The sequence below is a fragment of the Campylobacter concisus genome (assembly GCF_003049065.1).
Classification (GTDB): domain Bacteria; phylum Campylobacterota; class Campylobacteria; order Campylobacterales; family Campylobacteraceae; genus Campylobacter_A; species Campylobacter_A concisus_BE.
The window spans coordinates 115344-172430 of sequence record NZ_PISC01000004.1 but is presented as its reverse complement, the minus strand read 5'-3'; the positions used below and the strand labels follow the sequence as shown (position 1 = coordinate 172430).

The 57087-nt window shown below is 41.5% G+C and carries 58 protein-coding genes and 6 tRNA genes (2 of these 64 running past the window's edge); 38 read left to right on the top strand and 26 right to left on the bottom strand.

Going from position 1 to position 57087, the window contains the following annotated elements; all coding sequences use genetic code 11:
• Positions 1-1661 carry the 5' portion of a translational GTPase TypA gene (typA, locus tag CVS81_RS05100; protein WP_004317297.1) on the bottom strand. It extends 142 nt beyond the left edge of the window, so only the first 1661 of its 1803 coding nucleotides appear in the window; its start codon is at positions 1659-1661; its stop codon lies beyond the left edge, outside the window.
• 161 nt (positions 1662-1822) lie between these two features.
• Between typA and CVS81_RS05095 the strand changes: the two genes are divergently transcribed.
• From CVS81_RS05095 to CVS81_RS05075, 5 genes are all read left to right on the top strand, one after another.
• Complete coding sequence (locus CVS81_RS05095) at positions 1823-3223, top strand: flagellar hook-length control protein FliK (RefSeq protein ID WP_107965294.1); 1401 nt, start codon at positions 1823-1825, stop codon at positions 3221-3223.
• Positions 3224-3231: 8 nt separating this feature from the next.
• Entirely contained in the window at positions 3232-3939 is a 708-nt protein-coding gene (locus tag CVS81_RS05090; RefSeq protein ID WP_012001036.1) for a flagellar basal body rod modification protein, read from the top strand.
• 8 nt (positions 3940-3947) lie between these two features.
• The gene (locus tag CVS81_RS05085; protein ID WP_199907157.1) at positions 3948-5546 is read left to right on the top strand and encodes a flagellar hook-basal body complex protein; all 1599 of its coding nucleotides are present in this window, start codon (positions 3948-3950) and stop codon (positions 5544-5546) included.
• Between the two features lie 169 nt (positions 5547-5715).
• Complete coding sequence (locus tag CVS81_RS05080) at positions 5716-6285, top strand: membrane protein (protein WP_012001035.1); 570 nt, start codon at positions 5716-5718, stop codon at positions 6283-6285.
• Positions 6286-6305: 20 nt separating this feature from the next.
• Complete coding sequence (locus CVS81_RS05075; RefSeq protein WP_107965292.1) at positions 6306-8747, top strand: molybdopterin-dependent oxidoreductase; 2442 nt, start codon at positions 6306-6308, stop codon at positions 8745-8747.
• A gap of 667 nt (positions 8748-9414) precedes the next feature.
• On the opposite strand, the gene CVS81_RS05065 is transcribed toward CVS81_RS05075, so the two are convergent.
• From CVS81_RS05065 to CVS81_RS05035, 7 genes are all read right to left on the bottom strand, one after another.
• Positions 9415-9499 (bottom strand) — tRNA-Leu (locus CVS81_RS05065).
• A gap of 14 nt (positions 9500-9513) precedes the next feature.
• Positions 9514-9590: transfer RNA gene (locus CVS81_RS05060), tRNA-Arg, on the bottom strand.
• A gap of 15 nt (positions 9591-9605) precedes the next feature.
• Positions 9606-9682, bottom strand: a tRNA-Arg gene (locus CVS81_RS05055).
• Positions 9683-9688: 6 nt separating this feature from the next.
• Positions 9689-9765 (bottom strand) — tRNA-His (locus tag CVS81_RS05050).
• 9 nt (positions 9766-9774) lie between these two features.
• A tRNA-Pro gene (locus CVS81_RS05045) sits at positions 9775-9852 on the bottom strand.
• Positions 9853-10018: 166 nt separating this feature from the next.
• Positions 10019-10489, bottom strand: a complete 471-nt coding sequence (locus CVS81_RS05040) for a prepilin-type cleavage/methylation domain-containing protein (protein WP_107965291.1) — start codon at positions 10487-10489, stop codon at positions 10019-10021.
• A 128-nt stretch (positions 10490-10617) separates the two neighbouring features.
• Positions 10618-11049, bottom strand: coding sequence for a type II secretion system protein (locus CVS81_RS05035; protein ID WP_107965290.1), 432 nt, complete (start codon positions 11047-11049; stop codon positions 10618-10620).
• Positions 11050-11199: 150 nt separating this feature from the next.
• Here CVS81_RS05035 and CVS81_RS05030 point away from each other — a divergent pair, with 150 nt between their 5' ends.
• Complete coding sequence (locus CVS81_RS05030) at positions 11200-12063, top strand: cytochrome-c peroxidase (RefSeq protein ID WP_107965289.1); 864 nt, start codon at positions 11200-11202, stop codon at positions 12061-12063.
• Complete coding sequence (locus tag CVS81_RS05025) at positions 12056-14473, top strand: GGDEF domain-containing phosphodiesterase (protein ID WP_107965288.1); 2418 nt, start codon at positions 12056-12058, stop codon at positions 14471-14473. The genes CVS81_RS05030 and CVS81_RS05025 overlap by 8 nt, the downstream gene beginning before the upstream one ends.
• 212 nt (positions 14474-14685) lie before the next feature.
• On the opposite strand, the gene CVS81_RS05020 is transcribed toward CVS81_RS05025, so the two are convergent.
• A tRNA-Glu gene (locus CVS81_RS05020) sits at positions 14686-14760 on the bottom strand.
• Between the two features lie 65 nt (positions 14761-14825).
• Here CVS81_RS05020 and CVS81_RS05015 point away from each other — a divergent pair.
• Genes CVS81_RS05015 through CVS81_RS04995 form a run of 5 tightly spaced genes read left to right on the top strand, consistent with a single transcriptional unit; the run spans position 14826 to position 20791 of the window.
• Positions 14826-15296, top strand: a complete 471-nt coding sequence (locus CVS81_RS05015; RefSeq protein WP_107965287.1) for a hypothetical protein — start codon at positions 14826-14828, stop codon at positions 15294-15296.
• Positions 15293-16144, top strand: a complete 852-nt coding sequence (gene nfo, locus CVS81_RS05010) for a deoxyribonuclease IV (protein WP_103574122.1) — start codon at positions 15293-15295, stop codon at positions 16142-16144. The genes CVS81_RS05015 and nfo overlap by 4 nt, the downstream gene beginning before the upstream one ends.
• Positions 16141-17382 (top strand): OmpP1/FadL family transporter, encoded by a 1242-nt coding sequence (locus tag CVS81_RS05005; protein ID WP_107965286.1) that lies wholly within the window; start codon positions 16141-16143, stop codon positions 17380-17382. The genes nfo and CVS81_RS05005 overlap by 4 nt, the downstream gene beginning before the upstream one ends.
• 8 nt (positions 17383-17390) lie before the next feature.
• The gene (locus CVS81_RS05000) at positions 17391-19058 is read left to right on the top strand and encodes a fatty acid--CoA ligase (RefSeq protein ID WP_107965285.1); all 1668 of its coding nucleotides are present in this window, start codon (positions 17391-17393) and stop codon (positions 19056-19058) included.
• Positions 19058-20791, top strand: a complete 1734-nt coding sequence (locus tag CVS81_RS04995; protein ID WP_107965284.1) for an AAA family ATPase — start codon at positions 19058-19060, stop codon at positions 20789-20791. The genes CVS81_RS05000 and CVS81_RS04995 overlap by 1 nt, the downstream gene beginning before the upstream one ends.
• Positions 20792-22038: 1247 nt before the next feature.
• Here CVS81_RS04995 and fliI read toward each other — a convergent pair.
• Complete coding sequence (gene fliI / locus CVS81_RS04990) at positions 22039-23346, bottom strand: flagellar protein export ATPase FliI (protein ID WP_103580368.1); 1308 nt, start codon at positions 23344-23346, stop codon at positions 22039-22041.
• Positions 23343-23915: a GTP cyclohydrolase I FolE gene (gene folE, locus CVS81_RS04985; RefSeq protein WP_021088841.1), complete on the bottom strand. Its 573-nt coding sequence runs from the start codon at positions 23913-23915 to the stop codon at positions 23343-23345. Before folE ends, fliI begins: the two co-directional genes overlap by 4 nt.
• 137 nt (positions 23916-24052) lie before the next feature.
• Here folE and tig point away from each other — a divergent pair, with 137 nt between their 5' ends.
• The 11 genes from tig to CVS81_RS04935 are packed head-to-tail and all read left to right on the top strand — an operon-like array spanning position 24053 to position 33469.
• Positions 24053-25384, top strand: coding sequence for a trigger factor (gene tig / locus CVS81_RS04980; RefSeq protein ID WP_107965283.1), 1332 nt, complete (start codon positions 24053-24055; stop codon positions 25382-25384).
• Positions 25384-25974 (top strand): ATP-dependent Clp endopeptidase proteolytic subunit ClpP, encoded by a 591-nt coding sequence (gene clpP, locus CVS81_RS04975; protein WP_004317374.1) that lies wholly within the window; start codon positions 25384-25386, stop codon positions 25972-25974. Before tig ends, clpP begins: the two co-directional genes overlap by 1 nt.
• 8 nt (positions 25975-25982) lie before the next feature.
• A complete protein-coding gene (locus CVS81_RS04970; protein WP_107965282.1) occupies positions 25983-27017 on the top strand; it encodes a GGDEF domain-containing protein in 1035 nt (344 codons plus the stop codon).
• Between the two features lies 1 nt (position 27018).
• Positions 27019-27537, top strand: coding sequence for a peptide deformylase (gene def / locus CVS81_RS04965; protein WP_012001014.1), 519 nt, complete (start codon positions 27019-27021; stop codon positions 27535-27537).
• On the top strand, positions 27534-29039 hold the full coding sequence (locus CVS81_RS04960; protein ID WP_107965281.1) for a YifB family Mg chelatase-like AAA ATPase: 1506 nt from the start codon (positions 27534-27536) through the stop codon (positions 29037-29039). Before def ends, CVS81_RS04960 begins: the two co-directional genes overlap by 4 nt.
• A gap of 1 nt (position 29040) precedes the next feature.
• Positions 29041-30444 carry an NAD(P)H-hydrate dehydratase gene (locus CVS81_RS04955; protein WP_107965280.1) on the top strand — a complete coding sequence of 468 codons (1404 nt, stop codon included), beginning with the start codon at positions 29041-29043 and terminating at the stop codon, positions 30442-30444.
• The gene (gene purN, locus CVS81_RS04950; RefSeq protein WP_009295075.1) at positions 30426-31013 is read left to right on the top strand and encodes a phosphoribosylglycinamide formyltransferase; all 588 of its coding nucleotides are present in this window, start codon (positions 30426-30428) and stop codon (positions 31011-31013) included. Before CVS81_RS04955 ends, purN begins: the two co-directional genes overlap by 19 nt.
• Positions 31006-31731 carry a TerC family protein gene (locus CVS81_RS04945; RefSeq protein WP_107965279.1) on the top strand — a complete coding sequence of 242 codons (726 nt, stop codon included), beginning with the start codon at positions 31006-31008 and terminating at the stop codon, positions 31729-31731. The genes purN and CVS81_RS04945 overlap by 8 nt, the downstream gene beginning before the upstream one ends.
• A 14-nt stretch (positions 31732-31745) precedes the next feature.
• Positions 31746-31961, top strand: coding sequence for a VOC family protein (locus tag CVS81_RS09865; protein ID WP_199907156.1), 216 nt, complete (start codon positions 31746-31748; stop codon positions 31959-31961).
• On the top strand, positions 31913-32125 hold the full coding sequence (locus CVS81_RS09860; protein ID WP_199907155.1) for a hypothetical protein: 213 nt from the start codon (positions 31913-31915) through the stop codon (positions 32123-32125). Before CVS81_RS09865 ends, CVS81_RS09860 begins: the two co-directional genes overlap by 49 nt.
• Before the next feature lie 12 nt (positions 32126-32137).
• Positions 32138-33469 (top strand): MATE family efflux transporter, encoded by a 1332-nt coding sequence (locus CVS81_RS04935; protein ID WP_107965278.1) that lies wholly within the window; start codon positions 32138-32140, stop codon positions 33467-33469.
• Here the strand turns inward: CVS81_RS04935 and CVS81_RS04930 are convergent.
• Genes CVS81_RS04930 through CVS81_RS04915 form a run of 4 tightly spaced genes read right to left on the bottom strand, consistent with a single transcriptional unit; the run spans position 33450 to position 37449 of the window.
• Positions 33450-34256, bottom strand: coding sequence for a metal ABC transporter permease (locus CVS81_RS04930; protein WP_107965277.1), 807 nt, complete (start codon positions 34254-34256; stop codon positions 33450-33452). The two genes, CVS81_RS04935 and CVS81_RS04930, sit on opposite strands and share 20 nt — an antisense overlap.
• Positions 34257-34265: 9 nt before the next feature.
• Entirely contained in the window at positions 34266-35048 is a 783-nt protein-coding gene (locus CVS81_RS04925; RefSeq protein WP_107965276.1) for a metal ABC transporter ATP-binding protein, read from the bottom strand.
• Entirely contained in the window at positions 35045-36538 is a 1494-nt protein-coding gene (locus CVS81_RS04920; RefSeq protein WP_107965275.1) for a nickel/cobalt transporter, read from the bottom strand. Before CVS81_RS04920 ends, CVS81_RS04925 begins: the two co-directional genes overlap by 4 nt.
• Positions 36539-36540: 2 nt before the next feature.
• Entirely contained in the window at positions 36541-37449 is a 909-nt protein-coding gene (locus tag CVS81_RS04915; protein WP_107965274.1) for a metal ABC transporter solute-binding protein, Zn/Mn family, read from the bottom strand.
• A 145-nt stretch (positions 37450-37594) separates the two neighbouring features.
• On the opposite strand from CVS81_RS04915, the gene CVS81_RS04910 reads away from it, so the two are divergent.
• Positions 37595-37954, top strand: a complete 360-nt coding sequence (locus tag CVS81_RS04910; RefSeq protein ID WP_107848258.1) for a Fur family transcriptional regulator — start codon at positions 37595-37597, stop codon at positions 37952-37954.
• Here CVS81_RS04910 and CVS81_RS04905 read toward each other — a convergent pair.
• A complete protein-coding gene (locus CVS81_RS04905) occupies positions 37945-38337 on the bottom strand; it encodes an acyl-CoA thioesterase (protein ID WP_107965273.1) in 393 nt (130 codons plus the stop codon). The genes CVS81_RS04910 and CVS81_RS04905 overlap by 10 nt on opposite strands.
• 46 nt (positions 38338-38383) lie before the next feature.
• On the opposite strand from CVS81_RS04905, the gene CVS81_RS04900 reads away from it, so the two are divergent.
• Positions 38384-39109 (top strand): class I SAM-dependent methyltransferase, encoded by a 726-nt coding sequence (locus CVS81_RS04900; RefSeq protein WP_107965272.1) that lies wholly within the window; start codon positions 38384-38386, stop codon positions 39107-39109.
• Here the strand turns inward: CVS81_RS04900 and CVS81_RS04895 are convergent.
• The gene (locus tag CVS81_RS04895; RefSeq protein ID WP_107965271.1) at positions 39106-39984 is read right to left on the bottom strand and encodes a DMT family transporter; all 879 of its coding nucleotides are present in this window, start codon (positions 39982-39984) and stop codon (positions 39106-39108) included. The two genes, CVS81_RS04900 and CVS81_RS04895, sit on opposite strands and share 4 nt — an antisense overlap.
• Positions 39981-40730, bottom strand: a complete 750-nt coding sequence (locus tag CVS81_RS04890; RefSeq protein WP_107965270.1) for a DUF4197 domain-containing protein — start codon at positions 40728-40730, stop codon at positions 39981-39983. Before CVS81_RS04890 ends, CVS81_RS04895 begins: the two co-directional genes overlap by 4 nt.
• Positions 40731-40836: 106 nt before the next feature.
• Here CVS81_RS04890 and CVS81_RS04885 point away from each other — a divergent pair, with 106 nt between their 5' ends.
• Positions 40837-41394, top strand: a complete 558-nt coding sequence (locus tag CVS81_RS04885; RefSeq protein WP_107965269.1) for a manganese efflux pump MntP family protein — start codon at positions 40837-40839, stop codon at positions 41392-41394.
• On the opposite strand, the gene CVS81_RS04880 is transcribed toward CVS81_RS04885, so the two are convergent.
• Positions 41391-42149: an exodeoxyribonuclease III gene (locus CVS81_RS04880; protein WP_107965268.1), complete on the bottom strand. Its 759-nt coding sequence runs from the start codon at positions 42147-42149 to the stop codon at positions 41391-41393. The genes CVS81_RS04885 and CVS81_RS04880 overlap by 4 nt on opposite strands.
• 53 nt (positions 42150-42202) lie before the next feature.
• Between CVS81_RS04880 and CVS81_RS04875 the strand changes: the two genes are divergently transcribed.
• Together CVS81_RS04875 and CVS81_RS04870 are read left to right on the top strand one after the other, a co-directional pair.
• A complete protein-coding gene (locus CVS81_RS04875; RefSeq protein WP_107965267.1) occupies positions 42203-42568 on the top strand; it encodes a diacylglycerol kinase in 366 nt (121 codons plus the stop codon).
• Positions 42559-42792, top strand: coding sequence for a replication/maintenance protein RepL (locus CVS81_RS04870; protein ID WP_103609522.1), 234 nt, complete (start codon positions 42559-42561; stop codon positions 42790-42792). The genes CVS81_RS04875 and CVS81_RS04870 overlap by 10 nt, the downstream gene beginning before the upstream one ends.
• 27 nt (positions 42793-42819) lie before the next feature.
• Here CVS81_RS04870 and CVS81_RS04865 read toward each other — a convergent pair whose 3' ends face one another.
• The 4 genes from CVS81_RS04865 to rpsT form a co-directional block, all read right to left on the bottom strand.
• A complete protein-coding gene (locus tag CVS81_RS04865; RefSeq protein WP_103635905.1) occupies positions 42820-44385 on the bottom strand; it encodes a flavocytochrome c in 1566 nt (521 codons plus the stop codon).
• A 360-nt stretch (positions 44386-44745) separates the two neighbouring features.
• Positions 44746-45165, bottom strand: coding sequence for a TOBE domain-containing protein (locus CVS81_RS04860; protein WP_107965266.1), 420 nt, complete (start codon positions 45163-45165; stop codon positions 44746-44748).
• Between the two features lie 311 nt (positions 45166-45476).
• On the bottom strand, positions 45477-46544 hold the full coding sequence (prfA, locus tag CVS81_RS04855; protein ID WP_004317452.1) for a peptide chain release factor 1: 1068 nt from the start codon (positions 46542-46544) through the stop codon (positions 45477-45479).
• 14 nt (positions 46545-46558) lie between these two features.
• Positions 46559-46828 carry a 30S ribosomal protein S20 gene (rpsT, locus tag CVS81_RS04850; protein ID WP_004317319.1) on the bottom strand — a complete coding sequence of 90 codons (270 nt, stop codon included), beginning with the start codon at positions 46826-46828 and terminating at the stop codon, positions 46559-46561.
• Between the two features lie 157 nt (positions 46829-46985).
• Here rpsT and glmM point away from each other — a divergent pair, with 157 nt between their 5' ends.
• The 6 genes from glmM (at position 46986) to CVS81_RS04820 (ending at position 51680) form a co-directional block, all read left to right on the top strand.
• A complete protein-coding gene (gene glmM / locus CVS81_RS04845) occupies positions 46986-48326 on the top strand; it encodes a phosphoglucosamine mutase (RefSeq protein ID WP_087585081.1) in 1341 nt (446 codons plus the stop codon).
• On the top strand, positions 48319-48771 hold the full coding sequence (gene lspA / locus CVS81_RS04840) for a signal peptidase II (protein WP_107965265.1): 453 nt from the start codon (positions 48319-48321) through the stop codon (positions 48769-48771). The genes glmM and lspA overlap by 8 nt, the downstream gene beginning before the upstream one ends.
• Positions 48761-49123 carry an NINE protein gene (locus CVS81_RS04835; protein WP_107965264.1) on the top strand — a complete coding sequence of 121 codons (363 nt, stop codon included), beginning with the start codon at positions 48761-48763 and terminating at the stop codon, positions 49121-49123. Before lspA ends, CVS81_RS04835 begins: the two co-directional genes overlap by 11 nt.
• A 9-nt stretch (positions 49124-49132) precedes the next feature.
• Complete coding sequence (locus tag CVS81_RS04830) at positions 49133-49567, top strand: CopD family protein (protein WP_004317437.1); 435 nt, start codon at positions 49133-49135, stop codon at positions 49565-49567.
• A gap of 9 nt (positions 49568-49576) precedes the next feature.
• Entirely contained in the window at positions 49577-50122 is a 546-nt protein-coding gene (locus tag CVS81_RS04825) for a hypothetical protein (protein ID WP_103633322.1), read from the top strand.
• A 118-nt stretch (positions 50123-50240) separates the two neighbouring features.
• Positions 50241-51680 carry an acetyl-CoA carboxylase subunit A gene (locus tag CVS81_RS04820; protein WP_004317286.1) on the top strand — a complete coding sequence of 480 codons (1440 nt, stop codon included), beginning with the start codon at positions 50241-50243 and terminating at the stop codon, positions 51678-51680.
• A gap of 40 nt (positions 51681-51720) precedes the next feature.
• Here CVS81_RS04820 and CVS81_RS04815 read toward each other — a convergent pair whose 3' ends face one another.
• A complete protein-coding gene (locus CVS81_RS04815) occupies positions 51721-52650 on the bottom strand; it encodes a PQQ-binding-like beta-propeller repeat protein (protein WP_107965263.1) in 930 nt (309 codons plus the stop codon).
• Positions 52651-52749: 99 nt separating this feature from the next.
• Here CVS81_RS04815 and CVS81_RS04810 point away from each other — a divergent pair, with 99 nt between their 5' ends.
• From CVS81_RS04810 to CVS81_RS10125, 4 genes are all read left to right on the top strand, one after another.
• Positions 52750-53322: an SMI1/KNR4 family protein gene (locus CVS81_RS04810; protein WP_107965262.1), complete on the top strand. Its 573-nt coding sequence runs from the start codon at positions 52750-52752 to the stop codon at positions 53320-53322.
• A 195-nt stretch (positions 53323-53517) separates the two neighbouring features.
• Positions 53518-54876 carry an NADP-specific glutamate dehydrogenase gene (gene gdhA / locus CVS81_RS04805; protein ID WP_004317349.1) on the top strand — a complete coding sequence of 453 codons (1359 nt, stop codon included), beginning with the start codon at positions 53518-53520 and terminating at the stop codon, positions 54874-54876.
• An 81-nt stretch (positions 54877-54957) separates the two neighbouring features.
• The gene (locus tag CVS81_RS09775; protein WP_159070964.1) at positions 54958-55134 is read left to right on the top strand and encodes a hypothetical protein; all 177 of its coding nucleotides are present in this window, start codon (positions 54958-54960) and stop codon (positions 55132-55134) included.
• A gap of 75 nt (positions 55135-55209) precedes the next feature.
• On the top strand, positions 55210-55338 hold the full coding sequence (locus CVS81_RS10125) for a hypothetical protein (protein WP_265094470.1): 129 nt from the start codon (positions 55210-55212) through the stop codon (positions 55336-55338).
• A gap of 1015 nt (positions 55339-56353) precedes the next feature.
• On the opposite strand, the gene infC is transcribed toward CVS81_RS10125, so the two are convergent.
• Positions 56354-56872 carry a translation initiation factor IF-3 gene (gene infC / locus CVS81_RS04795; RefSeq protein WP_009295104.1) on the bottom strand — a complete coding sequence of 173 codons (519 nt, stop codon included), beginning with the start codon at positions 56870-56872 and terminating at the stop codon, positions 56354-56356.
• On the bottom strand, positions 56869-57087 hold the 3' portion of the coding sequence (thrS, locus tag CVS81_RS04790) for a threonine--tRNA ligase (RefSeq protein ID WP_103581238.1). Its footprint extends 1602 nt past the window's final position; 219 of the gene's 1821 nt are visible here — the last part of the coding sequence; its start codon lies beyond the right edge, outside the window — the gene reads right to left on this strand; its stop codon occupies positions 56869-56871. Before thrS ends, infC begins: the two co-directional genes overlap by 4 nt.

The following is a 57087-nucleotide window of genomic DNA, read 5'->3' as shown; positions in this document are numbered from 1 at the left end:
AGCTTGATCGCATCGTCACTGCCGCTGGCACGCACGTTTGTTAGGTTTTTGCCCTTGATAGGATTTACATCAAGGTCGTTTGGACGGCTGTGCTCGCCGATGATCATGCCCACATAGACTTTTGCTTGCGGATCAAGAAATAGCACACCACGATCTTGCAAGTTAAATAGCGAATAAGCAAGCGTTACGCCGTTTTCCATAGAAACTAGCGCGCCGTTTGTTCTGTGCTCGACGGTACCGCTTAGTGGTCTAAACTCCAAAAAGCTGTGGTTCATAACGCCCTCGCCTTTTGTATCAGTCAAAAACTGGCTTCTAAAGCCGATAAGTCCGCGCGCTGGGATCTCAAATTCGATCCTTGTTTGGCCGTCGCCTGTTGGGTTCATAGAGACCATTTCAGCCTTTCTTTTGCCTAGTTTTTCTATGACTGTGCCTGTCGTATCATCAGGCGCATCGATCACTAAAAGCTCGTATGGCTCGCATTTTACGCCGTTTATCTCTTTTACGATAACCTCAGGTCTGCCAAGTAAAAACTCATAGCCCTCGCGGCGCATATTTTCAGCCAAGATGGTGATCTGAAGCTCGCCACGACCGCTTACTTTAAATTTGCCCTCGCCGATGTTTTCATACTTCATCGCGATATTTGTCTTCATCTCGTTTGCAAGGCGCTCATCGATCTTGTTTGATGTGACGTGTTTGCCCTCAGTGCCTGCTAGTGGGCCATCATTTACAGAAAATACAACGCTAAGGGTTGGTTCTTCGATATGGAGCGGATCAAGCGGATGTGGGTTGTTTGGATCAACGACGCTATCGCCAACATCAAGCGCGTCAAAGCCAGCGATCGCTACGATATCGCCAGTGCCAGCCTCGTTTATATCGATCCTATCAAGTCCCATAAAGCCGATAAGCTTTGAAATTCTACCAGTTGTCTTTGTGCCATCAGCTTTTGCAAGCATGACGTTTTGATTTTTAGCTATCTTGCCGTTAAAAATCCTCGCGATGCCGATCTTGCCGACGTAATTGTCATAATCAAGCGTGAAAACTTGAAGCTGAAGTGGGTTCTCGTCGCTGCCACTTGGAGCTGGTACGTGAGCTAGGATAGTCTCGAAAAGTGGCTGCATATCTTTGTTTTCATCGCTTAGTTTTAGCTTTGCGTAGCCATTTTTAGCAGCTGCATAAACGACTGGAAATTCTAGCTGCTCGTCATTTGCATCAAGTGCGACAAAAAGGTCAAAAATTTCATTTATAACGCGGTCTGGATCGCCTGCAGGCTTATCTATCTTATTTACGACGACGATTGGGCGAAGTCCAAGTGAGAGCGCCTTTTTGACGACAAATTTAGTTTGTGGCATAACGCCTTCCTGCGCATCAACAAGTAGTAAAACGCCATCAACCATCTTAAGAACACGCTCTACCTCGCCACCAAAGTCGGCGTGGCCTGGGGTGTCGATGATGTTGATCTTTGTATCTTTGTAGCGAATGGCAGTGTTTTTAGAAAGGATCGTGATGCCACGCTCTCTTTCGATGTCGTTGCTATCCATTACACGCTCGCCAAGGTTTTGATGCTCGTTAAATGTTCCTGACTGCTTCAAAAGCTCATCAACCATTGTTGTTTTACCGTGGTCGACGTGCGCGATAACGGCTATATTTCGTATCTTTTCCAAATGTTTCTCCGTTTATTAGTTTGATATTTTTCGCTTTATCAGTTTTAAAATAGGGGCAGATTATAGCCAAATTTTTATAAATTTTAAGCTGATATCAAGAAATTAATTTTTGGAATAGATTTTGCATGTAAGCGTTAAGTTTTTAAATTTAAAGGGATTAAATGCAAGCTTACACAGCGAAAAACAACGTAGATTTGCTAGCTCCTGCGGCTACTAAAAAGCCTACAGCTGCGAAGAAGTCTCAAAACAACGGCGAGTTTTTGTCGATGGTTTTGGATGCGGCTGCGAGCAAGGCAAACAGCGGTCAAAAGATCACCGAAAAGGATGTCAAAGAGATAGTAAAAACTGTTGATATCCAAAAAGAGACGATAGAAAAGGCGCAAAACGAAAGCGTGGCAAAAATTTCAGCCGCACTTGAAGAAAATTTGGACGAAGATACAAAAAATGAGCTCTATGAAAATGCAAATTTCATGCAGCTTTTGCAAGTTTTAGAAATTCTAAACGGCAATGAAAAAGTAAGTAAATTTCCAAATTTCAGCGACAAAATAGCAAATTTCTTAAGTGTGCCCCAAAACGTCGAAGAGCTTAGCAACGTTAAAAGCGTTAGCGATCTTATCGACCTTGCTAAGAAATTTGACCTTGGCCTTGAAAATATAGAAATTTCAAATGAAGATGTGCCAAAACTAAACGAGATGTTTAAAAATTTAGGCAAGCAAGAATTTTTCACACCGATAAAGACCGAGGATAAGCCTTTTTACCTAAAAGAGCTAAAAAACGAGGTCGAGCAAACTATCATCAAAAATGAGCCAAAAGAGGTCGTAAAGCTTGATACTTTGCTAAAAGAGGTGGTGGCAAATCCAACCAGCGAGGTTAAAAATTTAGTCAAAGAAGAGCCTAAAAAGCTAGATGATAATGAAGTAAAGCTTGATGATGAGATAGTGGATGTTGAGCCAGAGGAGCAGCCAAAAGAGCCAAAAGCAAAGGTAAATTTACACGAGCAAAAGGCGCAAAAAGCCCCAACTCTTGAGTCGCTACTCTTTCCAGAAAGAGAGCAGATGAGCGAGGCTGAGCCAAGCGAGGAGACCTTTAGCAGCGATAATAAATCAGAGCTAAATCAAATAGTAAAAGACATCGCAAACAGCGCTAAACACCAGCTTCAAACAAAGGCAGAGATAAAAGAGACGCTTAGCAACTTCTCTTCTACACTAAAAGAGCAGGTGCAAAACTACAAAGCGCCGATCACTCGCTTTAACATCACGCTCAATCCGCTAAATTTAGGCGAGGTCGAGATCACTATGGTAAATCGCGGCAATAATTTGCATGTAAATTTTAGCTCAACAACAGCTACGATGAACCTCTTTTTACAAAACCAAGCTGAGTTTAAAAACAGCCTTGTAAATATGGGATTTACCGAACTTGAGATGAATTTCTCAGACCAAAACCAAAGACAAGAAAAAAGAGAACAAGCAAAGAACAAATACAGCTCAAATCAAAGCGACGAGAGCGAAAACGCTCAAGCGGAACAAAGCTTGCTTGAGCTAGTAATACCAAGATATATTTAGGAGAGATTATGGCTTCAGTTTCAGATATAACTACACAAACAACGCAACAAAAAAATGCCGAGAAAAAGGCTAACTCTAGAATAGATGCGGCAAAAGGCACAGGCACAAACCCAAATTCACAGCTTGACAAAGATGCATTTATGAAGCTACTTTTAACCGAGCTTCAGCACCAAGACCCAACAAGCCCTATGGATACTGAAAAGATGCTAACGCAAACTAGCCAGCTAGCGTCAGTCGAGATGCAAGAAAATACAAACAAAGCGATGAAAGAGCTAGTAAATCAGCTAAAATCAAACGCAAATGCCTACGCTATCTCAGCCCTTGGCAAGATGGTCTCAACTGGCTCAAATGCAGTCACACTAACAGATGAGAAAAAAGATGCAAAATTTGCGCTTTACTTTAAGACAGACCTTGCAAATGGCAAAATCGAGGTCAAAAATGCAAATGGTCAAGTCGTAAGAACAACTGATCTAAATGAGACAAATGCAGGCGTTCATAACCTAGCTTGGGACGGCAAAGACGCATCTGGCAACCAAGTGCCAAATGGCTCATATACTATCTCAGCGACTTACACTGGCAAAGACGGCAAAGAGTATAAAACACAAGTAGGCAACTACCCAGTCGAGGCGGTGAAATTTGTAGATGGCAAGGCTATGATGAAGGTAGCTGGCGAATACGTTTCAATGGATAAAGTATCTGAATATTACGAGGGCTAAAAGCCATGATGAGAGGTTTTTACAACGGGGTTAGCGGTATCAAGACGCAAAGCTTTGGCATGGATGTTTGGTCAAACAACATCTCAAACATAAACAATGTCGGCTTCAAAGCTTCAATCCCTGAGTTTAAAAATTTAATCAACCAAAATCTAGTCTCAGCTGGCAGTGGCCCAACTAGCGATCAAGTGGGACTTGGAGCTACTAAGCAAACGACTGCACTTGACATGTCAAATGGTAGCTTTCAAAGCACTGATAACAACTTTGACCTTGCCATAGGCGGAGATGGCTTCTTTGGCGTTGTCGATAAAACAGGCAAAAACTACTACACAAGAACAGGCACTTTTGACATAGATGCGGCTGGAAATTTAGTAGATACTAGGGGAAATTTACTCCTTGGCACGCTTGCAAATTTCACTCCGACCACGCCAAGTGCGAGCGCTCTTAAAAAATATGGTCAAACCTCAAGCGCGCCACAAGCTTTTACCGTCTCGCAAGAGGAGCTAAGTCTGGGCGATCCTGGCTCGCAAAAGGGCATAACGCTGCCTCATTTTTTATTTATGCCAGCTGAGGCTACTACAAAGATCAGCCTAAAAGGCAACCTAAACTCAACCCGCATAACAGATAAAAAAACGACAGCGCTTGATGCTAGCCAATACGCCTACACGCTTGATAATACAAACAAAACGATCTCACTAAACGGACAGATCCCGCTAAGCACCACATCACTTGGCGCAAAAGCTGGCGACAGCGTGGTCGTAAAAGTAAAAGATGGCGATGGTAAATTTAGCGAGTTTTCTACCACTCTCGAGGGTGATGGCACTTGGCAGATAAACGACAAGAGCCTTAAATTTATGGATTTTGCAAATTTAGAGGTAAATGCTGAAGTCACCTCACTCGTTGAAGTGCCAAACAAAGAAAAACTAACCTCCGATATCTACAACGCAGACGGCACAAAGAGCTTGGTCACTATAAATTTAACCAAGCAGATCCCGCAAACTGGCGACCAGACTATCTGGGACGCGGTGGCAACGATAACTGACGCTAGCGGAGCCGTGCAAAATACCGCGATGGGCTCACTTACATTTAATGGCAGTGGCAGGCTTGTGGCAAATACGCTAACGAGCGTTGGCGGCGTAAATTTAAACTTCGAAGGCGACGGCGATGCGGACGTTTATAATGGCATGACAAGCTCAGCAAACGCTAGAAAAGACTTTAACATAAAAAGAGATGGCTACGCTGAGGGGCTTTTATCAAAATATAGCGTCGATGACCGTGGCAACATCATGGCAAATTTCGACAACACTCGTGCATTTCCTGTGGCAAAAGTGGCACTTTATCACTTTATAAATGACCAAGGCGTGGCAAAGGTTGGCGATAATCTCTATGAAGCCACAGCCAACTCTGGCGAGCCATTTTTCTACAAAAATAAAGCTGGCGAGACCGTTTATGGGGCGCAAATTTTAGCAAACAAGCTTGAGATGAGTAATGTCGATCTTGGTCAAGCACTAAGCGAGGTGATCGTCACGCAAAAGGCCTACGAAGCGAGCGCTAAAAGCATCACGACAAGCGACGAGATGATACAAACTGCTATCCAGATGAAGAAATAATCCTTAGAGTAAATTTGGGCGAGCAATCGCCCTTTAAATTTAATAATTTTAAATTTACTTTAGACCTTTCAAATCCCCTAAAATACTCACTTTTCTCTAAATATATCAATATAATTTTAAGCATGCTGGTTATAAAATTCATTTAATTTCTTTTTTTAAGGATTGTCAAATGAAAATGCTATTTTTAGCCCCAGTGCTAGCTTGTAGTCTTGCCTTCGGTGCTGATGTGATCGCAAAAGATGCAAACATAACACTTGATGGCAAGATGATCGGTAAGATCGAGGTTTTAACGCCAGTTGAAGTCTTAGAAAAAGGCGATAAAACGAGCAAGATCAAGGTTAGTGGTGTAGTGTCGGCAAACTACTTGGCTCAGCTTCAAAGAAGCGTAGAAGATCCTGAAGTCTTTGTAGCTTTTGATAACGAGAGCGAGGCAAATTTCAAAAAAGTAAAAGATCTTGAAGATGACTACGGAGAGGTTTGGTATCAAGCTAATGGCATTTATGAAGTGCCAAATGATGCGCTTGGTGGCAACCAAAAAGAGCTTTACGCAAAGGCTAAGAAAATTTACGAAGAGACCTGCTCAGCATGTCATAGGCTGCACGAGCCAAATAGCTTCACAGCTGCTCAGTGGCCAGCAAATTTATCTGGTATGGTCGATGCTAAATTTGTCGCACTAGATGAAACTGACCTAAATTTAGTGCTTAAATACCTACAACACAATGCCAAAAAAGTAAAATAAATTTTCATAAGGGAGAAAATATGAAAAGACGAGATTTTATAAAATTTTCTGCACTTGCTGCCACAGCAGCGCAAGCAAGCAAGATAGAGGGCGTGAGCAAGACCATTTTTGACCAAAACAAAACCTTTGGCGCAAATAGATTTGGGCTATTTTGGGCAAATACCAACTCAAACCAAATCGTCTCCGTCGATCCATTTGAGGGCGATAAATTCCCAAATACCATGAACAACAGCTTGCCAGACCTCATCCAAAACGAAAGCCGCGTGCTCTATCCATACGTAAGAAAGAGCTACCTAAAGGCAAAAGGCGCAGCAAAGAGCGAGCTTCGTGGCAAAGAGGAATTTGTGCGTGTTAGCTGGGAGACAGCCCTTGATCTAGCAGCAAAAGCCTTAAAAGAAAATTTCGACAAATATGGCCCTGAGAGCATCTACGGCGAGTGCTACTGGTGGGGCGGCAGCGGTAAGATCAGCTGGGGCAGGACTGTTGGTCACAGGATGCTAAAAGTGCTTGGCGGATACGTCGAAGAGAGTGGCGACTACTCAACTGGAGCTGGCCTTGTCATCATGCCTCACGTCCTAGGCAACAGCGCCGTTTATGACGCTCCGACAAAGTGGGAGGCCATCGCTAAAAATGCTAAAAACGTTGTATTTTGGGGCACTGACCCGCTTGTAACTGGTCAAATTTCATGGCAACCACCAACACATGATGGCTATCTTGGCATCAAAAAGATAAAAGAGGCAGGCATAAAAACTTATAGCGTTTGCGTCTTTAAAAACGACACCACAAGATACCTTGACTCTGAAGCTATCATCGTTCGTCCAAATACCGACGTAGCAATGATGCTTGGCATGTGCCACTATCTATATGAAAATAAGCTTTATGACGAAGAATTTATCAAAAAATACACAGTTGGCTTTAATAAATTTAAAGACTACCTACTTGGCACAACCGACAAAGTGGTCAAAGATATCAACTGGGCAAGCAAAATTTGTGGCGTAAAAGCCGAAGATATCGCTAAATTTGCAACAGCGCTTGCAAAAGAGCCAAGCGTCATCATCGCAGGCAGATCACTTCAAAGACAAGATCACGGCGAGATGGGCTTTTGGGGCATCGTAACACTTAGCGCGATGCTAGGTCAGATAGGCAAAGAGGGTCTTGGGTTTGAGTTTAACCTCTACTACGCAAATGGCGCTACAGACAAGATCGCTCCGTCATTAAAAGGCATCAGCACCAGCATAAGCGAGAAATACGACAACGTAGATGGCGCTCCTTGGAAGAAATTTAAAAACGTCACCATCCCATCGTCAAGATCGATCGAGGCTTTGCAAAACCCTGGCAAAGAGATAGACTATGACGGCTCAAAGATCAAGCTACCACACATGAGAGTGGCTTACATGGCGTCTGGATCGATGTTTACAAGACATCAAGACGTAAATAACGCCGTAAAAGCGTGGCGTAAATTTGACACCGTAATAACCGCTGAGCCATTTTGGACAAGCACAGCAAAACTAAGCGACATCGTCTTGCCAGTAGCCCTTGAAGTCGAGAGAAACGACATCAACCAAAGCGTGCCGACAAACGAGTACATCGTAGCTTACAAGCCTGTCGTAGAGCCTATGGGCGAGAGCAGGAGTGATTACTGGATCTGCTCACAAATCTGCAAACGCTGGGGCAGAGAAGAGGTCTTTACAGAGGGCAAAGATGAGCTTGGCTGGGCGAAAGAATTTTACGCAGATGCAGCCGAGCAAGCTAAAGGCATAAATGTCAAGATGCCAAGCTTTGATGAGTTTTGGAAAGAGGGATATGTTAGATTTGAGCAAGATGACGAAGCGAGCAGATACTACACAAGACTTAGCGCTTTTAGAGAAAATCCTCACAAAAATCGCCTAGGCACGCCATCTGGCAAGATAGAGCTCTACTCTCCAACTATCGCTAAATTTGGCTACAAAGACTTTGCGCCACACGTTGCTTGGATCGAGCCGTTTGAGTGGCTTGGCAGCGAAAAAGCTAAGAAGTATCCATTTAGCGTCACAACCCCACACTCAAGATACCGCCTCCACTCACAGCTAAATAACTCCGTGATCAGAAACTACGCTGAAGTATGCGCTAGAGAGCCAATGCTAATAAACGTAAATGACGCCAAAGCAAAAGGCATAGCAACTGGCGACGTGGTGAGAGTATTTAACGACAGGGGCGAAATTTTGGTCGGCGCGCTTGTCACTGACATCATCCCAGAGCACGTCATCGCCATCTGCGAAGGCGCATGGTACGACCCTGAAGTGCTAGGCGAAAAGAGCCTTTGCAAGCATGGCTGCGTCAATGTCCTAACTCGCGACAAAGGCACATCTAGCATCGCTCAAAGCAACTGCGGACACACGATCCTTGTAAATTTAGAAAAATACAAAGGCGAGATCAAACCGATCACTGCGTTTTCTAAACCAAAAATTTTGCAATCTTTGTAGAATTTATAAATTTAGCCCTCACTTGGGGGCTAAATTTGACGTATATGTGCTGCTTTAAATCTGCAAATAGCTAAAGTTTCAACCACAATAAATTTCTAGCTTCTAAAAACAAAAATATTTAAACAAGCTACTTGCTGAGCAAATTTCTCGGGCAGTTCAAATTTAGTTATCACTTTGGCTAATAAATTTGGTAGCAAGAATTTAAATCCAAGCCCGAAGCGACTTAAATTTGATCGTAAATTTCTAGATTATTTGATTTTGTAGTTAAATTTGGTGGGAAAATATCAGCACAACTACCACCACAAAAGAAATATACTTTTCTAATAGCTTAAATTTATTGCTTCTATTGCAAATTTCATCTCTTTTACTCTTTAAGTATCTCGGTTTTCTAAATTTAAGCCACAATTTTTTTGTGTTTTGAAGCTCTAAAGTTAAATTTACCAACAGCGCCTCGCCTACAACCAATATCGCAGCGTTGCCAAATATACACGAGATTATTGCTTGCAAATGGTTCAAAAATTTAATTGTTAATTTGAAATTTTGAGTCTATAAATTTGATGCGGATCATTTAATAAATGGATATTCTTACCGAATTCACAAAATAAATTTGATAAATTCAAATGAAAATCAAGTTTTTTTGAAGTTTTAAAGATGGATTTTAAAAAGATGGTGCGGATGAGAGGACTTGAACCTCCACGCCGTGGGGCACCAGATCCTAAGTCTGGCGTGTCTGCCAATTTCACCACATCCGCACAACAATAATAAGTGGTACGCCCATCAGGATTCGAACCTGAGGCCTACGGCTTAGAAGGCCGTTGCTCTATCCAGCTGAGCTATGAGCGCATAAAGTCTTTCAAGTGGCGCGCCCGATAGGAGTCGAACCCATAACCTACAGATCCGAAGTCTGTCGCTCTATCCAATTGAGCTACGAGCGCCCAAAATGGGGTGAGTGATGGGAATCGAACCCACGACCCTCAGGACCACAATCTGATGCTCTAACCGACTGAGCTACACTCACCGTTTAACATGGTCGGGGTGAAAGGATTCGAACCTTCGGCCCTCTGGTCCCAAACCAGATGCGCTAACCAGACTGCGCTACACCCCGCCTGAGTCGTGTTTGTAAGTTTATGCCACTACCTCATTAAAAAGTCGCATTGTATCTAAAAATGTTATTGTTGTCAAGAAAAAATTAGTTTTGGACTTTATTTTTATAAAATTTCAAGAATTAAGTGTAAATTTCAGACTTTAAAGCTTTTGATAAAAATATCTAGCTAAAAGACGATGCGAGCAGCGCTAAAGCTGATATGAGCTGGTAATGCTCCTTGTGCTGGCCTTATCATAGTCTGGCTAAAGCGCTTAAATTCTGGAGCTTCCCAAAGTTTTTTGCATAGGCCTTGCTCGCTGATATCTACTCCTAAGCAGCTTTGGTCTGCAGCAAAGAATTTTAATGAAATGCACTTTTCGTTTTTAGCAAAAAAGCCAAGATCACCAGAGCTACCCACGACCCCAGCATTTGTCATCTCTTTAAATTTAACTTTATTATTCGCAGTATCAAGGGCTAGTTTGCCTTGTGATATATAGTAGGCATTTATCTCTTCGATAGCCGTTCTAATCTCCGCCATAGTCTTTACTAAGACCGCATCATCTCTTGTAGCGCTGATCCTTGGGATAGCGACCGCGGCTAATATGCCGATGACAACTATAATGAGAATTAGTTCGATCATAGTAAAAGCTTTTTTCATTACTTCATCCTTGAAATTTGAAGTTGCGAGATTATAGCTAGAATTTTTATAAATGAAAGATAAATTTTGAAATTAAGTTAAAGAAGAGTGGCAAGGAATTTCCTTGCCAAAAAGCTAACGAGCTTAAATTATTCGTATTTTACGCCCATGCCGCCAAATTTAAGTGTATTTGCTGTTTTGTTATCATTGCTTTCAATGATTGTTTTTATGTTCTTTAGACCCGGTAAAGCCCAAACATCTTTACAAAGACCATTTGTTGCATCTATAGTAGCGGATATTTCACCTTTAGCATTGTCTGGTGTACCTATAGTTAGACAATTGTTTGTTTTTGCTTTAACAGGACTTGCAACATTTGACATTTTGCTAACATCGGTGTTAAAACTACCTTGTGAAGTATAGTAAGAGCCTAGGTCAGAAACAAGCGTTTGTATATTTGTAGCAGTTTTAGCTATCTCTGCATCATCCCTTGTTGCAGCTAGTCTTGGTATAGCGACTGCGGCTAATATGCCTAAAATCACGATCACGAAGATCAACTCGATCATTGTAAAACCTTTTTTCATGGTTCCTCCTTGAAATTTGTGTAATTTTTCGCGGATTATACAACATTTTTTTCAAAAGACAAATAAAAACTAAATTTTTTACAATTTAGCCGATTTGGTAGTTATGAAAAAGAATTCCGCTATAATGACGCTCAAGAATATGGAGATTTTATGAAAAAAGTTTTATTTTGGATGGTAGTATCTTTTTGTATTTTGAGCGCAAATTCATCATTTGAGCCAGTGCTTTCATCAAAATATGACGAAAAACAAGCCTACATCGGCAAGAAACTCTTTTTTGACAAAAGGCTAAGCACCACTGAAAACTACTCATGCGAAACTTGCCACAACTTATACTGGAATTTAAGTGGCACAAACTCATCTTACACCAGCCAAAAGGGCGTTATAAACCCACCTAGCGTGCTAAATTCGGCTTTAAATTTTCTATTTTTTACTGATGGTAGAGTAAGAAGCTTAAAAGATCAAGTAAAAGAGTCGATAAATTCTAGAAATGAGCTAAATTCAAACAAAGATGAGATAGTAAAAAAGGTAAAAAGCATAGGCGAGTATGGGATTTTGTTTAATGATGCATACGATGATGGTATAAACTACGAAAATATAGTAGATGCTTTGGTGGAATTTGAAAAGGCGGTTTTGAGCATTGATTCGCCATTTGATGAGTATCTAGCTGGCAATGATGACTCCATAAATAATGAAGCAAAAAAGGGCTTTGAGCTCTTTAATAAAATAGGCTGTGTGGCATGCCACAATGGTAGAAATTTGGGTGGAAATTTGATGCAAAACGTGGGCTTAAAAGATGCAGGTGAGAGCAGACGCCTCATGCGCGTGCCTTCGCTTAGAAATGTAGCAAGAACGGCTCCATATCTAAGCAGTGGCGAAATGAGCGATCTAAAAGAGGTCATAGGCTTTGTGAGCTATCATCAGCTGATCCACACACTAAGTAGCGAAGAGCTGGAGCAAATTTATAAATTTTTGCAAACACTAAATGGACGCAGACCTAGGATACTAAATGAATAAAAGACAAGCAAATATCATCTTAATCGTCCTAGCGATCGTCTTTTTCTTTAGCTCAGCTTACATCTATATGGCAAATAGAGCAGTTACTGCTGTTAGTAAATTTAACGATACGATCTTAAGCCTTATCTTGCTAGATAACGAGCTAAGCTTTAGCTTAGAAAATAACGTACTTCGCTTAAACTACGACGATGTAAATAAAAATTTAAGAAGTTTTGATCAAAATTTAACCAAGCTTGATGAGCTAAACGCGATCATACAGGTCTTTTACCAAGAGAAAAATGCCAGAACTTTAAAGGTCATAAACGACGACTTTTTAAAAAAACAAAGGCTTGTAGATAGGTCAAACTACGCTAGCTCGTCAATGGCTGCTTATATCTTATCAGGTGAGTTTGAAATAGCATCAGAGAAGAAGCTAGATGCGCTTAATGTGATATTTCACGCGATAAAAAGCTCAGCCCTAATCAGCCCCGAAACGCTAAATCAAACAAAAGAGCAGATAGAAAAGTATAAAGATACTTACAAAAACGACACAAAAGCGATCTTGGTGCTAAATAAGGCAACTTACGCGCTTGAATTTGCAAAAAACCTAAGTGCCGTAGCTCAAGACTCTGTTGATCTAAAACTTGGAGAAACACTAAGAAAATTTAGAGATGATACCCTAGCCTCTTACAAAATAATGATACGAAATATAGTAATAATGCAAGTGCTTTGCTTTATTAGTTTTGTGTTATTTTGCGCTTTAACTTTTTATCAAGCAAGGGTACTAGCTAAGCAGTTAAAACAGATAAAACTACTAAAAACGACAGTGGATGCAGGACATAGCTCGATAGTCTTTTGCGACAATGACAATAAAATTTTATATGTAAATAAAACTTTTGAGTCAAAAACTGGCTATAAACTAAAAGATGTTGTCGGCAAAAGTCCTAAAATTTTAAAATCAAATATGCACCCAGAGAGCTTTTACGCTGAGATAAGAAATGCTATAAATAAGCACATCTCATGGGAGAGCGAGGAGCTCATAAGCAGGACAAAAAGCGGCAAGCTACTTTATGAGAAGGTGCGTTTTGCGCCATTTTTCTTTGAGGGCAAGCTAGAAGGCTACATGGCTATAAAGCTTGATAGGACAAAAGAGCTTAGCATGCTCAAAGAGCTAACTCAAAAAAATGAGCAGATAAAAATTCAATCCTCAATCGACAAGCTAACTGGTTTTGGCAACTACTTTGCCCTAACTGAGATGATAGAAGCGAAAAAAGATGGAATTTTGATCAGCATAAGCATCAAAAACTATAAGATGCTAAGATTTTTCTACCAAAACAAGGTCATCGAAGCCATGCTAAAAGCGGTGGCAAATACGCTAAAACTCTGCGTTGATACCTACTCTATAAATGCTGAGCTATTTAGATTTCAAGATGATGCGTTTTACATCTGGTATCAAGGCGATGACATCGTTAGAGATATCGGCTTTATAAAAGAGTATTTTAACTTTAGCAGGATGAATATCGAGATAGATGGTAAATTTGAAAATCTACCTGGCATCAAGATAACTCTTGGTGTATCTTTATCAAATGACACGCCGCAAACAAACCGCCTAATGCAGTCAATCCTAGCCAATCAACAAGCAAGCGATAGCGGCAACGAGATCTACTACTACCTAGAAAACGATGCGATCGAGATGAGATACTACAAAAACCAACTCATAACCGAACTCATCGAGTACGCCCTAGAAAACGACAAGGTGATAGTCGAGTGTCAGGGAATTTTTAACGTGCATGAAAATGAGACAGAGGCAAAATACTACGAAGTTTTGGTGCGCATAGTCGATCAAAACGGCAAGATCCGCTACCCAGGCGAGTTTTTAGAGATCGCGATGAAAACGCAACTTTATCTTCAGATAACAAAAAAAGTGATCGCCCTAGCCTTTGATCTAGTTAAAAAATATCCAGACTATACATTTTCTATCAACCTTTCAAGCTCGGATCTAACTGATCCAGGTGTTAGAGAAATTTTAGATGAAAAGCTAGAGAGCTGCCCAGATCCTAGTAGAGTTTGCTTTGAGATGCTAGAGAGCGAAGAGCTTAGCGACTACGGCATGGCAAATGAATTTATAAAAAGAGCTAAGAAATATGGATGTAAAATCTCAATCGACGACTTTGGCTCTGGCTACTCTAACTACTACCGAATTTTAGAGCTTGATATCGATAACATCAAGATAGATGGCTCGATCATCAAAAAGCTACCAACCGATGAAAACGCAAGAGTTTTGGTTGAGACTATCGTGAGCTTTGCTAGAAGACAAGGCTATAAGATCGTGGCTGAGTTTGTGAGCAATGAAGAAATTTTAGAGTACATAAAGAAATTTGGAATTTCGTATGCGCAGGGATTTTTACTAGGCAAGCCACATCAGATGTAAATTTAAGCAGTTAATTTAGAGCCTATTAAAGGGCTAAATTTAACTGCTTTTTGCTTTTATGCTCGCGCAAAACCTCTTTTTTAAATTTTGCTAGACGTGAAATTTGATCTCTTTTTACAAAACGAAAATTTAAGAATTTGTTTTTAGAAAGCTTGAAATTTGGATTAACTAGATTTTAAAGCTTATGTGGATAAGATTTTGTCTTTTAGAAGTGGTGACCCATACGAGACTCGAACTCGTGTTACCGCCGTGAAAGGGCGATGTCCTAACCGCTAGACGAATGGGCCACGGTCGGTTATGAAGTTGGGATTATATTACTTTTTAACTTAAATTTACATAAAAGGACAAATCGTTGAAGAAATTTTCACTTGTTGTATTATCTGCTCTCATTTTTTCAGGCTGTGTTGCGACTAAAACACCGCAAAGCTCGCAAGCTTTTCAGGTCACTTTATTTTCTCCGATGATAAAGATAAATGATGTTGGATTTTTTCACATTTATAAAAATGATCTAAATTTGCAAATTTATAGCTCTGGCGTAAATACTGCAAATATCAACATAAAGGACAAAATTTGCGTAAATAGCGCTTGTTTTAAAAAGACTGAATTTAACGAGAAATTTTTTCTAGCGCCGCATTATGAGAGCCTTTTTGAAGAGATTTTGCAAAGGCAAAAAATTTATGACGGCAAAGGTCTAAGCACCACAGAGTGCGGCTTTAGACAAGATCTAAGTTCTTATTTTATAAAATACGAAGTTTGCGATAACTACGTCAAATTTGTAGATAGCAAAAATAAAATAAAAGTGATAATAAAAGAGTTAAAATGAGATATATCGGAGCTCACGTAAGTGCGGCTGGAGGCGTCTTTAACGCGCCGCTAAATGCTGCAAAAATAGGAGCAAATGCCTTTGCGCTTTTTACAAAAAACCAGCGTCAATGGAGCGCAAAAGAGCTAAGCGAGGGCGAGATAGAGCAGTTTAAAGCAAATTTAAAGGCCTCTGGCATAAGCGCTGATCACGTCTTGCCACACGCAAGCTACCTCATAAATTTAGGCCATCCAGAAAAAGAGGCAAGAGCTAAATCCCTTGAAGCCTTTATCGATGAGATAGAGCGAGCTAGCCAGCTTGGACTAAAGCTTTTAAATTTCCACCCAGGCTCGCACCTAAAGCAAATAAGCCAAAATGAGTGCCTAGATAACATCGCTAGTTGCATAAATGAAGCGCTAAAACGAACAAGTGGCGTAAAGCTTGTCATCGAAAACACAGCCGCACAAGGCTCAAATTTAGGCTTTGACTTTGCGCAGCTGGCGTATTTGATCGAGCGAGTTGATGATGAGAGCAGAGTTGGCGTTTGCATCGATACTTGCCACGCATTTGCCGCTGGATACGATCTAAGAAGCAAAGAGGCTTACGCTAAGACGATGGGCGAATTTGACGCGATCATCGGCTATAAATTTCTATCTGGCATGCACCTAAATGACGCTAAATTTGGGCTTGGCTCAAAAAAAGACAGACACGAGAGCCTTGGCAAGGGTGAGCTTGGGCTTGGCGCTTTTGAAAATATAATAAATGATGATAAAATAGGCGAAATTCCCTTGATTTTAGAGACGATTGACGAGAGCATTTGGGAAGATGAGATCAAAATTTTAAGAAACCTAGAAAAGGAAAAGCTATGAAAAGAGTGCTTTTAAGCATTGTTGCGACGTGTTCTTTATTAAATGCTGGGGGTTATAAGGTCCCTGAGCAAAGTGCTGACTCTTTAGGGCTTGCTGCTAGTAACGTAGCCTTTAGTTTTGGGGCTGATGCAGCTTATTTTAACCCTGCAAATATGATGTTTTTAGACGGGCTTCACCATTTTGAAAGCACGCTTGGTTGGTTTCATATAAATTCCATCGACTTTAAAAGCGATGATGGCAAGAGCTACAGCTCAAAGAAATTTGACTCGCTAGCTGGCACATTTAGCTTTGTAACGCCAGAAATTTATGAAAACTGGAGATTTGGACTAGCCCTTGCCGTGCCTGCTGCTGTTGGCATCTCGTGGGAGGATCCAGAGACAGCTTTTACTGGCAAGAGGTTTAAACTACAAGTTGTCGAGCTAAATCCAACCGTAGCTTACCGCATAAATGATAAACTTGCCATTGCTCTGGGCGCTAGGGGCATTTATAGCAAAGGCAAGATAGCAAGTGACTTTGGACGTTTTGGCTACAGAGAGATACAAGGCGATGGTATAAACTACGGCTACAACGTCGCTCTTACATATAGACCTATCGAGGAGCTTAGCTTTGCAGTGACTTACCGCTCGAAGGTAAATTTAGAGCTTAAAGGTAGTGCTGATGCTGATTTTAACGGGGCTCTAGCACCTATAAGCTATCATGGCAAAACAAGAGTTGAGATCCCTTTGCCTGCTCAGCTAGTGCTTGCGACTGGATATAAATTTAGCGACTTTACCCTTTTGCTAGCTTTCGAGAGGACTTACTGGTCTAAATTTAAAGATTATGACTTTGAATATGATGACAAGACGGCAGCTCATTCACACCCTATTCTAGGTAGATCCTTTAAGGCATTTATGGACGATCCAGTTGTCAAAAATGCAAAAGATACAAACACATATAGGATAGGTCTTGCCTACGATGTAAATGAAAAACTTAGGCTAATGGCTGGCTTTTCATACGATGAGGATATAACTAGCAGCGAGCACACTGGCTTAGAGCTTCCAAACACCACCTCTCAGGCATATTCGTTTGGGGCAAACTATAAATTTACGCCAAATTTAGAGCTAGGACTAGGCTATCTCTATCAGCACCGAGACAAAAAACGTGCGACAGATATAAAAACTGGCACTGGCTCAATGTCTGGCGAATTTGACGCAAGTAGCGTCCAGATAGCTGCAATGACATTTAAATACTCTTTCTAGGGCTAAAAATGCAATACTCTTATAATAATTTTTATGAAATTTTGACCAAAGTAGCAAAGCAGAGTCCAAACCAGATAGCGATCTTTGATGAAAAAGAGAAGCTAAAATACCACGAACTAAAGCAAAACGTCGATAAAGTGGCGGCTTACTTGCAGCTTTGTGGAGTAAATTTTGGCGACAAAGTGGCTATGGCGGTGGCAAATTCGAAAGAATTTATCATCTCATACCTTGCTATCATAGCTATCGGTGCGGTGGCAGTGCCGATGAACACCTTTTTAAAGACAAATGAGTTTGAGTATATATTAAACGACTGCGGGGCAAGGGTGCTCTTTGCCTCCAGCTCGCTTGCAAAGGAGCTAATCGCACTTAGCGAGCTTGAAATTTTAAGAAAGATCATCTGGATCGGTCAAACACCAAAAAAACTTCAAAGTGCCTCAAAAGACGACTATGTAAGCGTTGATGAGGAGTATGGAGAAAGCGCTTATCTATCTTCAACTCCACAAATTTCAAAAGAGGATATGAGCAAGGGCTATGAAAATAACGGCGTTGTAAAAAATGTAAATTTCAGCGAAGCGCTCAATCACAAATACACCCTAAGCATCACAAAATACCCTAAAATAGACGATCTCATGCACATCATCTACACCTCAGGCACCACAGGCAAGCCAAAGGGTGCGATGATAAGCTATAAAAATATCTTCTCAAACGTCATCGGCGCGCACGAGCGTTTTAAGGTTAAAAAAAGCGATAGATTTATCGTATTTTTACCGATGTTTCATAGCTTTACGCTCACAGCGATGGTGCTTTTACCGATATATGCGGGCGCTTCGATGGTGCTTGTAAGATCGGTCTTTCCATTTTCAAACGTGCTAAAGCAGACGCTGCTTAAAAGAGTCACTGTATTTTTGGGTATCCCAGCCATATATACAGCCATCGGCAAGGCAAAAATTCCTTGGTATTTTAGATGGTTTAACCGCATAAGGTTATTTGTAAGTGGTGCTGCTCCGCTTGCTAAGCAAACGATCGATGATTTTAGAGTGAAATTCCCGCGCGCGACGCTCGTTGAAGGATACGGCCTTAGCGAATGCTCGCCAGTCGTAGCGGCAAATTTATTTGACAAGCAAAAGCTTCTAAGCGTAGGCCCCGCACTAAATGGCTATGAGGTCAAGATCGTAGATGATGAGATGATGGAGCTTCCACTCGGCCAGATCGGCGAGATCATCGTAAAAGGCGACTGCGTCATGCAAGGCTACTACGGCATGCCAGGTGTGACTGATGAGACCATCATAAATGGCTGGCTAAAGACTGGGGACCTTGGCAAGATCGATGAAGAGGGCTTTATCTACATCGTTGATCGCAAAAAAGACCTCATCATATCAAAGGGCATAAATATCTATCCACGCGAGATCGAAGAGGTCATTTATAAGCTCGAAGCAGTCGAGGCGACCGCGGTAATCGGCGTAAAAGACGTGCACGCAGACGAAGAGGTCGTCGCTTTCATACAGGTAAAAGATGGCATGGATCTTGATGAAAAGACTGTTAGAGAGCATCTAAAGAAAAATTTAGCAAATTTCAAAATTCCAAAAAGCATTTATTTTGCCGAGGAGCTGCCTAGAAACGCGACTGGTAAGGTGCTAAAACGCGTGCTAAAAGAGCAGATAAAGGATAAAATTTAGTGAAGTATTTGCTTGATTTTCTAAACCAAGACCTCAAAAAAAGTAAAATTTACGAGCTTATAAAATGTGGTGATGAAGAGGGAGAAATTTTAAAATACCTAAGCAAAGCCTACGTGCAAGGCACGGCTAGTATGAGCGTTTTTGAGCTACTTGGAGCTGTCTTTGGCACGCAAAACGACAAGCAACTTTTATACCTTAAATTTATAAAAAATTTGCTGGGTAGCGGCTGGATAGTGCAAAACTATAGCCTCTTTAAAATGCCAGAGAACTCGCAAAAAAGCTCTAACCAAGGGCTACTCTCGCTACTTCACTCTGAAATTTCACTCTCTAGCACATTTTTAAAGATCCTTGAAGATGGCAACGCTGATATAAATTTACCAGAGCTTGCGCCTTATGAAGATCATTTGGAGTATTTAAAAGATCAGTTTTTAAAGATAGAGCTTTACTCTAAGGCTGCGATCTTTGAAGGTGGCTCAAATGACGCCAAAAAGCGCATAAACGAGCAAATTTCTGAGCTTACAAAGCGCATAAATGAGCGTGTAAAACTAAGCAAGATCAGCCTAAAAATAGAGCAAATTTTTAAAGAAAATTCGCTTGATGAAAAAGAGCAGATCATATTTTTAGCCCTTTTAAAAGAGGAGTACGCGGGCGACTTTGAAAACGGCCGCGACCTAAACACGCTAGTTGGGCTAATAAGCAAAGATGAGCTTGAACGCATCAAAAATCGCACTCTTTTAGAGGATGGCTCAAAGCTCATCGAGGGCGCACTAATCGACTACGACGAGGTTTTAAACGCTTATGGCAACGTAAGCAAGAGCTTTTTTATAAACGAAGAAATTTTGCAAAGCATAATGCACCCAAAAAATGACAAAAACAGCAAGAAAATAAAGATCGAAAGCCTAGTAAAAGAGCAAGAAATTTTTGAGCTCATTGAGCCAGTAACTAGCCTAGAAGACGTCGTGCTAAACGAAAAGACAAAGCAGCTTTTAAGCACGATACTAAAGCAAGTCGATAAAAAAGTGCTCGCTAGACTTAGCAGCTGGGGCATAAAAACTAGAAAAAATATAGACGCTAAGATCATCTTTTACGGCGAGCCTGGCACTGGCAAGACCATGAGCGCCGTTGGACTTGCAAAGAGCCTAAAGAAGCAAATTTTAAGCTTTGACTGCTCAAAAATTTTAAGCAAATATGTCGGCGAGAGCGAGCAAAATGTAAGGAAAATTTTTGATACTTACAAAGAAATTTGCAAAAAAAGTGGCAGCGAGCCGGTGCTTTTGCTAAATGAGGCTGATCAGTTTTTAAGCACGAGAGTGGAGAGCTCGAGTGGGGCTGAAAAGATGCATAATCAAATGCAAAATATCTTTTTAGAGCAGATCGAGCGCTTTGAGGGCGTGCTGATCGCCACGACAAATTTCTTGCAAAGCCTTGATGTGGCGTTTTCTAGGAGGTTTGACTATAAGATCGAGTTTAAAAAGCCTGATTATAACGGCAGGCTCGCCATTTGGCGTAAAATTTTGCCTGAAAATGCGAGCTTTGAAGATGGCTTTAGCGTTGAAAGGCTGGCTGAGTTTAACCTAAGTGGCGCACAGATCGTCCTTGCGCTAAAAAATACCGCTTTAAAAGTGGCTATAAAAGATGATGGGATCTTTACCTTTGAGGACTTCAAAACCACGATAGAGCGCGAGCTAAACTCAAGCTTTGGCGAGGATAAAAAGATGGGATTTGGCTATTAGCTTTTTCCTTAATTTATAAATTTGACTTTACGCTACAAAAAATCACTGACTTTTATAAGAAATTTGCTTTACTCAATAAAAATTTAGACGAGTTTCGCTGCTAAAATCACGGAAAACGCGAGTTAAATTTAAACTTTGGTGATAAGAAGTGCAGATGATTGCCGAGAGTGTGAAATTTTATTTTATACGGAGCATGCCCCTAAAAGCGATAGGGAAAGTGGGCTAAATTCGAGCTTTGATGAGAATGAAAGATAAATTTTGCTCTTAGATTTTTAAAGTATCTTGCAGGTTTTACGTCACCACAAAGACAAAATGCGGATATCAAAATTTGCTTTTATCTATTAAATTTACAAGAAGCCTACCACTAAAATTTATAGAAAATGCGAAACAAATTTGATCTTTGGCGTAATTCTCTTACGCTTTTTTAAATATACGCTTTGCATCACAAGACAAAGTCTAAAACATCGGTACTTGCCAAAACTAAACTAGAATTTTTACAATTAAATTTTGGCAAAAGCTACGATAGGATAGACACTCACCCATAGGCTTTTTGCATAAATTTAACTCGCTCACTTGCTTTAAATTTTGAAATTTATCCGCTCTGCAACTCCCGTTTAGGCGGATAAATTTTTACATAAGCTGTTTTATCTATTGCGGACTTTTTATATTATCGACGATTGCTGATCTAAGTGTGAAATTTTGTTTTTTTATTAAATTTAAACTCAAAACTACAGCTTGGCAGATGCCAACTTATAGGCACTAGCATAAATTTACTACCCTAGCCTTTGCAAAATGGTAATTTTTATTTATCCACTATGCCTTAAACATCAAGCGTGCAAAGCACATATCTCTAGTTGCGTATGTTTTTGCATTAAATTTTGTTTTTATCTATGCAAATTTGCAAAAACCACAAGCAAGACAAATCCCACTCGCAACCGCCTAATGTAAATTTAGCTCGCCACTTCAAATTTACTACCGCATTTTTTATTAAAAAGCCAAAAATTTTAAATTTTATCCGCCGTGTGAAGCGTGGGCGTGACTGCTTTTTATAACGTTTTATCTTTTTTTCTAACACAAAAGTCGCCCACTTCACGAAATTTAACCCCAAAAAACCCAGTAAATTTCAAACACGCTTCCGCGACTTTTATAACATCACTTTTCGCACCAAAAAATGCAAAATTTACCGGTCTTTTTAATAATAAATTTAAAAGGCTATGAAATTTTAGTAGTCAAATTTATAGAGAAATTTACTGATTGATCTTATCAAGCAGCTCTTCGACCTCTTCAAGCGCAAAGGCCTCTTCTGAGCTTTGTTTTAAGAAGCTCTCCATAAATTCTTTCTTCGAGATCGCAAGGTCAAGCTCCTTGTCGCTACCCTTTTGATATGCGCCGATGCGAAGTAGGACCTCATTTTCTTTTAAAAGCGAGTAGAGGCGCTTAAATTTCATCGCATTTAGCTTGTGTTCTTTGCCGATCACGTCGCCCATGACACGCGAGGCCGAGTTTTGGATATTGATAGGTGGGTAGATGCCAAAGTCCGTTAGCTCGCGGCTTAGCACGATGTGGCCGTCTAGGATAGAGCGGCTTTGGTCGGCTATCGGGTCGCTCATATCATCGCCCTCGACTAGCACGGTGAAAAACGCCGTGATACTGCCCTTGCCCTCCTCTTTGCCGGCGCGCTCCATTAGCTGTGGCAAGAGTGTGAGCGAGCTTGGCGGATAGCCCTTTGAGGTCGGTGGCTCGCCAAGCGCAAGGCCGATCTCACGCTGCGCCATCGCAAAACGCGTCACGCTATCCATGATAAAAAGCACGTCGTTGCCCTGCTGTTTGAAGTATTCAGCCACGCTCATCGCACAAAATGCGCCGTATTTTCGCATGAGCGAGCTATCGTCACTGGTCGCTACGATGATGACCGTGCCCTCTAGGTCGCCACCTAGGTTTTTTTCGATAAATTCAGGCACCTCACGGCCACGCTCGCCTATTAGCGCGACTACTTTTATGGGAGCTAGCGTATTTTTTACGATCATGCCCATGAGGGTTGATTTGCCCACACCTGAACCTGCAAAAATCCCCAACTTTTGCCCTTTACCGCAAGTAAGTAGCCCATCTATCGTCTTTATCCCAACGCTAAAAGGCTCGTTTATAAGTCCCCTTTTCATCGCATCTATCGGCGCTCTCATGATCGGCATATATTCAGTTGTATCGATCGCCCCTTTGCCGTCAATTGGCTTCATAAATGGATCAACCACGCGACCAAGTAAATTTGGCCCCACTGGTATGCTCATGCCCTGATCACTCTCATAGACAAAGTCGCCTATCCTAAAGCCCTCGACAAAGCCAAATGGGCTGATATAAGCGCCATCTGTCTTTATCTGAGTGACCATGCCAAGGCCATTTTTGCTCTTGTCTTTTGCTACTATGCGCACGATGTCGCCGATACTTGGGCGAAGTCCGGTGATCTCTATCGTAGTAGCTGTGATCTTTGTGATGACGCCGAAGGTATTTGAGAGCTTCATGCCCTCTTTAAGCCTTGAATTTATACGCTCTAAACTCAAAAATGCGTTTCCCTAGGCGAATTTATCAGCGAGAAAAACTCTCGCCTTGTGTCTGCGTTTTTGATAAAGCAGCCTCTAAGTGCAGAGGTTGTAGTAGTCGAGTTTATCTTCTCCACACCCCTCATCTCAACGCACATATGCCTAGCCTCGACGACTACTCCAACGCCTTTTGGAGCGATAACGTCCTCAAGTGCCTTTGCGATCTGCTCTGTCATCTGCTCTTGAATTTGCAAGCGTCTGGCGTAGATATTTACCATGCGTGGAATTTTACTAAGACCAACAACCTTGCCATTTGGGATGTATGCCACATGCACGCGGCCGATAATAGGCAACAAATGGTGCTCACAAAGGCTGTAAAACTCGATGTTTCGCATTAAAACCATTTCGTTATTTGAGCTGGTAAATAGCGCGTCACCAAGGACTTCTTTTGGGTCTTGATCATATCCGCTAGTTAGAAATTTAAAAGCTTTATAAACGCGCTCAGGAGTTTTAACAAGTCCCTCTCTGTTTGGATCTTCGCCGATGATAGTTAGCATATTTTTAACTGAATTTTCAAAACTCTCTTGCATAAATTTTCTCCATAATTTTATCGCCAAATTCTACGTTAAAACGCCTTTTATATCTATAAAAATTTACAAATTTACAATGAAATAAGGAAAATTCTGCTATATTTTGGGCTAAAAATTTGTATTCATAAAGGAATTCGATGGAAATCAAAACCAAAGCTCTAGATAGCGTAAATACCCTAGCAAGCACAACTATAAGTGCAGATGCTATAAAGTCTAGCGTAGAAAAACTAGCAAAAAAAGCAGCAAAAACTATGAAAGTAGATGGCTTTAGACAAGGCCATGTGCCAGTCGCTGTCGTGCTAAAACGCTACGAGAAAGAGCTAACAAACGACGCTGAGCAAGATGTCTTAAGAGATGTAGTCGAAGAGGCTATCAAAAAAGCAGGCAAGAAAAATGACGACCTTATCGGCGAGCCTATCGTTTCAAAATTTGATAGAAAAGATGACAAGATCGACGTTGAGCTAACAGTTTCATTTAAGCCAAGTGTCGATGTGAGCGGCTATGAGAGCTTGATACCTGAGTTTTCAAACCCACGCGTTTTGAAAAAAGATATCGATGAGAAAAAAGCTGAACTTTTAAAAATGATAGCTCCACTTGAAAAAGTAGAGAGCAAAAGAGGTCTAAAAGTTGGCGATTTTGCTAAATTTGACTTTGAGGGCTTTGTTGATGGCGTTGCATTTGAAGGTGGCAAGGCTGAAAACTACGTGCTTGAGATCGGCTCAAATCAATTCATCCCAGGCTTTGAAGATGGCATGGTAGGCATAAAAGCTGGCGGCGAAAAAGATATCGAGGTTAAATTCCCAGAAAACTATGGCGCTGCACATTTAGCTGGCAAAGACGCTGTTTTTAAAGTCAAACTTCATGAAATTCAAGAGAGAAAGATCCCTGAAAAACTAGACGAAGAGATGCTAAAAATGGTCCTTCCAAATGAAGAAAAACCAACTGAAGAGCTACTTGAAGAGCGCATAAAAGAGCAAATTCGCCAAGAGAAAATTTATAAACTTATAAACGAAGAGCTAAAACCAAAATTTGCTGAAGCTGCGGTTGAGAAATTTAAATTTGACGTGCCAAAAAACATCGTCGAGCAAGAGATCGATATGCAGTTTAGAAACGCATGGAGCTCATTTACTCCAGATGATATGAAGAAATTTAGAGAGGACAAAGACGCTCTAGCTAAAAAACGTGACGAGTATAGAAAAGACGCTGAAAATAGCGTTCGCCTAACTTTCATCATCGATGAGCTAGCTCGCGTAAGAGGCGTGAAAGTGAGCGATCAAGAGGTCGTTCAAGCGATCTATTTTGAGGCGTATAGAAGCGGCCAAGATCCAAAAGCACACCTTGAGATGTACCGCAACCAGGGCATGCTTCCAGCTATAAAGATGTCGATGATCGAAGAGAAGCTATTTAGCGAGCTTTTCAACAAAGAAAAAGACGAGAAAAAAGCAAGCAAAAAAGAGAAGGCTGAGTAATGAGTTATTACGTTCCTGTCGTAGTTGAAAGAACTAGTAGAGGTGAGCGAAGCTATGATATATACTCCCGTCTTTTAAAAGACAGGATCGTTATGCTAAGTGGCGAGATAGAGGACGGCATGGCTGCTTCTATCGTCGCTCAGCTGCTATTTTTAGAGGCTGAAGATCCAGATAAAGATATCTACCTTTATATAAACTCGCCAGGCGGCGTGATAACAAGTGGCTTTAGCATCTATGACACGATGAACTACATAAAGCCAGATGTTTGCACTATCTGCATCGGTCAGGCTGCTAGTATGGGCGCATTTTTACTAAGCTGTGGCGCACCCGGCAAGAGATATGCGCTGCCAAATTCTCGCATCATGATACACCAACCACTTGGCGGTGCTAGAGGACAAGCGACTGATATCGAGATACAAGCTCGTGAAATTTTGCGTTTAAAAGAAATTTTAAATGGAATTTTGGCAAAAAATACAGGCCAAAAACTAAGCAAGATCGTAAAAGATACTGAGCGCGACTTCTTTATGAGCTCAGCTGAAGCTAAAGAATACGGACTTGTCGATAAAATTTTGGAGAAAAGTTTTAAATAAGGCCCAAAGTGATAAAGATAGATAACGCACCAGATCCAAAAAGAAAAGCAGCCGAAGCAAAACCGGCTGTCAAAAAAGAAAAGGTAAATATCTATAAATTTTCAGAGGACGTTTTGCACGAACTAAGCGACGACAACGTCCCATCTACGCCGACAAACTACTCTATCTACTTTGAAAAGATGCTTGATGGGCAGTCAGATGAGTTTAGAAAAGAGATCGGCGATATCATCGTGGCAAATTCTGAAAGCTCAGTGCCGACAAATGGCAACATCTCTATCGAAAAAGAGGTAAAACAAGGTTTTATCCAGATAAAGAGCATGCTTCAAGCAGTCGTGCTCATCTATAAAAATTTAGGCGTTATGAGAGGCCTAGTGCAAAAGCGTATGGATGGGCTTAAAAACAACACAAACGTCCTTGCACTGCAAAATGTCTTAAGCGCCTTTAACCAAGACCTCATCAAGCTAAACGATCTCATGGACAAGCACCTTGACGTCATCAAGATGAGCTACGAAGAGGTCGGCAAGATGTTTAAGGCGATCGAAGAGCAGTCGATCTACGACACAACATACGAGGTCTATAACAAGAAATTTCTAGTGGCGACCATAAGCAGCGAGATCGAGTCTGTTAGGCGCTACGGCTATAATGCCTCATTTTTGCTAGTTAAGATAAAAGATAAATTTGCAAAACGAGTTAAAAATTTAAAAGAGCGGAATAATATGCTTAAAAGTATGTCGCAACTTCTTTTAAGAACTTCACGTAGGAGCGATATAGTCGCACACTACGGCGATGGCTGCTTTGCTATGGTGATGAAATACACCGATGAAAATGGCACAAAGCAAGCGTGCGCGAGAATTTTAAACATGCTCTCATCTATGCCTTGGAAGATCGACAACGAAGAGTGCAAACTAGACGTGCAGATCGTCTCAAGCATGATCTCAAAGACAAAGAGCACCGAAGAGCTGGTCTCTCACGCGCTTGACAAGCTAGAGACCAACCAAGACCTAAATGAGCCGCTATTTTTAGACGAGAAAGCAGAGAATTAGTTTGATCCTAGAAGTTTTATCCTATCCAAATAAAAAACTTTATGAAATTTCAAAAGAGGTTGAGGTTTTCGATGAGAAGCTTCACAAACTTCTTGATGATATGTATGAGACGATGATCGCAAAAGAAGGCATCGGTCTTGCAGCCATACAAATAGGCGTTGCAAAGAGAATTTTCATCATAAATTTAGCCAACGAAGAGGGCGTGCAAGATAAAGAAAATTTAATCGAAATCATAAACCCAAAATTTGAGCTACGTGAGGGCGAGTGCGTCTATCAAGAGGGCTGCCTTAGCGTGCCTGGCTACTACGAGGACGTTAAACGAAGTGAGGTAGTTGCTATCAAATTTCAAGACCGCTTTGGCAAAGAGCAGACCTTAAAAACTGATGGGCTACTAGCGATCGCTATCCAGCATGAAAATGACCATTTAGACGGACATCTTTTTATAGAAAAAATAGGCTTTAACAAACGCAAAAAATTCGACAAGGAATACAAAAAGCAGAAAAAAGAAAAGACATCATGAAGTCCCTAAAATGTGCTACTTACGGCGACGGACTAAAGATCATTGATGTTGAGTCGATCTTTTCTCGTGGGCTTCCTGGCTTTAGCATCGTGGGCCTTGCAAGCACTAGCATCAAAGAGAGTACGGAGCGCGTAAAAGCGGCACTTTTAGCGCTTGACTTTGCCTTTCCAGCGCAAAAAATAACCATAAATTTATCCCCCTCAGACCTGCCAAAAAGTGGCTCGCATTTTGATCTAAGCATCGCCCTTTTAATCGCCCTTCAAAAGGCAAAAAGTTTGGAGAAAATTTTTGTTTTTGGCGAGCTTGGACTTGATGGCAGTGTAAAAAGCACGGCAAATTTGTTTTCGATCCTACTTTTTTTAAGCACGCAGGTGCAAAAGGCAAAAATTTTAGTGCCAAGTGAGATAGCCGCTAAAGCCTCGATGATCCCAAATTTAGAGGTTTATGGCGTTAGCACACTAGAGGAGGCGATAAAGTTTTTTAGCGACGCAGAATTTGCTAAAAGCACGCATTTTAGCGCCATGCATGAGCTATTTTCAAATGTGATAGAAATTTCTGGCAAAAGATACGTTCCAAATTTAAATTACGAGCTTGATTTTAAGGACGTTTTAGGTCAAGATAGAGCCAAAAGAGCCTGCGTCATCGCAGCCGTTGGCATGCACAATATCTTATTTGAAGGTAGTCCAGGCAGTGGCAAGAGCATGTGCGCAAAACGCCTCGTCTATATCATGGCGCCACAAAGCCTAGAAGAGGTACTAAAGTCCGCCGCCTACCGCTCGCTAAATCTGCAAGATAGCGAATTTACAAGCACTAGAGCCTTTCGCTCGCCGCACCACACCTCGACAAAAAGCTCGATCTTTGGAGGAGGCTCAAACGTCGCAAAGATCGGCGAAATCGCACTTGCAAATGGCGGAGTGCTATTTTTTGATGAGTTCCCACACTTTGCTAAACAGGTGATAGAAAGCCTCAGAGAGCCACTTGAGGACAATCAAATCCACATCGCAAGGGTAAATTCAAAAGTAACTTATGAGACTAAATTTATCTTCGTGGCCGCTCAAAATCCCTGCCCTTGTGGAAATTTATTCTCACGCAACCTAAACTGCAAATGCAGCGAAAATGAGATAAAAAACTACAAAGCTAAAATTTCAGCCCCAGTGCTTGACCGCATCGATCTAAAAGTCGCGATGGATGAGAGCTCGCCAGATGACAAGGCTAGTTTGAGCTCACAGCAGATGAGCGAGATGGTTTTAAAAGCCTTTATCTTTCAAAAAAGGCGGGGTCAAGATGAGCTAAATGGCAAGCTAAATGACGCGCAGGTGGCTAAATTTTGCACGTTAAACGCCGAGGCGAGTGAAATTTTACAAAAGGCCGCCACAAAGTATAACCTCTCTCAAAGGGGCATAAAAAGGACGCTTAGAGTGGCTAGAAGCATCGCCGATCTTGATGAGAGCGAGCAAATTTTAAAGCCCCACATCCTAGAGGCGCTTAGTTTTAGGGCATAAAATGAAAAATTTATATTTAGACACGAGAGTTTTAGACGAGCGAGCAAGCGAGAAATTTGACCTTAGCGAAGAGCTTTTGATGGAAAATGCAGCCGCAGCCATAGCAAATTTCATCCGTAAGAAATTTAAAAAAGGCAAGAGGGTGCTTGGCATTTGCGGTGGTGGAAACAACGGCGCTGACGTGCTTTGTGCTTTAAGGATGCTAGAGGGCGAGTATGAGTGTGAATTTATCCTAGCTAGTATAAATTTAAAGCCACTAGCCACCAAACAGCTTGAAAGGGCTAAATTTGCTGGCGTGCGAGAGAGCAAAGACGCAGAAAATAGCTTAAATAGCGCAAAGTGCGTCATAGACGGCCTTTTTGGCTCAGGGCTAAATAGAAATTTAGACGAAAAGCACATAGAATTAATCTCAAAAATAAACGCTAGCCCTGCTTACATCATCTCTTGCGACGTGCCAAGCGGGCTAAGTAGCGAGGGCAAGGTGCTTGGCGCTTGCGTAAAAGCAGACGCCACCATCACTATGGGAGCTAGAAAGCTAGCTCTTTATAGTGACGCGGCAAAGGACTACGTGGGCAAGATAAAGCTCGCTACTCTTGGCATAAGCGCTCAAAACTACGAGTGCGAGAGCGACTATCATTTGCTTGAAAAAAGTGATCTCATGCTTCCAAATAGAAAAAATCAGTGCGTAAATAAGGGCGACTTTGGCCACGCATTTATCATATCTGGCGAGCACATAGGGGCTAGCAAGCTTTGCGCCAAGGCGGCATTTGCCTTTGGGGCTGGGCTAGTTAGCGTGATAGGCGAGCAGGGTTTAAATTTACCAACACATATCATGCAAACTAGTAAGATAAGCGAAAAAATGAACGCTGGAGCCATTGGCATGGGGCTTGGCAAAAAGGGCGTAGAAGAGCTTGAGGTGCAAATTTTAAAGGGCAAAAAGCTTGTTCTTGACGCTGATATCTTTTACAGCCCAAAAGTGTTTGAGCTGCTAAGAGAGAACTGCGTCTTGACACCTCATCCAAAGGAGTTTTGCTCACTTTTAAAAATTTGCAAAATAGCCGATATAGATGTGCAAACTTTGCAAGAAAACAGATACGCTTACGCTAAGGCTTGGAGCGAGAAATTTAAGGCTGTGCTTGTGCTAAAAGGAGCAAACACCATAATCGCCAAAGATGGGCAAATTTACGTCATGCCTTATGGCAAAAACACGCTTGCAAAAGGCGGTAGCGGCGACGTGCTAAGCGGTCTTGTGCTAGCACTTTTGGCTCAAGGCTATGAGCCGCTAAATGCTGCCATCTCAGCCACTTTAGCTCATGCGCTTAGTCTTAGAAATTTTGACAAAAACAGCTACGCGCTGGAGCCAACAGACATCATCAAAGGAGTAAAATGCTTACGAAAAAGATAGCCGTGCTTTTTAGCGGCAGTGGCTCAAATTTAGAAGCGATACTTAAAAAAGTTCATAATCAAATTTTTAACGGCGTAAAGATCGAAGTTTGCCTTTGCATCTGCAACAAGCCAGGTGCATTTGGCATCGAGCGAGCTAAGAAATTTGGACTTGAAACGCTCGTCATAGAGAGTGCTAAATTTAAAAATCGTGAGGAATTTGACGCTGTTTTGGTGGAGCAAATTTTAAAAAGCGGGGCTGATCTAACGGTACTTGCAGGCTTCATGAGGATACTAACGCCAGTTTTTACGGCGCAGATAAAAGCCATAAACCTTCACCCATCTATCCTGCCACTTTTTAAGGGCGCGCATGCGATAAAGGAGAGCTTTGAGAGCGACATGATGATAGGCGGTGTGAGCGTGCACTACGTGAGCGAGGAGCTTGACGGGGGCAAACTGATCGCGCAAAGGGCATTTGAGCGAGAGGATGGCATGAGTTTAGATGAGTGGGAGGCTAAAATTCACGCCATAGAGCATGAAATTTTGCCTGAGAGCATAATAAAAATTTTAACAAAGGAAGTAAATGTTTGAATGGTTGAGTTCGCCAGAGGCGTGGATATCGCTACTTACGCTAACTGGCTTGGAGATAGTTTTAGGCATAGATAACATCATATTTATCGCTATTTTAGTAGGCAAATTACCGCCAGAGCAAAGGGGCAAGGGCCGCATTTTAGGGCTTGGCTTTGCGATGATCACTAGGATCATCCTGCTACTTTCGCTGTTTTGGATCATGAAGCTTACAAAGCCGCTCTTTAGCATAGGCGAGCTTAGCATCACTGGACGCGATCTAGTGCTCATAATAGGCGGTCTATTTTTGATAGTAAAATCATCAATGGAGATCCACGCAAACGTCACTGGCAAGCACGAGGAGGCTCACGAGAGCAAGTCTCATCCAGGATTTTTTGCGACTATCCTTGAGATAGGCATTTTAGACATAGTCTTTTCGCTTGATAGCGTTATCACCGCAGTTGGCATGGCTCAGCACATCGATATCATGATACTTGCCGTCATCATCGCGGTTGGCGTGATGATGTTTGCCTCAAAGGCGATCTCAGAATTTGTCGATAACAACCCAACCATAAAAATGCTCGCACTTGCATTCTTGGTGCTTGTTGGCTTTGCGCTCGTGCTTGATGGCTTTGGCGTGCATGTGCCAAAAGCCTACATCTACTTTGCGATGGGCTTCTCGCTAGCGGTTGAGTGCCTAAATATCTACGCTAGAAAAAGGGCATCAAGAGATCAAAAATAAAAATGTGAGCCAAAATGCAGATAAAAAATTTAGATCACATCGTTATAGTCGTAAGCGACGTTAAAAAGGCACTTAAATTTTACTGCGACATTTTAGGCATGCGACCAGCCAAGAAGGACGGTCACATTAGCCTAAATTTTGGCTCACAAAAGATAAATTTACATAGGTTTGAGGGCGAGTTTTGTCTTCGGCAAAGCATCCAACAAAGGGTAGCGCTGATATATGTTTAATAGTTGAAGACAACATAGAAGACGTGCGCTCAGAGCTTCTTGCAAAAGACGCAGGGATCAAGCTTAGCGTCGCTAGGCGAAACGGAGCACTTGGAGCAATGAAGAGTTTATATATTTACGACTTTGATGGAAATTTGATAGAACTTAGCCCAGATGAAATTTAGCAAGAAGATAATTTGGACCTACTAAAAGACCCGCTAAATAAACTAATCATCTCGCTCTCGCTGCCAGCTGGCGTGGGCATGATGTTTAACACACTTTACAACGTCACTGGCACATTTTTCGCCGCTAAAATTTCTACCCTTGCAGTTGCTGGCATGGCGATGAGCTTTTTGCTCTATCTAAGTGTCGTTGGCATCGGACTTGGCTTTGGCTCAGCACTCACCGCGCTAATAGGCAACAGCCTAGGTGCAAACAAACCAAAAATGGCTAAACTTTATGCGGCAAATGGCATCGTTTTTGTGCTTCTTTTTGCCCTATTTATGGGGCTTTGTGGCTATTTGCTAGCGCCAAATTTACTAGTGCTTTTAGGAGCTGATCATCACTACATCAATGAAGCACTTGACTATGCTGGCGTCATCTTTCTTGCAGCTCCATTTTTCTTGCTTATAAAATCGCTTAATGGCATACTGGTCGCACTTGGCGATACTAAAAGCTACCGCAACTGGCTATTTTGTGGCCTTTTTATCAACGCATTTTTTTGCTATCTTTTTGCTTTTATCTTTGCTCTTGGCGTAAAGGGTCTTGCTCTAGCAACGGCTAGCGCGCAGTTTTTGGGCATGATCTATCTCTTTTTTAAAGTTAGAAAAAGCAAGATGATAGAGCCTAGAAATTTAGGCTACTTCGTGCCAAATTTCGCCGTCTGGGCAAAGATACTAAAGCAAGCCTTGCCAGCTTGTCTAAACTACCTCTCAATGTCGCTTGGCTCGCTTGTGCTTTTAAAATTTGTAAGCTTTTACGGCGTAAATGCAGTGGCAGGTTATGGCATAGCCTTAAGGATCGAGCAAATTTTAGTGCTTCCAACCATCGGCATGGCAGCAGGAGTGCTTAGCATCATCTCAAGAAATTACGGCGCTAAGAGCTTTCAAAGAGCGATGCAGTGCTACAAACTATCGCTTCTTTTTTTGCTCATCTACTGCGTCTTTGCCTACATCTTTATCAGGCTTTTTGGCGAGAGCGCGATCAAGCTCTTTGACAGCACGCCAGCCGTGCTAGAAGTGGCAAAGCTCTACCTTGGCATCAACTCACTTGCCTACATGGCTTACGGCACGATCAACATCTCAGGCAGCACGCTACAGGCTATAAAACGCCCAGTGGCGATCTTTTTGCTAAATGGCTTTAGACAGCTCTTGCTTCAATGCTCACTCTTTTACGTGGTAGTCTTTTGGCTAGGACTTGAGATCAAATTTATGTGGCTAGCGCTATTTTTTAGCGTCTATTTTACGGCGATTTGCTTTTTGGCTTGGACGCTTTTTAGGTTAAAAAGAGCTACGAGCGCAAGCTTTTAAATTTAAAGCTAAACGCAAAAAAGCAAAGTGAGGCGACTAAGATGATGCTAGCTCCGCCTGTGAGGTTGAAATAAAAACTGATCACAAGGCCACTAAAGCAAAAAATGATAGAAAAAATGGTTGAGATTAGCATCATTAGTCCCAGTCTTTTGGCAAAAATTTGCGCAATATATGGCGGTATGGTAAGTAGCGCGATGACAAGTATTAGCCCCACGACGCGTATCGTAGCCACCACGCAAAGCGCCATCATGCAAACTAGCAGATAGTGAAAAAAAGTGGTATTTACCCCGCGAAGTTTTGCAAACTCCGCATCAAAGCTGATCGCCACAAACTGGCGGTAAAAAAGCGCGATGAGAGCCAAAAACAAGAGGTCTAAAGCGCTCATAAACGCGATATCTGTGCCGCTAACTGCAAGGATCGAGCCAAAAAGATAGCTCATAAGATCAGCGTTATAGCCAGGTGTGAGGTCGATGAAAATGATACCAATGGCCATGCCAATCGCCCAAATAGCGCCTATTACGGAGTCGATGTTTGTCTTATCTTTTAGCGTGATCGTGGCGATGATGAGTGCTAAAAATAGTGAAAATATGCTCGCACCAAAAAGCGGCTCGAGTGAGAAGAAAAATGCAAGCCCTATGCCGCCATACGCGCCGTGTGCGATGCCTCCAGCGATGAAAGTCATCTTATTTATCACGACAAGCGAGCCTATCATGCCGCATATTATGCTTACTAAAATGCCCGCAATAAAGGCATTTTGCATAAAATTTAACTCTAAAATTTCACTCATTTTCTCTCTTTAAAATTTAAAAACATTGCTCTTTGTTTTTTCACAACCGCACTCGCCAAGTGCGATCTCGACATCACAAAAATGGCTGTGCGTTCTAGCTAGATGCTCGATAAATTCCCTCTTTGCAAGGTTTTCATGGGTTTTATGAATGTGTAAATTTTTACTCACGTAAGCGATCTTTGTAGCATAATTTAGCACGATATTTAGGTCGTGACTGACTAAAACCACGCCCACGCCATTTGCGTTTATGCCCTTTAAAATTTCATAAATTTCAGCCTGCCCTTTTGTGTCGATGCTGGCTGTTGGCTCATCCAGGATGAGCACTTTTGCATTTGCGCAAAGCGCTCTAGCGATATAGACGCGCTGCCTTTGACCGCCACTTAGCTCGCCGATCCTCGCGCTTGCAAACTCCCTCATACCGACCTTCTCAAGGGCACTTAGCGCTAAGGCTTTTTCATCTTTTGAGTAAAAGCCAAAGATTTTTTTATCGATTAGCCCCATTAAGACGACTTCTAAAACCATCATCGGAAAGCTTTGATTTGATAAAAAATTTTGTGGCACGTAGCCTATAAATTTACTAACCTCGCTTGGCTCTTTACCAAAGAGTTTTATCTCGCCACTTTGAGGCTTAAGCAGTCCCAAAATGAGCTTTAAAAGCGTGCTTTTGCCCCCGCCATTTGGACCGATTATCGCTAAAAACTCATCGCTACTATACTCTAAGTTAATATCCTCTAAAACGACTTGTTTATCGTAGCTAAAGTTTAAATTTCTAATTTTTATAATATCTTTCAAAACAGACTCTTTTGCGTAAATGTCGTGACAAAAATGAAAAGTCCAAGCCAAAGCATGATGCCAAGGGCTGCAAATTCAGCGTAGATTTTAAGCTTTTTTAGCTTAATGTTCGTGCTGATCTTTGAGCCAAAAACTGCCGCTACAAATATCACCACACTCATGCCAAGCGCCATAAACAGGCCACTTATCACGCCTGCAAAGTAGCTACCTATCTCATTTGCCAGCACAAAGACTAAGATCGTGCCTGGACAGGGCACAAGAGCCGCAGCAGCCGCTACTAGCCACTCCTCTTTGCTCTTTGGCTTTTTAGTTGAGCAAATTTGACAGCCACATTCGCTTTTAAATTTTGTATTTTTACTCAAATTTTGGCTTAGATTTGATCTAAAAATATAAAATTTAGTCTCATTTTTGTTTGAAAGATAAAATTTGATCTTTTTAACGAGCATAAAAATCGCCACAAAAAAGATCACGACGCCAGAAAACGCAGTCGTTATGCTAGCGGTGTCTCTTGTGAGGTCGCTGCTTACTTCACGAAGCAGTAAAAAGCTAGCAAAGACAAAGACAAATGCGCCCACAACGTGCAAAAAGCCGATCTTTAAGGCAAATAAAAACGCCCTTTTGTAGCTGCCACCAGTTGCGGCAAAATATGAGCTTGTTAGTACCTTGCCGTGGCCTGCTCCAGCAGCGTGCAAGAAGCCATAGCCAAATGAGATAAATGCCAAAAATAGCAGCGCAAGCGGACTTTTGTAATCCACGCTTCTTAAAATTTGCTTTAGCCTATCAAGCAAGCTTAGGCTAGTTTTTGAGACGATGTCAAATTTAGCCTCATCGATCTTATCTATCTGGCTTAAATTCTCATCGCTCGCGCCTACTACTGGCTCTTTTAGTAGCTCTTTAAGCGCTGGCTTCTCGTTGTGAGCTTTGGCTGCTTCTTTGCTTGAAAATGTAAAAAATATCAAATTTGAGTTTGAATTTGGTATCGCCCAGAAGCTTTTACCCACCAAAAATGCGTTATTTTGCGTAAATTTGAAGTTAAAATAGCCCTCTTTGTCCTCCATATCAACCGACACGACAAGTCCGTCAGCGATCACTAAATTTGTCTTAAAACTAACGTCAAATTTAAGCCTGCCCTCGTCAAAATAGAGCTTGTAATTATTTAAATTTGGCTCTATTTTAGTGGCGTTTTCATCCTTGTAATAATACTCAATGTCCGTCAAATAGTGCCTTGGCACGAGGTAGTCTAGCAAATTTAAGCGGATCTTTCTAAGCTCTTTTTCATCTATCTTTTCATCTTGATTTAGGTCAAAATTTTGCTTCATAAGATCTGAGAAATTTTGCGAAAAGGTCCAAGTAAAGGCTATCTGCGTGATGTTATTTTCGTGTGCGACAAATTTCGCGCTAACGTGAGCTGTTGGGCTATAAAGCGAGCATAGAGCACACCCGAAAGCATTTATCGCTAGTAGGCAAATGACGATCAGGCGTGCTAACATTTTTATAGACTTTTTGCGAAAATTTCAGCCGTTTTTTTCATCTCGGCTAGCCAGTTTTCAGGCAACTGATCTATCATGACGACCTTTGAGCCAGTCTCTTTTGCGATCAAATTTGCAGCCTTTGTTGGGAATTGTGGAGCTACGAAAATGACCTTTACACCGTGCTCTTTGGCTTCTTCTATAAGCTCTTTTAGCTCAGCTGGCTTTGGCTCTTTGCCCTCTATCTCGATAGCTATTTGCTCTAAGTTATAGCGCTTTGCAAAGTAGCCCCAAGATGGGTGATATACGATAAATTCACGAGTTTTGACATCTTTTAGCTCGTTTTTGATAAAGTTATCAAGCTCGTCAAGGCTAGCTTTAAATTTAGCCAAATTCTCCTCATAAAGCTTTGCATTTTGAGGGAATTTCTCTATTAGCGCCTTTGCTATGTTATCAGCTTGAGTTTTTACCAAGATAGGGTCGAGCCAGATGTGTGGGTCAAGACCGTCATGGTGGTGGTGATGGTGCTCGCCCTCGTGGTCATGGTGCTCATGCTTATGCTCACCCTCGTGCTTGTGCTCGTGGTGCTCTTCATGTTCATGCTCCTCGCTCATAGCGATCTTTTCGATGCCCTCTTGCGTCTTTACGATGCGTAAATTTTTAAATGTCTTTGAGAAGCGATCAAGCCACGCGTCCTCAAACTCGATGCCGATAGCAAAGTAAAGCTCGCTCTTTTCAAGCTCCTTCATCTGCTTTGGTTTTGGCTCATAGGTGTGTGGGTCAGCGCCTTTGCCAACCATCGCATTTACATCTAGCGTATCTCCAGCGATCTGCTCGACAAAAAATTTCGTTGGCAGTATGCTAGTAGTCACAACCGGCTTTGCAAAAAGAGACAAAGCACAAACAGCTAAAAAAACGATAATTTTTCTCATTATCTCTCCTTTAAAAAATAATTGCGAAGTTTAGCAAAATGCAACTTGGTTGCAACTTAAAAAGCAAATGCCTAAATTTAGCCTTTTCTTTTAAATATAGTTTAAATCTTTTAGCGTTAATATACGAAAAATGAAAAGGGCAAAGATGAACGCGAGAAATTTCTTAGAAGAGCACAATATCAAGGCCACGACGCTTCGCATAAAACTTGTTGAAATTTTGCAAAACACCAAGACGCCGCTAAGCTACGATGAAATTTTAGAGAGCCTTGACGCAAACAAGACGACCTTTTATAGAAGTATGGAAATTTTTGAAAAAGAAAATCTCGTTATAAAAACCGAAAACAACCACAAGAGCTACTACGAGCTGGCAAATGAAGCAAAAGCCTACTTCATCTGCGACATCTGCCACAAGGTGACAAATATCGACATGCCACACCTAAGCGTCGCTAAAAATATAAAAAGCGCCGTGATAAAAGGCGTTTGCGACGAGTGTGATCACGAGTAAAGCGCGATGATCTCAGCTGGGATCGCTTTTGGGCGGTTTGTCTTTAGATCGATATAGACAAACTCTGTCTTGCCAGTTGCTATTAGCTCGCCATCTTTTTTAAACTCAAAATATCTGCAAGATGTCGCCTTGCCCTCGGTCTGCGTGTAGGTGTGAATTTCTATCTTGTCCATCAGCTTTGAGCTTTTTATATATTTTGCTTCATTTTTTCTAATGAGCCAAATTTCTCCCCTTTTATACTGCGCCTCGACCGTGTCGCCAACAGCGGCAGAGTGGGCAAATGCGGCCTCTTGCATAAGCGTGAAATAATAGACATTGTTCATGTGGCCATGCATGTCGATGGCTTGTGGCGGGATGGTGACGTGATATATAAAATCTCTCATTTTTGACCTTTTTTGCTAAAATTATAACCAAAAATGAGGAGCTAAAATGCAAAATTTATGGGATAAAAAGGCGTCAAACTACCAAAGATTTGACGGCAAGATCAGCACTATCCAGCAGCAAATTTATGGCAAAGCCTTAGCTTGGGGAGTTGATTTTAGCGGCAAAGATATCCTTGATATCGGCTGTGGTACGGGCGTTTGGAGCATATTTTTATCAAAAACGGCTAAGCATATAACAGGCATCGATAGCTCAGAAAAGATGATAGAAATTTTAAACGAGGACGCAAAGAGATTTGGCGTGACAAATTTAACCAGCGAGGTTTGCTCGTGGAGAGAATTTAAGCCCTTTAGACACTTTGATATCGCCATTTGCACGATGAGCCCGGCCATTGCGAGCGATGAAGATTTTGCTAAATTTCAAAACTGCGCCAAGCAAAAGCTCTATCTTGGCTGGGACAAGCCTAGAAGCTCTGATCTGCTTGAGCCATTTTTTGAAAAATTTGGCCGCGTGCTCTCTCAAAAAAACGTAGTAGATAGGCTTGAAGCGTGGCTAAATGAGCAAGGCATCGATTACAAAAGTGAAATTTTAAACGAAACTAGGATCGCTAGACGAAGCGTGCAAGAAGCAGCTGAAAATATCTGCTGGCACCTTGAGATAAACGGAGCTAAAAACTACGATGAAAAGACGGTTTTAGCGATGTTAAAAGAGAGGTTTGAGGGCAAGTTTATAGATGAGAAAATAGACTCACAAATGAAGCTTTTTCTCTTTTAGAGCTTAAATTTAGAGCAAATTTGCTTGCCAAATTCGCTAAAAATGACGCCAAAGATGATGAGCATGGCTCCAAAAATTTGCCAGATACTAAGTATCTCGCCAGCAAAAAAGTAGCCTATTAGCCCAGCAGAGACTGGCTCCAAGCAAAAAAACAAGGCCGCCTTGCTAGCGGTCGTGTATCTTTGAGCGATAGTTTGCACAAAGTAGCAAAATATAGTGCCAATCACCGTCGTGATAAATATCGCTATGAAAAATTCCCTATCAAATTTTGGCACGATACTGCCCTGAAAAAGCGAGAAAACAAGCGAAAGCAGGGCATTTGTGAAAAAGACCACAAAGACAAGCAAATAAAGCTCGCTCTTTCTTACAAAGTGGCCATTTAGCGTAGTATAAAGCGCATAAAATATCGCGCAAACAAGCGCTAATGCCTCGCCACTCCCAAGTGCTAGCGTGGCGCCACTTAATAGCCAAAGCCCAAAAATAGCGATGATAGCACCAAAAATGTCAAAAATGCTTATCTTATTTTTAAAAAAGATAGCCGCCATAAAAGGGACTATCACGCACTCAAGTCCCGTAATAAAGGCGACGCTCGAGCTAAAAGTAAGCTTTAGAGCGTAAGTTTGCGTGGCAAATGACAAAAAGAGCACCGCGCCAAGAATAACGCCATAGATGACGCTCTTTTTGTCAAATTTCTTAGCAAATTTAAGCGCGACAAAGCCCATAAAGATAGCCGAGAGAAAAAACCGGCAAAAGAGCATGACAAAGACGCCATTTGTCTTTAGCGCGTTTGCCATAGGTAAAAACGTAGCGCCCCAAACGATGGCAACTACGATAAGAGCGATGTCGGCTCTGTTTTGAGCGCTTAAATTTCTCATTTAAAGATCGAGTCTAGCACCTTTTTGCCGCTATCTAGGCTAAAGCCGCTTCTTAGCCCCTTTTCCTTCTCGCTCATCACGTTAAATAGCCCATCTAGCGTCTTTCTCGTGATATAAGCGTTTAGGTCTTCGCCTTCATCTGGCACATACTCGCTTGCGCCTAAATTTTTAGCTAGGCTCTTTACTGATTTTATCGTTTCGTTGTTTTTTACTGAGCCGCCGATGAAAGAATTTAGCCCATTATAGGCAGTCGCAAAGCTATTATCGCTCATCATTTTCTCAATTATCGGCGTAAATGCTGCCTTTAGCTTTTGGCTGGAGCTTTGTTGTAAATACTTCGTAACGCTGTCGCTGCCGCCATTAAAGAGCTTTTTCACGTCAGCCTCACTCATATTTTTTATGCTCTCGCTAAAAATTTCAGCAGCCTTTGGCACAGCCGTAGTTGCGGCGTTGTTTATTGACTTGCTAAGGTCTTGCGCCCACTTCTCGCCGCCCACTTTTTTGGCTAAATTTGACGCCATTTCAAGGCTTTTTGGGAGTGGGATTTTAGCTGTGGCGTTGTTTATAAAGCCCTCTTTTGAAAGCTCGCTCACAGCGGCATTTAGTGCCTCGCTAACCAAGCTTTTATAGTCACCGCTTGATGCGTGAGTGGCGATTTTCACACCTTTATTTATCATATCATCCATGCTTGCGGCTTGTAAATTTAAAGCAATCGCACCACAAAGTATAACAAGAGATCTCTTCATCTTCTCTCCTTTTTTAAATTTAAAGCAAAATCATACAAAAAATATCTAAACGCTTAAAATAAATTTAATATTTTTGCACTAAAATTCACCCTTTTGAGGGGAATTTATGCAGCTTTTACTTCTTAGCTTCGCTCTTAGCATGGATAGCGCAGCTCTAAATATGGCAAACGGAGCAAGGCATAAAAGTCTTGGCTTTGGCAAAATTTTATTTATCGCTTTTATGCTTGGCTTTTTTCAGTTTCTCATGCCACTTCTTGGCTATTTTCTAGGCATTAGCTTTGCTAAATTTATAAGCTCCATTGATCACTTCATCGCATTTTTAATACTTTATTTTCTTGGCTTTAAAATGCTAAAAGAGGCCTGTAGCAACGAAGCTGGCGAGTCATTAAGTATGGATATTAAGACCATTTTTGTGGGTGCATTTGCCACGAGTATCGACGCACTCGCCGTTGGTGTCACGCTTAGCTTTGAAGCAGTTAGTATATTTAAAAGTGCGCTCATCATCGGCGTAGTCTGCTTTGTGCTAAGCCTAGCCGCCTTTTACATCGGTAAATTTATGGGTGAAATTTTAGAGAAAAAGGCGCTTTTTTTAGGTGGCGCGATACTTATATTTCTAGGCTTTAAAATCCTAATCACCCACCTGCTAGAAGAGGGCGTGCTCTAAATTTCTATCTCTATGCCAACTGGGCAGTGGTCGCTACCGGTGATCTCTGGCAGGATAAATGCGTCTTTTAGCCTATTTTTTAGCCCTTGTGAAATGAAGAAATAATCAATCCTCCAGCCGACATTTTTCGCCCTTGCGTTAAAGCGGTAGCTCCACCACGAGTAAGCGTCTGCAATGTCGCCATTTACGGCTCTAAAGGTATCTATAAAGCCACTTTTTAGCACCTCATCTATCCACGCGCGCTCGATAGGCAAAAAGCCAGAAGTTTTGGCATTTGCCTTTGGATTTTTAAGATCGATCTCGCGGTGAGCGGTATTTACGTCGCCACAAAATATCACCTCTTTGCCGCTTTTTACAAGCTCTTTGCAGTAAGCTAGAAATTTCTCGTAAAAGTCCATTTTGAATGCCAGCCTCTCGTCGTCCTTTTGCCCGTTTGGAAAGTAGATGTTAAAAAGCACGATATCATCAAATCTATGCTCCAAAACTCGCCCCTCCGTGTCGTCAAAAAAGGCCGATTTTTGCGTTTGCACGTCAAATTTAGCAAGGCTCATCACGCCAGAGTAGCCAGCCCTTGCGCCTGAATTTACACTGATATCTTTAAAGCCAAGGTTGTAAATTTCTTTTGGCACATCATCTTCTTTTACCTTGATCTCTTGCAGTCCCAAAAAATCAGGCCTAACCTCATCAAGCCAGCCAAAGCCGTCTTTTGCCACGACTGCGCGCAGCCCATTTACGTTCCAGCTAATAAGTTTCAAATTTCATCCTTTTTTTAATTATAATTATGCCAAAAATCACAAAAAGGAAAGTTATGAGAAACCAGCCAGAGTATAAATTTTTTAAAAATTTTGGCTACGCAAGAGAGGGTTTGGCTGAAATTTTTAAAAACGAAAAGAGCTTTCGCATAGAAATTTGCATATTTTTGATAGCTACGATCTCGCTATTTTTTTGGAAATTTGACCTTATTTTTAATCTATTTTTGATCTTTAGCATGGCATTTGTGCTAGTTTGCGAGTGCTTAAACTCAGGTCTAGAGCGAGTGACTGATCTTGCAAGCCCAGACTATCACGCCCTAGCAAAGGCAGCAAAGGACGCTGGAAGTGCGGCCGTGATGATCGCAAATTTCTTATGTGGCTCGCTTTGGTGCGTAGCGATAGGATATAAAATTTGGGGCTAGAAAAAGAAATTTACAAGGCGCTTCTTGGCGAGAAAAAGGTAGAGATCATAAATTTACTTTGCGAGCTGAGCGATGAAAATGGCTTTATCATGCTTAAAATTTCAGACATTTGCGAAAAGCTAAATGTAAGCAAACCAACCGTGATAAGCACGTTTAAGCTGCTTGAAGAGAGGAAAATTTTTGAGCGAGTAAAAAACGGGGTTTATAGATTTAAAAATTTATAGTGGCAAGCAAGTGCCTGCCACCTCTTTCTAGCCGATAGTCTCAGCAGCGATCATACCAAATGTCAAGCAATCAGTTATAGCCACTGATCCTAGACGGCTGGCTCCGTGAACGCCACCAGTGATCTCGCCAGCTGCATATAAATTTGGTATAGGCATAGCTGTTTGAGAGTTCATGACTTGAGCTTTTGTGTTGATATTTAGGCCGCCCATTGTGTGGTGAACTTTTGGCGTGCCACGCTCTGCGTAAAACGGCGGAACTGAGATATCAATGCCCTTTGTCGTAGTCTCAACAACTGGCTTGCCAAAGTCCTCATCAACGCCTTTTTTAACAAATTCGTTGTATCTTGCGACTGTTTTTTTGAGCTCATCAACTGGGATCTTATACTCAGCCGCCAAAGCATCAAGTGTGTCAAATTTCTTGCAAATTCCAGCTGCGATAGCCTTTTCATAGTGAGCTGGAAGCATGTGAGGAAGGGCTCTTGAGTCGCAGAAGTTGATAGGGAAGTTTTTATCGTCTTCGCCTTTTTCATGAATGACTTTAAACATCGCTTCAGTTCTTGTCCTGCGGTCAGCTAGCTCGTTCATGTAGCGTTTGCCAGTTCTTGGATTGACTGAAATTCCAAACGGAAAAGAGCCATTTACGTTAAACATCGATCCCACGCCAAAGCCTGTCTCATCGGCACATCCCCAAGGTCCATACTGGATCCAGCTTGGCTGAACTGGATAAGCGCCCGCTCTAAATGCTGCTAGAAGCGCGCCTGCTGTTGAGCCTGGTTGGTTTGTCGAGTCTGTCTCAGGTGTGATCCTTGGATCTTGAAGGCGTCTAAAAATTTTATCCCTACAAAAGCCACCAGCTGCTAGTACGACGCCTTTTTTAGCTTTTATATATTTTGTATCGCCGCCTTTGTTTTCGACATCGTCACTCATCAAATTGCCATCAAATTTGTAGTTTTCTCTGACGATGACGCCCACAACTGCGCCCTTGTCGTCAAAGACGAAATCATCAAATTTTGTCCTTTTTTTGATCGACGCGCCTTCTAATTTTTCAAATGTCGCAGTCATAGGGAGCACGATGCCAGCGCCGCTGCCGACCTCTGTTTGAAGGCTTCTTGGCACTGAGTGACCACCTGCGTGAGTGATCTGATCGATATATTTTGCACCACAATCAAGTGTGAGCTTGTATGCATCTTGCGCTCTCTCGCCGATCTTTGCCAAAAGATCAACGTGGTTGATGCCGCGGCCTGCTTTCAAGCAGTCTTTGATAAATAGTTCGGTGCTATCTTTGATGCCAGCTTTCTTTTGCATGTCGCTATTTGGAACGGCAAAAATTCCGCCATTGATGACAGAGTTGCCACCTGTGCGGCCCATCTTTTCGATCAAAACGACTTTGTTGCCTTTTTTGGCTGATGTGACACCAGCAGCAAGAGCTGCAAAGCCTGAGCCGATGATGACTACGTCATACTCCTCGTCCCATTTGACATCTTTTTCGTTCATCGCGCTGGCCATTAAATTTGTAGCGCCCATGCCAAGTGCCGTGGCTCCGATAGCGCTAAATTTCACAAAATCTCTTCTAGATAAACCTGAATTTTTCATGCTCTCTCCTTTGAAGTAAGATATTCACTAACTAGATTATACGACTTTTTTATTAAAATAGTCTAATTAGTTTTTTAAATTAAACTTTATTAAAGCTAAATGCGATTAGAGCGTAGTTTGGTAATATTTATTGACACTATTTTTATTCAAATTTGACTTTAGATTTACGCTAGATAGGCATTTAAAGTAAATTTGGCATAAAGTTTGGAACTTTTATTTTTAAATTTAGAAAAAATAAATATTAATTAAATCTTCTGCTTTGAAAAATTTATGAGAGATTTTAGGATTTGGTTTTGGATATTAGCTTAAGTTTAGAAATTAGTTTAAAAGGAGAGGATCGGAGCAAATTTGCCCCGAAAATTATTTAACACCAACTATGATTTGAGTTGCTTTGATGATAGCAGTTACTTTGTCGCCTGCTTTTAAAGCTAAGTTATGAACTGACTCTCTTGTGATGATAGCTGAAATTTTGCTGCCGTTTGCATCGATGATAACCTCAGCATTTACAGCGCCGTCTTTTATCTCGCTAACAACGCCTTTGATTTGGTTTGTTGCGCTAAGCTTGATGCTGTCATCTTTTGAAACGATAACGCTTGAAGCTTTGAATAAAAATATAGCTTTTTTACCAACCTTAAGATCAAGAGCTTTTTCGCTATCAACTGTTACAGTTGCTTTTAGCACTTCACCACCTGCTAGTTTGCCAGCTATTAGCGAATTTACCGCACCTGTTCTTACTTCTGATATCTCAACATTTAGTTGATTTCTTGCACTTAGTGACATATTTTCTCCTTGTTTTGATTTAATGTTTGGGTATTATAGAGTATTATTGTTAATGTAAACTTATGATCAATTAATAAAATTTTTTAATATCACAAGTAAAGATTTATAATTTACCAAAGCCCAAAATACCGCACTAAATGAACTAAAATCTAAAAATTTAATTTAAATTATTTTTGAAAAATATATAAATAAATATTATTTTTTATTATAAAACAGACAAACTAAGATCGTTTCAAGATCAGATGGCTTTATATCTTAGTTTGTAGATTTTTGATTTTTAGTGATTTAGTAAGAATTTATAAATTTTAGGCTTAAATGCCAGCTTCAAGCATAGCTTCTGCTTGGTAGTGAGTGATAAGCGGCTCGATGATCTCGTCAAATAATCCTGCAGCCATGATCGCATCAAGGCGGTAAAGTGTTAAATTTATGCGGTGATCGCTTATGCGGTTTTGTGGGTAGTTATAAGTTCTTATCCTGCCTGAGCGGTCTCCAGTGCCAACCTGACTCTTGCGCTCGCTAGTCTCTTTAGCAAGTCTCTCTTGCTCTTGCATCTCGTAAAGTCTAGCTTTTAGCACCTTCATTGCAGCTTCTTTGTTTTTGTGCTGGCTCTTGCCATCTTGGTTTGTGACAACAAGTCCTGTTGGTATGTGCGTGATCCTAACGGCACTATCGGTTGTATTTACCGACTGACCGCCGTGACCCGAGCTTCTCATAACATCAACTCTTATATCATTTGGATTGATCTCGATCTCGCTGTCTTCGACCTCTGGCATGATAGCCACAGTCACAGCCGAGGTGTGCACCCTGCCCTGACTCTCAGTCTCTGGCACACGCTGAACCCTATGTGTGCCACCTTCAAATTTTAGCCTTGAGTAAGCGCCTTTGCCCTTTATGAGCACGATGATCTCTTTAAAACCGCCAGTGTTGCCCTCACTTTGGCTAACGATCTCAAATTTATATCCACGAAGCTCTGCATATCTGATGTAAGCGTTAAAAAGATCTCCAACAAATAGTGCAGCCTCGTCACCACCAGTGCCTGCGCGAATTTCTAAAAATATATTTTTGTCATCGTTTGGATCTTTTGGAAGAAGTAAAATTTTGATCTCTTCTTCAAGCTTCTCTCTTGAAATTTCTAAATTTTTAAGCTCATCTTTTGCAAGCTCGCCAAGCTCAGAGTCCTCAAGTAAGGCTTTATTCTCTTCGATGTCGTTTAGAATTTGTAGATATTTTTTTGCGGCAGTTGCGACTGGTTCGATAGATGATTGCTCTTTTGAGAGCTTTGTCATCTTTTCGATATCGTTTGCTATATTTGGATCGCTTAGAAGCGTAGAAATTTCATCATAGCGATCCAAAAATGGATGAAGTTTATCAGCAAACATTAAAATTTAATAGATTAAGCAGCTTTTAGAGTGTTTACTAATTGAGCAAGGCGACTAACGCGGCGAGCAGCAGTTTGTTTCTTCAAAAAGCCTCTACTTACGAAGCTATGGATGCTTTTGTTAGCAACTTTTAAAGCTTCATTTGCAGCATTTAGATCTTTAGCTTCTACAGCTACACGCACTGCTTTTGTGATGTTTTTAAGTCTAGTGCGGTAAAATCTGTTTCTTTCTGTTCTTTTTATAGTTTGTCTAGCTCTTTTTTCAGCAGATTTATGGTTTGCCATAATATACCTTTTTTGATAATTTTAGTCCGTGATTATATGAAAAATATATTTAATTGTAACTGAATTTAAGTCTGCTTTAAAACAAATAAAATTTTAGATTTTAAATTTGATAATTTCTGATAAAATAGCACCATTTTATAATAAAAAGGATAAATTGATGAAACTTTTTGGAACAGACGGAGTTCGTGGTAAGGCTGGCGAAAAGCTTTCAGCTCAGACATCTATGCGCCTTGCAATGGCTGCTGGAATTTACTTTAGAAAGACCTCAGCGACAAATGTGATTTTAGTTGGAAAAGATACTAGAAAAAGTGGCTATATGATCGAAACTGCCATTGTTGCAGGGCTAACTGCAGTTGGTTACAACGTCCTTCAAATAGGCCCTATGCCAACGCCTGCAATCGCATTTTTAACAGAAAATATGCGCTGTGACGCTGGCATAATGATAAGCGCCTCACACAACCCATACTACGATAACGGCATCAAATTTTTTGACAGCTTTGGCAACAAGCTTGATGAAAAAATAGAAGCTGAAATAGAGAAAATCTTCTACGACGACGAGCTCATCGCAAACGCCCAAAAAACGATGACAGAGATCGGTGCAAACAAGAGAATCGACGATGTTATCGGCAGATATATCGTGCAGATCAAAAATTCATTCCCAAAAGAGCTAAATTTAAAGAATTTACGAGTAGTTTTAGATGTGGCAAACGGAGCCGCTTACAAAGTCGCGCCAACTGTATTTAGCGAGCTTGGAGCTGATGTCATCGTCATAAACGACGAGCCAAATGGTAGCAACATCAACCAAAACTGCGGCGCACTTCACCCAGAAGATCTAGCAAGCGAAGTAAAAAGGCTTCGTGCTGACATCGGCTTTGCATTTGACGGCGATGCTGATAGGCTTGTCGTTGTCGATGAAAACGGCGAAGTGGTGCATGGCGACGCGATACTTGGCTCACTTGCAGCATTTTTACACGAGCAAAAGGCACTAAAAGGTGGAGCTATCGTGGCTACGGTGATGAGTAATGCCGCACTTGATGACTATCTAAAAGCTCACAAGATCAAGCTACTTCGCTCAAACGTAGGCGATAAATACGTGCTTGAAATGATGAAAGAAAATGGCATAAATTTTGGTGGCGAGCAAAGCGGTCACGTCATATTTAACGACTACGCTAAGACTGGCGATGGCCTTGTTACTTCGATGCAAGTAGTTGCTATGATGCTTAAAAAAGGCAAAAAAGCTAGTGAAATTTTTGGCGAGCTAAAGCCATATCCGCAAATTTTACTAAATTTAAAGATCACAGAGAAAAAGCCGCTTGATAAGATAGAGGGGCTAAAAGAGCTTGAGGCTAGCCTCGCAAAAGAGGGCATAAGATCGCTCTTTAGATACTCCGGCACTGAAAATTTGATCAGACTTTTGCTTGAAGGTAAAAATCAAACTTTAGTTGAAAAACGCATGGATGAAGTTGAGAAATTTTTTATAAAAGCCCTAAATGCGTAAAAATTTGATTAAATTTTTCATCGCATTTTTTCTCATTTTTATCGTTGATCAAGCGATAAAGATGATATTTATAGATGGTTTTTCGTGGGAGGGCGAGTTTTTCTCGCTAGTTCTTACATATAATAGGGGCGTTGCATTTTCGATGTTTGCCTTTTTAGATGAGTGGCTTAAATTTATCCAGATCGCCCTCATTTTAGGCGTTTTTGTCTATCTAGTCGTTGAAAAAAAACTGCTTTGCTCGCATGCCATTTGGCTTGGAGCTTTGCTAGGAGCTGGCAGCTCAAATATCACAGATAGATTTATCCATGGCGGCGTCGTGGATTATGTCTTTTGGCACAAGTGGTTTAACTTTGCGGTCTTTAACTTCGCTGATGTGATGATCGATCTTTGCGTCGTGATGATACTTTGGCAAAGTTTTAGAAAAAGGAGAGAGAGTGGGAAATAATATCTACGTCGCATACGCGCTTTGGCTACTTACTGGCTGGCTTGGAGCGCATAGAATTTACCTTGGTAAATTTATCACTGGCTTTTTGATGATGGGACTATTTTTCGTTGGCTACTCTACGTTTTATTTCATTATAGGCATACCATTTTTAATCATCTGGGGCATTTGGTGGATCATCGACGCATTTTTGGTTGGTGCTTATGTCGAGAAAAATTTACAAAAGGCCGAGCTAAAAGAGAGACTAAAACTAAAAGATAAAGAGGATGACTTAAAAAGGCTTTACGAGCTTTTTGAGAGTGGCGCCATCAGCAAGGCTGAATTTGAAGCTAGAAAAGAGATACTTTTTAGATAAGGAGACGTTATGGCAGAATATTATCTTTACTTAAAATACCTCCACTATTTGTTTTTCATCTCGTGGATGGCAGTGCTGTTTTATCAGCCAAGGCTCTATGTTTATCACGTAGAAAATATGGACAAGCCAGACTTTGTCAAAGTGGTTGAGGTGATGGAGTACAAGATGTATCACTACATCGGCTGGGTCGCACTCATCGGCTCATTTGTCACTGGTATATTGATACTTATCGCGATGCCTGATCTTATAAAAACTGGTCACATCCACGTTAAAATTTTAGTTGTCATCTTGATGGCTATCTATCACCTAGACCTTGGACGCTACATGAAGCAGCTGAAAGAAAAGCGCTGTAACAAAAGTGGCATCTTCTTTAGAGCTTACAACGAAGTGCCAACTATCGCGATGCTCATCATCATCTGGGTAATGATAGTAAATCCATTTTAAAGGAATTTGATGAAGAAATTTTTAGCATTTATCGCTTTGCCAGCGCTCTTGCTCGCAGCAACTCAGTATTTTGAGCCGATGCAGATAAAATTTGACAACAGACTCTACTCGCTAGCAGGCTCAGCCAAACCTGTGCCAAATTTATTCACTCAGGAGTATTTGCTTCCTGGCGAGAAGATAGATAGTTTTAGCTACATGCTCTCGCTAAATACCCTTAAATTTGACGCTACGCCAGAGCAAGCGGTCGAGCAAAAGATAAATGATCTAAAAGAGCTAAAAGCAAAAGGGCTAAAAGTGGCCTATAAAAAGGGCTCGCTGGCAAATGAAATTTATCTTGATATCACGATATTTTCAAACCTAAATGGCGTGCCAACAGCCGAGCACTCGATATATCGCTACACCAAACAAGGCGGAAATTTAGTCCTTTTTACCATCCAAAGGCGTGCTTATAAAAAAGAGGGTATTCAAAGATTTGCTACAAATTTCACGATCGAGTCGCAAGACTTTAGCAAAAAAGCCCTAGCCACACCTTTCCCACAAATCGTCAGCAAATAAAGAAATTTGAGTGTAAATTTAGCCTTTTGCACTCAAATTTTAAAACCAGACTTAACAAATTTATCTAAAAATAAAACGAATAGTTATATGATAAGAAAAACTCAAAAAAGGATAGCCTATGATACATAAAATTCTTATCGCAAATCGTGGTGAGATCGCAGTTAGGATAGTCAGAGCTTGTAGGGATTTACACATCCAAAGCGTAGGAATTTACACAGCGCCAGATAGCGAGTGCTTGCATGTAAGGATCGCTGATGAGGCCTATCAAGTGGGCGAAGATCCGATCAAGGGCTATCTTGACGCCAAAGCTATCGTAAAGCTTGCAAAAGAGTGCGGAGCTGATGCGATACACCCAGGATACGGCTTTTTAAGCGAAAACTACGAATTTGCAAAGGCAGTTGAGGACGCTGGACTTATATTCATCGGTCCAAAGGCTGAAGTCATCAAGAAAATGGGCGACAAAAACATCGCTAGATATCTAATGAAGAAAAACGGCATACCGATAGTGCCAGGCACTGAAAAGCTAAATGATGAGAGCATGGACGCCATAAAAGAGCACGCTAGACGCATCGGCTACCCTGTCATCTTAAAAGCAAGTGGTGGTGGTGGTGGCCGTGGCATCAGGGAGGTCTGGCAAGAAGAAGATATGCAAGATGCCTTTGAGTCGTGCACCAGAGAGGCTAAGGCATACTTTAACAATGACGAAGTTTTTATGGAGAAGCTTGTCGTCAATCCTCGCCACATCGAGTTTCAAATTTTAGGCGATAACTACGGCAACATCATCCACCTTTGCGAGCGTGACTGCTCTATCCAAAGGCGCCACCAAAAGATCATTGAGATCGCACCTTGCCCATCAATCAGTGAAAATTTAAGAAAGATCATGGGTGTGACCGCAGTGGCTGCTGCAAAGGCTGTGGGCTACTCAAACGTAGGAACGATCGAGTTTTTACTAGATGACTACAACAACTTTTACTTCATGGAGATGAACACCCGTATCCAAGTGGAGCACGGCATCACCGAAGAGATCACAGGACATGATCTTGTCGTTAGGCAGATAAGGATCGCAGCTGGTGAAATTTTAGAGATCGAGCAAAGCGACATCAAACCACGCGGCTACGCGATAGAAGCAAGGATCACGGCTGAGAATGTCTGGGAGAATTTCATCCCAGCACCAGGCACGATCGAGGGCTACTACCCAGCTCTTGGCCCATCTGTGCGCGTCGATAGCCACGTCTATAAGGACTACACCATACCGCCATTTTACGACTCGCTTATCGCAAAACTGATCGTCAAAGCAACCGACTACGATCTAGCGGTAAATAAGCTTGAAAGAGCACTTGAAGAATTTACCATCGAGGGCGTACGAACTATCATCCCATTTTTGCTAACGATCAGCAAAAGTAAGGAATTTAGAAGGGGATTTTTCGATACTAGCTACGTTGAGAAAAACTTAAAAACTATCCTTGAAAACACCTACGACGATATGAACAAAGAGCCAAACGACGACCTAGAAGAGGTCATCGTAGAGGCGATAAAAAGATATAAAAAGAAGAGATAAATTTATCTCACTATGGCTTTGGCGATAAATTTCGCCAAGGCTAAATTTCCGCGCAAACTGCGTAAATTTTAGCTCCGTCATTTGCCACAGCGTAGAGCCTGCCACCACTTACTAGCATGATCTGATCTGTGCTAAGTCTAAATTTCTCAAACTCTATCTCTTTTAATAGCAAACCATCTTTAGCGCTTATCAAAACTGGCTTATTTTTGCGGTTTGCGAGCAAAATTTGACCCTCGACCCAAACAAAATGCTCCGTGCCGCTGGTTTTAAACTTAAACACCACCTCGCCACTTTTTGCATCCACAGCGTATAGATCTCCGCCCTTACCAGCGGTGCCAAAGTAAAGCACCCCATCATTCAGGCAAACTTGTGTGTAGAGATATGCACCAAGCTTTAGCCGCCAGATGGTCTTGCCTATCCTTGCGCCCTGCTCTTTGGGCGGCAAATTAGCGTTTAAATTTTCATCTTTTGCTTTGCTTTTGAGCTCTGCGCCGTCCAAAATTTCTTTACACTCCATCATAAATGGCGAGCTCATGCGCACGCAAAAACCATCAAATTCATACGTTTTAGCGTCGTTATATATCTCTTTTACAGGCTCATGAGCAACGCCAAGCTCGCTCATCTGCCCGTTACTTATCTTTATAAGCTTTGCTGGGGAGTTTATGTAGCCCTTGTAGTATCTAGTATTTAGCACGAAGTAGCCATTTTCTGGGTAGCAACGCGCATTGCTAGCTATGAAAATTTCTCTTTGTTTGTAGGTAAGCACTGATCTTTTATGCTCGCTAAAGTCGCGTGAAAATGTATCTAGTAGCACGTAGTTTGGCGTTAGTTTTTGAGCTATCTCTAGCTCGCTAGGCACCCCAAAAGCAAAATGAACAAATGCAATGCGCCCATTCATCTCGTAAATGCCAGTTACGCCGTGTCCGCGAAACTCCACGCCAGGCATATCAAGAGGATATGATCTAACCACGCTAGCTCCTTAAATTTATGGCGATTATAACCCAAATTTCAAAGCGCACTGGGCTAAATTTGATAAAATTTGCCAAATTTAGCAAATTTAAGGAGCGATATGTTTTTAAAATTAGACGAGATCGCTAGAAAACTAGATCAAATTTTCTTGCCACTAGAGCAAGAGGGCATGAGCGGTATGAGACTTTTGCCACAAAAGGACGCTTCGGCGCTTATGCAAGCACAAAAGAGCCTTGGCGTAAATTTCCCAGCTAAATTTTTAGAGTTTTTAAGCAAATTTGAGCTTGGCAACTTTGAAATTTTCAATGTCAGCTTTGGCTCCAGAGGCGACTACGCAAGCGAGCTAGTGCGCCTAAACAGCGTAGATGAGTTTGGTGGCAAATGGTGGAGTGGCGAGGCTCGCCCAGCAAATTTGATAGTTTTTGCCGTGGGAGATCCTTGGATATTTTTGCTTGATTGCACAAGTGGTGCGGTCTATGCGTGGCTACTTGGAGATAAAAAGCTTTGCAGCAGGCGCGTTGCGAGTGACTTTGAAAAATTTTTCATAGCGATTGCTAGTACCTATATAGCAAGGCTAAATGACGAAGCCCTGCCACCAGCCAAGCAAATCCTAAATTTTGTCCAAGCAGACGACACAGCACTTGATTTTTGGCAAGAGATGGCGCAAATTTAGTAAATTTAGGCTCACTCTAGCCAAATCCTCTTTTATAAATTTATCCTAGCAACCAAAGCAAAAACCATTTTTTATAAATTTAGTTTCGATATGTAACACTCATTGCCCAAAATAAAAATATTAAAATATCTTTAAATAAAAATTTTTTCTAGCCGAGCTAATATTTAACTACAAAAAAAGGAAAAAGGAGCAAAAATGAGCGAGTACATCGAACAAACGATGGAGTGGATAAAGAAGACCAACCCAGGTCAAGGCGTCTTCGTCCAAGCTGCGACTGAGGTTTTAAACAGCCTAGAGCCGCTTATCAAAAGAGAGAGCAAGTACCAAAAACACGCGATCCTAGAGCGCATCGTCATCCCTGAGCGCACGGTGATCTTTCGCGTGACATACACGGGCGATGATGGCAGACCAAAGGTAAATAACGGCTACCGCGTGCAGTTTAACTCAGCCGTTGGCCCATACAAAGGCGGTCTAAGGCTCCACCCAAGCGTCGATCTTGGCGTGCTAAAATTTCTTGGATTTGAGCAAATTTTCAAAAACTCGCTCACTGGCGTAAATATCGGCGGTGCAAAAGGCGGCAGCACCTTTGATCCAAAGGGCAAGAGCGAAGGCGAGATAATGCGCTTTTGCCAAGCATTTATGAGCGAGCTATATCGCCACATCGGCAACACCGTGGATGTGCCAGCAGGCGACATCGGCGTGGGCGCTAGAGAGATCGGCTATATGTTTGGCCAGTATAAAAAGCTAACTGGCAGATTTGATGGCATCCTAACTGGCAAGGGGCTAAACTGGGGCGGCAGCCTAGCGCGCACAGAGGCCACTGGATACGGACTGGTATATTTCACTCAAAACATGCTAAAAAAAGCTGGACTATCACTTGAGGGCAAAAAATGTAGCGTCAGCGGTAGCGGAAACGTCGCCATCTACACAGTCGAAAAGCTCTATCAAGCAGGCGCACTGCCTATCACCGTCTCTGACTCAAACGGATACGTCTATGACGCTGAGGGCATCGATCTAGCGGTACTTAAAGAGCTAAAAGAGGTGAAGCGCGCTCGCCTTAGCGAATACACAAAATTTAGACCAAATGCAAAATACGTAAGCGTAAGCGAGTATAAAGAGGGCAGAAACGGCGTCTGGGACGTGCCATGCGACGGAGCCTTCCCGTGTGCGACACAAAATGAGCTTCACCTAGCTGACATAAAAGTGCTTTACGCAAATGGCTGCCGCTTCGTGGCTGAGGGTGCAAACATGCCAAGCACGCTTGATGCGATAAATTTTATGCTTGCGCAAAAAGACTTTCACTTTGCGCCGGCAAAAGCAGCAAACGCTGGTGGCGTGGGCACAAGTGGCCTTGAGATGATGCAAAATGCCGGCATGACTTCGTGGAGCTTCGAGGAGGTCGATCGCAGACTTCATGGCATAATGAACCACATCTTTGAGCTAAGCTACGAAACGAGTAAAGAGTTTGGCGATGAGGGCAACCTAGTGCTTGGCTCAAATATCGCTGGCTTTAGAAAAGTGGCTGATGCGATGATAGATCAAGGATATGTGTAGGCCAATTTGGCTCTGTAAATTTACGTCCAAGCTAAATTTGGACGTAAATCAATATAAGGCTGGCTGGGGTTTTTAGCCAAAATGGAATTTGCCTTTTGCACGGCAAATTTTACTAGCAAGCTGGCAAATTTACGCTGCTTTGAAGCATTTTATACGGTGTGTATAGAGTGTTTTTTGAAAAATTTTTGCTGGCGTGGCGGATGTGGATTTGAAGCTTGGCTAAATTTCACTAGGGTGGCGAGCAGATCACTTTTTTAGAGCTTGTAGTATAAATTTTGCTAAAAGAGCTGATATGACGGCAAATGGTGGAGTGGCGAGGTTTGTGCAGTAAGATTGAAAGTTTTTACTGTGGAGCATCCTGTGGATATTTTGCTTGATTGCACGAGTGGTGCGGTCTATGCGTGGCGGCTTGGCGACAAGAAGCTTTGTAGCAGATGTGTCGCAAACGAGAAATTTTCATAGCGCTTGCAACTTCGACATAGTAAAGCTAAATAACAAAATCCTGCCAAGAAATGAACAAGACCTAAAATTTCTCAAGCAGATAAAAAGCACTTTTTTGACAAGAAACGGCTTATGAAATTTAGTAAATTTAGACTCATCCAGCCTAAATTCTCTTTTATAAATTTAAGCAGATAGCAACAAAGTATTTGCCTTTTGGCAAGAGATAGTTAAATTTTATAAATTTAAGCCATAACAAGCAATTTTCTTATCAAATTTACTCCAACAAGGTGGCTTTACCCAGTCAAATTTCAGCACAGCATCCATGCGAGCGATAAAAAATAGAACAAATTCCAGCAAGCAAAAATTAAAATTTTATAAATTTAAGCTATAAACAAAGAAATTTCTTGCTAAATTTAGCTCCAAATAAAATAAAAGCAGTCAAAAGATTTGCAAAGGGCACTTATTAAAGCTATATTTCTCTCGTCAAGTTCAGCAACCTATTAGATGAAATTTAGCTCACGGCACTCGCACACACACCATAAATCTACAAACTCACAAGAAGTTCAAATTTACTTTACTAGATGACACTTGCTTGGTCAAATTTCAATAAAGTAACCCACGCTAGCGATAGCAAAATAATTAAATTCTGCTAAGCAAAGATTAAAATTTGATAAATTTAAGCTACAAATAATCAAGTTTCTTACCAAATTTAGCTAGATATTAGGCAAAATTTAGTTTAAAACACTCGCACAAGCAATTTAAATTTACAAACTCACACGAAGTTTTAGCGCAGCACGCATGCGAGCGATAACAAAGCGAATAAATTCCAGTAAGTAAAAATCAAAATTTACTAAATTTAAGCCGCGCCTAAAATCATCCTACAAAATTTAACCGCAAACCACATCAACCGCAAACGCTATCGCGTAAATTTAGCAGATATAAAAATGATAGAATTTTTGAGAAATAGTTATTTGTGAGTTTTTGTATTAAAAATTTAATGAAAAAGAGCAAGCCCTAGCCTGCTCTTTGTGAGAATTTAACCCTTTTTTGGAGTTACAAGCATATTTACATAACGACCTTCTATTATAGGCTCTTTGTCGCGGTCAGCCTCATCTTTGATCATCTCCCAGACCTTCTCAAGCATGGCTACGCCAGCTTCTGGGGTGCTCATCTCGCGACCCTTTAAAAATACACGAAATTTAACGTGTTTGCCATCTTGCAAAAACTCGCTTGCGTGTTTAACCTTGTAGTTGATATCGTTTTGGGCGATCTTGACAGAGAGTTTTATCTCTTTTATCTCGATGGTTTTTTGCTTTTTCTTGGCCTCTTTTTGCTTTTTCTCTTGCTGATAGCGGAATTTACCATAGTCCATTATCTTGCAAACTGGCGGCTTCGCATCTGGCGCTATAAGCACTAGATCAAGCCCAAGCTTATTTGAGATCTCTAAAGCCTCATCTCTTGAGATGACACCGTATGCCGTGCCATCATCCCCTACACATCTTACCTCTCTCGCCCTTATGTCCTCATTGAGCAATACTTCATTTTCCTTACTCAAAAATGTACCTCACTAAGTTTCTCCTTCGTTAAATTTATAAATTCCGCCAAGCTCATATCGCTCTGCGTCCTAGCCTGTCTGTCGCGCAACGCAACGCTCTTGTTCGCTACTTCGTTGTCTCCTAGCACGACTATCATAGGCACCCTTTGTTTTTCTGCCGTTCTTATTCTCTTATTTAAACTCTCGTTTTTACTTGCGATTTCGCTATCGACGTT

Excerpts from the sequence above, each read along its gene's own strand:
- CVS81_RS04955 (WP_107965280.1), top strand. The coding sequence starts at position 29,041 with ATGAAAAATTTATATTTAGACACGAGAGTTTTAGACGAGCGAGCAAGC.
- CVS81_RS04960 (WP_107965281.1), top strand. The coding sequence starts at position 27,534 with ATGAAGTCCCTAAAATGTGCTACTTACGGCGACGGACTAAAGATCATT.
- CVS81_RS04890 (WP_107965270.1), bottom strand. The coding sequence starts at position 40,730 with ATGAAGAGATCTCTTGTTATACTTTGTGGTGCGATTGCTTTAAATTTA.
- lspA (WP_107965265.1), top strand. The coding sequence starts at position 48,319 with ATGCGTAAAAATTTGATTAAATTTTTCATCGCATTTTTTCTCATTTTT.
- CVS81_RS04885 (WP_107965269.1), top strand. The coding sequence starts at position 40,837 with ATGCAGCTTTTACTTCTTAGCTTCGCTCTTAGCATGGATAGCGCAGCT.
- folE (WP_021088841.1), bottom strand. The coding sequence starts at position 23,915 with ATGCAAGAGAGTTTTGAAAATTCAGTTAAAAATATGCTAACTATCATC.
- CVS81_RS04865 (WP_103635905.1), bottom strand. The coding sequence starts at position 44,385 with ATGAAAAATTCAGGTTTATCTAGAAGAGATTTTGTGAAATTTAGCGCT.
- CVS81_RS04905 (WP_107965273.1), bottom strand. The coding sequence starts at position 38,337 with ATGAGAGATTTTATATATCACGTCACCATCCCGCCACAAGCCATCGAC.
- CVS81_RS04810 (WP_107965262.1), top strand. The coding sequence starts at position 52,750 with ATGTTTTTAAAATTAGACGAGATCGCTAGAAAACTAGATCAAATTTTC.
- clpP (WP_004317374.1), top strand. The coding sequence starts at position 25,384 with ATGAGTTATTACGTTCCTGTCGTAGTTGAAAGAACTAGTAGAGGTGAG.
- CVS81_RS05025 (WP_107965288.1), top strand. The coding sequence starts at position 12,056 with ATGAATAAAAGACAAGCAAATATCATCTTAATCGTCCTAGCGATCGTC.
- glmM (WP_087585081.1), top strand. The coding sequence starts at position 46,986 with ATGAAACTTTTTGGAACAGACGGAGTTCGTGGTAAGGCTGGCGAAAAG.
- CVS81_RS05040 (WP_107965291.1), bottom strand. The coding sequence starts at position 10,489 with ATGAAAAAAGCTTTTACTATGATCGAACTAATTCTCATTATAGTTGTC.
- CVS81_RS05095 (WP_107965294.1), top strand. The coding sequence starts at position 1,823 with ATGCAAGCTTACACAGCGAAAAACAACGTAGATTTGCTAGCTCCTGCG.
- CVS81_RS05075 (WP_107965292.1), top strand. The coding sequence starts at position 6,306 with ATGAAAAGACGAGATTTTATAAAATTTTCTGCACTTGCTGCCACAGCA.
- CVS81_RS05080 (WP_012001035.1), top strand. The coding sequence starts at position 5,716 with ATGAAAATGCTATTTTTAGCCCCAGTGCTAGCTTGTAGTCTTGCCTTC.
- CVS81_RS05035 (WP_107965290.1), bottom strand. The coding sequence starts at position 11,049 with ATGAAAAAAGGTTTTACAATGATCGAGTTGATCTTCGTGATCGTGATT.
- rpsT (WP_004317319.1), bottom strand. The coding sequence starts at position 46,828 with ATGGCAAACCATAAATCTGCTGAAAAAAGAGCTAGACAAACTATAAAA.
- CVS81_RS04820 (WP_004317286.1), top strand. The coding sequence starts at position 50,241 with ATGATACATAAAATTCTTATCGCAAATCGTGGTGAGATCGCAGTTAGG.
- CVS81_RS04910 (WP_107848258.1), top strand. The coding sequence starts at position 37,595 with ATGAACGCGAGAAATTTCTTAGAAGAGCACAATATCAAGGCCACGACG.
- CVS81_RS05085 (WP_199907157.1), top strand. The coding sequence starts at position 3,948 with ATGAGAGGTTTTTACAACGGGGTTAGCGGTATCAAGACGCAAAGCTTT.
- CVS81_RS04900 (WP_107965272.1), top strand. The coding sequence starts at position 38,384 with ATGCAAAATTTATGGGATAAAAAGGCGTCAAACTACCAAAGATTTGAC.
- CVS81_RS04945 (WP_107965279.1), top strand. The coding sequence starts at position 31,006 with ATGTTTGAATGGTTGAGTTCGCCAGAGGCGTGGATATCGCTACTTACG.
- CVS81_RS04920 (WP_107965275.1), bottom strand. The coding sequence starts at position 36,538 with ATGTTAGCACGCCTGATCGTCATTTGCCTACTAGCGATAAATGCTTTC.
- CVS81_RS05030 (WP_107965289.1), top strand. The coding sequence starts at position 11,200 with ATGAAAAAAGTTTTATTTTGGATGGTAGTATCTTTTTGTATTTTGAGC.
- gdhA (WP_004317349.1), top strand. The coding sequence starts at position 53,518 with ATGAGCGAGTACATCGAACAAACGATGGAGTGGATAAAGAAGACCAAC.
- CVS81_RS04875 (WP_107965267.1), top strand. The coding sequence starts at position 42,203 with ATGAGAAACCAGCCAGAGTATAAATTTTTTAAAAATTTTGGCTACGCA.
- CVS81_RS04895 (WP_107965271.1), bottom strand. The coding sequence starts at position 39,984 with ATGAGAAATTTAAGCGCTCAAAACAGAGCCGACATCGCTCTTATCGTA.
- nfo (WP_103574122.1), top strand. The coding sequence starts at position 15,293 with ATGAGATATATCGGAGCTCACGTAAGTGCGGCTGGAGGCGTCTTTAAC.
- CVS81_RS09775 (WP_159070964.1), top strand. The coding sequence starts at position 54,958 with ATGGAATTTGCCTTTTGCACGGCAAATTTTACTAGCAAGCTGGCAAAT.
- CVS81_RS05000 (WP_107965285.1), top strand. The coding sequence starts at position 17,391 with ATGCAATACTCTTATAATAATTTTTATGAAATTTTGACCAAAGTAGCA.
- CVS81_RS09865 (WP_199907156.1), top strand. The coding sequence starts at position 31,746 with ATGCAGATAAAAAATTTAGATCACATCGTTATAGTCGTAAGCGACGTT.
- prfA (WP_004317452.1), bottom strand. The coding sequence starts at position 46,544 with ATGTTTGCTGATAAACTTCATCCATTTTTGGATCGCTATGATGAAATT.
- purN (WP_009295075.1), top strand. The coding sequence starts at position 30,426 with ATGCTTACGAAAAAGATAGCCGTGCTTTTTAGCGGCAGTGGCTCAAAT.
- CVS81_RS05090 (WP_012001036.1), top strand. The coding sequence starts at position 3,232 with ATGGCTTCAGTTTCAGATATAACTACACAAACAACGCAACAAAAAAAT.
- CVS81_RS04915 (WP_107965274.1), bottom strand. The coding sequence starts at position 37,449 with ATGAGAAAAATTATCGTTTTTTTAGCTGTTTGTGCTTTGTCTCTTTTT.
- CVS81_RS05005 (WP_107965286.1), top strand. The coding sequence starts at position 16,141 with ATGAAAAGAGTGCTTTTAAGCATTGTTGCGACGTGTTCTTTATTAAAT.
- tig (WP_107965283.1), top strand. The coding sequence starts at position 24,053 with ATGGAAATCAAAACCAAAGCTCTAGATAGCGTAAATACCCTAGCAAGC.
- CVS81_RS04830 (WP_004317437.1), top strand. The coding sequence starts at position 49,133 with ATGGCAGAATATTATCTTTACTTAAAATACCTCCACTATTTGTTTTTC.
- CVS81_RS04860 (WP_107965266.1), bottom strand. The coding sequence starts at position 45,165 with ATGTCACTAAGTGCAAGAAATCAACTAAATGTTGAGATATCAGAAGTA.
- CVS81_RS04930 (WP_107965277.1), bottom strand. The coding sequence starts at position 34,256 with ATGAGTGAAATTTTAGAGTTAAATTTTATGCAAAATGCCTTTATTGCG.
- CVS81_RS04825 (WP_103633322.1), top strand. The coding sequence starts at position 49,577 with ATGAAGAAATTTTTAGCATTTATCGCTTTGCCAGCGCTCTTGCTCGCA.